Source organism: Vogesella sp. XCS3, assembly GCF_020616155.1.
Taxonomy (GTDB): domain Bacteria; phylum Pseudomonadota; class Gammaproteobacteria; order Burkholderiales; family Chromobacteriaceae; genus Vogesella.
Window position 1 is genome coordinate 361,348 of the sequence record NZ_CP085530.1, and the last position, 57,671, is coordinate 419,018.

Annotated in this window: 18 protein-coding genes (2 of these 18 only partly in view); all 18 read left to right on the forward strand. The window is 62.2% G+C overall.

Annotated elements, in window-relative coordinates; all coding sequences use genetic code 11:
• Positions 1–614 carry the 3' end of a TolC family outer membrane protein gene (locus LCH97_RS01750; protein WP_227303088.1) on the forward strand. The gene continues 1,870 nt to the left of window position 1, outside the view, so 614 of the gene's 2,484 nt are visible here — the last part of the coding sequence; its start codon lies off the left edge, out of view; its stop codon occupies positions 612–614.
• 86 nt (positions 615–700) lie between these two features.
• Positions 701–30,055 (forward strand): VCBS domain-containing protein, encoded by a 29,355-nt coding sequence (locus LCH97_RS01755; RefSeq protein ID WP_227303089.1) that lies wholly within the window; start codon positions 701–703, stop codon positions 30,053–30,055.
• A 41-nt stretch (positions 30,056–30,096) separates the two neighbouring features.
• Positions 30,097–30,384 carry a DUF3467 domain-containing protein gene (locus LCH97_RS01760; RefSeq protein ID WP_051028601.1) on the forward strand — a complete coding sequence of 96 codons (288 nt, stop codon included), beginning with the start codon at positions 30,097–30,099 and terminating at the stop codon, positions 30,382–30,384.
• Between the two features lie 66 nt (positions 30,385–30,450).
• A complete protein-coding gene (locus LCH97_RS01765; RefSeq protein WP_227303090.1) occupies positions 30,451–32,271 on the forward strand; it encodes an efflux RND transporter periplasmic adaptor subunit in 1,821 nt (606 codons plus the stop codon).
• 4 nt (positions 32,272–32,275) lie between these two features.
• The gene (locus tag LCH97_RS01770) at positions 32,276–34,429 is read left to right on the forward strand and encodes a PqqD family peptide modification chaperone (RefSeq protein WP_227303091.1); all 2,154 of its coding nucleotides are present in this window, start codon (positions 32,276–32,278) and stop codon (positions 34,427–34,429) included.
• 2 nt (positions 34,430–34,431) lie between these two features.
• Complete coding sequence (locus LCH97_RS01775) at positions 34,432–36,408, forward strand: hypothetical protein (protein ID WP_227303092.1); 1,977 nt, start codon at positions 34,432–34,434, stop codon at positions 36,406–36,408.
• A gap of 27 nt (positions 36,409–36,435) precedes the next feature.
• A complete protein-coding gene (locus tag LCH97_RS01780) occupies positions 36,436–37,167 on the forward strand; it encodes an efflux RND transporter periplasmic adaptor subunit (RefSeq protein ID WP_227303093.1) in 732 nt (243 codons plus the stop codon).
• A 26-nt stretch (positions 37,168–37,193) separates the two neighbouring features.
• Positions 37,194–39,257, forward strand: a complete 2,064-nt coding sequence (locus LCH97_RS01785) for a ShlB/FhaC/HecB family hemolysin secretion/activation protein (RefSeq protein WP_227303094.1) — start codon at positions 37,194–37,196, stop codon at positions 39,255–39,257.
• A 25-nt stretch (positions 39,258–39,282) separates the two neighbouring features.
• Positions 39,283–49,041, forward strand: a complete 9,759-nt coding sequence (locus LCH97_RS01790) for a filamentous hemagglutinin N-terminal domain-containing protein (RefSeq protein WP_227303095.1) — start codon at positions 39,283–39,285, stop codon at positions 49,039–49,041.
• Positions 49,042–49,109: 68 nt separating this feature from the next.
• Entirely contained in the window at positions 49,110–49,493 is a 384-nt protein-coding gene (locus LCH97_RS01795) for a VanZ family protein (RefSeq protein WP_227303096.1), read from the forward strand.
• 36 nt (positions 49,494–49,529) lie between these two features.
• Positions 49,530–50,819: a Xaa-Pro aminopeptidase gene (pepP, locus tag LCH97_RS01800; protein ID WP_227303097.1), complete on the forward strand. Its 1,290-nt coding sequence runs from the start codon at positions 49,530–49,532 to the stop codon at positions 50,817–50,819.
• A gap of 41 nt (positions 50,820–50,860) precedes the next feature.
• Positions 50,861–52,030: an FAD-dependent oxidoreductase gene (locus LCH97_RS01805; protein ID WP_227303098.1), complete on the forward strand. Its 1,170-nt coding sequence runs from the start codon at positions 50,861–50,863 to the stop codon at positions 52,028–52,030.
• Positions 52,031–52,108: 78 nt separating this feature from the next.
• Complete coding sequence (locus LCH97_RS01810) at positions 52,109–53,263, forward strand: UbiH/UbiF family hydroxylase (RefSeq protein ID WP_227303099.1); 1,155 nt, start codon at positions 52,109–52,111, stop codon at positions 53,261–53,263.
• Between the two features lie 19 nt (positions 53,264–53,282).
• Positions 53,283–54,041 carry a DsbC family protein gene (locus LCH97_RS01815; protein WP_227303100.1) on the forward strand — a complete coding sequence of 253 codons (759 nt, stop codon included), beginning with the start codon at positions 53,283–53,285 and terminating at the stop codon, positions 54,039–54,041.
• 3 nt (positions 54,042–54,044) lie between these two features.
• Positions 54,045–54,608, forward strand: a complete 564-nt coding sequence (locus tag LCH97_RS01820; RefSeq protein ID WP_227303101.1) for a hypothetical protein — start codon at positions 54,045–54,047, stop codon at positions 54,606–54,608.
• A 107-nt stretch (positions 54,609–54,715) separates the two neighbouring features.
• Positions 54,716–54,973, forward strand: coding sequence for an acyl-CoA-binding protein (locus LCH97_RS01825; protein WP_017508078.1), 258 nt, complete (start codon positions 54,716–54,718; stop codon positions 54,971–54,973).
• 167 nt (positions 54,974–55,140) lie between these two features.
• Positions 55,141–55,296 (forward strand): hypothetical protein, encoded by a 156-nt coding sequence (locus LCH97_RS01830; protein WP_227303102.1) that lies wholly within the window; start codon positions 55,141–55,143, stop codon positions 55,294–55,296.
• Positions 55,297–55,474: 178 nt separating this feature from the next.
• Positions 55,475–57,671: the 5' portion of a YjbH domain-containing protein gene (locus LCH97_RS01835; RefSeq protein ID WP_227303103.1), read on the forward strand. 596 nt of this gene lie beyond the right edge of the window; 2,197 of the gene's 2,793 nt are visible here — the first part of the coding sequence; the start codon lies at positions 55,475–55,477; its stop codon lies beyond the right edge, outside the window.

Below are 57,671 nucleotides of genomic sequence, written 5' to 3' on the forward strand. Positions count from 1 at the left end.
ACCCGGAAGCCTGGGTAGATGCTGCGGTTAGCCAGAATATTGCCCTGCAGTCGCGCAAGCTGGCCGAGCAGATTGCCGGCCTGGAAATCCAGCGTCAAAAAGGCGGCTACTACCCCACGCTGGCCTTGGTTGGCACGGCCAATGGCCAGGCCAGCAAAGGCTCGTTCTACGGTGGCGGCCAACGTCAGCAAAACACCGAGCTGGCCTTGAAGCTGAGCATGCCGGCCTTTGAAGGCGGCATGACCAACTCGCTGGTGCGCGAAGCCGGTGTGCGGCTGGAAAAAGCCATGCTGGAGCGCGAACAGGAAGAACGCAAAACCGAGCGCGCAGCACGCGCGGCCTACCAAAGCGTAGAAACCAGCGCTTCGATGCTGGAAGCCCTGCGCAAGGCTGTGATTGCCCAGGACAGCGCCTTGCAAACCCGTCAGGAAGGCTACAAGGCTGGCGTGGCCAGCGTGGTGGCCGTGGCCGATGCCTACCGCTTGTACTACTCGGCGCGTCGCGACTACCTGCAGGCACGCTACGACTATCTGGTAAACCGCCTCAAGCTGAAACAGGCTGTAGGCGCACTCAGCCGCGATGATCTCACCGATCTGGCGGACCTGATGCAGTAAGCCGCACCGCGGTGTCAGAACGATAACAAACAAAAACCTGCCAGCCTCTTTGGGGCTGGTATTGCCGTACTCGCTGGAGCCACAACATGAGCCGTCAACCTAAGAAAAAACCGCACACTGGCCGTAATCCTGCCCTGTGGATTCGTTCCTTGCTGAACGTCCCGGCGGGTGGGCGGGGCCGCCAGGTTGGCCGCCAGCCAAGCTTGCTGGTGGAACAGGTAGAGCCGCGGCTGTTGCTGTCGGCGGATGGTCTGGTGCTGCCGCCTACGCCGCAGCAGCAAGAGCACGAGGCCATTGTGGTGCCGCAAGACCTGCTGCTGGGCCAGTTCGCCGGCAGCCTGGCTGGCCAGCACGCCGCACTGCGCCAGACGGTAAACGAGGTAGTGTTTGTTGACCCCGCGGTAGACAACTACGAACAGCTCTTGGCCCAGGTGGTATCGCGCCCGGACGAAGGCCGCGCCCCTGGCCAGCTCGAGGTAGTGGTGCTCGATAGCAGCCGTGACGGCCTGGAGCAAATGAGCGGCTGGCTGCGCCAGTACCAGGGTATTCGTGCCGTGCACGTGATTTCCCACGGTAGCGAAGCCTCGCTGCAGCTGGGCAATAGCGTGCTGGACGACATGAATCTGGCCGAGCGCGCCGAGACGCTGCTGGGCTGGCGCAATGCACTGGCTACCGGCGCCGACGTACTGCTGTACGGCTGCGATGTAGCCAAAGGCAGCCGCGGTACCGCCTTTGTCGAGGCACTGTCGCGCGTCACCGGCGCCGACGTGGCTGCCTCGGACGACCTCACCGGCAACCCGGCCCAAGGCGCCGACTGGCTGCTGGAAATGGCCACTGGCCAGCTGCAGGTAAAACCGCTGTTTGCGCTGAGCACGCTGGACTATCTGGGTGTGCTGGCCAGCCACCCGGTAGCCAATGGCCTGCAAGACAGCAATATCACCGTGGCCGATGGCGACACCGTCGACCTGAGCCAGGTGGCCGGTGATCTGGTGATTACCGTAGGGCAGAGCGGCCTGACCGTGCGTTACGCCGACGTCACCCGCCCCGCCACGCTGAACATTACCGGCGGTGCCGGCCTGCACTTGATCGGTGGGCAGGGTAGCAACCGTTTCATTATCGAAGACGCCAGCCGCGTGGCCAGCATCACGGCCGGTAACGACGCGCAGGACATCGTAGAGCTCAAAGGGCAGGCCGGCCTGAGTAAAGACGGTAGCGGCAAAACCGTGGTCACCATGGGCGCCAACAGCTTTACCGTCGACAAGGTAGAGCAGTTCAGCGGGGATATTTCGCTGGGCGCATCGGCGCAGTCTGCGCTAAGCCAGGCCATGGACAAGTGGAACGAAGCCGCTGCCCAGCTGGTGAACCTGCCGCAATTGCAAAACAAGATTCCGCTGCTGGACAAAACCCTGGGCGAGCTGCTGGGCAGCGCGCTGTCCGCCACGCCGGGTGTGCTGGATAACCTGGGCAAGGTGCTGGGCTTTGACAAAGCCGCAGCGGCCATCGCCAGTGCCACCAATCTGGGTAGCCTGGCCAGCGCGCTGCAAGACGAAATCAACAGCGGCGTGGCCGGTAGCCCGTTTACCGTCAGCGCGGTACTGGCTGGCGACTGGAGCGAGCTGCGCCTGAGCCTGCAGTTCGACGCCACCCGCACGCTGAAAGTCAACCCGGCGCTGTCGCAGGACATCGGCCAGAAGTTGGCCGCAGCCGGCTTTGCCATCGATGCCCTGTCCGAGCTGGACGCGGTGCTGGGTCTGCGCGGCAAGGTGGATATCGGCCTGAACCTGGCCGGTTTGTCCGGCCTGACCGGCAACCTGGGCGGGGCCGCTTTCCTGCGCGTTGCCCCGCTGGTGGTAGGGCTGGACCTGGCGGCGCGTAACGTTAACGCTACCGTTGGTCTGTCGCGCCAGGTGTTTGGCAGCGGTGCTGCTGCCGTGGCCGTGAGCAATGGCAGCATCGATCTGAACTGCCGTACTGAGCTGCGCTTTGCCGAAGGCTTCTGCGACGAGCAAGGCCGCCTGCCTTTGGCCAAGCTGGACAGCAGCGTGATCAGCAGCGGCTTCAAGGTGAATGCCACCGGCCGCCTGAACGCCGTGCTGCCGCTGAACGCCACGCTGGGTAATTTCAACCTGTCGGCCTATGGCACCCCGACGCTGATTCTGGAAACCGACGAGCTGTTCCGTGTGGTCAGCGGCGAAAAAGTCAGCGTGACCAGCCCCTCGGTTTCGCTGGATGTATCGCTCAGCGCCCAGGTACAGCAATCCATTCTGGACATGCTGGGCGGTACCAAAGAGCTGGGCGAGAAGCTGCCGTTCGGCCTGTTTGACCAGAAAATCCCTGGCGTCGATAAGTCGCTGGCAGAGCTGCTGAACGAAGGCAGCACCAGTGCGGCTAACGGTATCGGTGGCGTATTCAACCTGAAAGACGCGGCCAAAACCTATTTCGATGGTTTCTCCGGCGGCAGCCTGCCCAGCATCCGTGGCCTGGTAGCCAGCCTGTCGGCCAAGCTCAGCAGCCTGTTCAGCAAGAGCTTTGACATCAGCCAGTTCAACTGGTCCGGCAAGAGCCTGGCCGGCTTTGACTTTGCCGCCTTTGCATCGCTGAAGGGCCTGAGCCTGGATTTCCTGCGCGGCATGAACTTCAGCGGTGCCGACCTGCGCGGCGCGCGTTTCAACGGCCTGGACCTGAGCGGTATCAACTTTAGCGGTGCCCGTCTGAACGGCGCCAGCTTCAGCCTGGCCACCTTGCGTGGTGTGAATTTCAGCGGTGCCTGGCTGGATGGCGTGAGCTTTGCCGGCCTGGACCTGCGCGGGGTGAACTTTGCCGGTGCCAGCATCGGCGGCGTGAATTTCACCGGTGCCGCAGCGTTTGGCGTGAACTGGGCGGGCGTGCGTTTCCCGCAGCTGTCGCTGCCGAATGTCACCAACCTGATCAGCGATATCGACCTGGGCAGCCTGTTTGGTGCCAATAGCGGCTGGAAGCAGCTCAAGTGGGGGCTGGATCTGTCCGCGCTGAAGCTGGACTGGTCACGCTTTGATTTGTCCGGTATCGATTTCTCCGGTGTCAACCTGTCCGGCTTCAAGCTGGCGGGCGCCAACCTGCGCGGCGTGACCTTCGACGGCGCCAATCTGTCGGGCGTTGACCTGAGCGGTGCTTTTGGCTGGCAGGTGAAATGGGGCAGCGTGCTGACCGATGCGCTGACCAAGCTGGACAACCTGATTTCCGATATCAACCTGTCGTTTAGCGGCATCGGCAGCTTCAAGCTGTGGCAGACCACCACCGATTTTACCGGTTTCAATTTCAGCGGCTGGGATCTGTCCGGCCTGAATTTCAGCGGCAAGAATTTTAGCAATGCGCTGTTCCGCGGCGTGAATTTTGGTGGTGCCAGCCTGGGCGGCGCTACATTTACCATCAATACCGATTTTTCCTGGGCCGACTGGCGTGGTATCGACCTGTCCGGCATCAGTAGCCTGCTGGGCAAGTTCCGTGGCGTGAATTTCAGCGGCCTGAACTTTAGCGGTATCAGTTTCGACAGCCTGGTGCTGGACCTGTCCGGTGCCCGTTTTACCGGTGCCAGCAACCTGGCCGGTCTGTTCTCCGGCCTGTCTGCCAGCATCAAGCGCCTGTTTACCGGTGCCGATTTCAGTGGCGTGGACCTGTCCGGCCTGTCGGCGCTGACTACCTTCAAGTTCGCCGGCTTCAAGCGCGTCAACTTTAGCGGCGCCAACCTGTCCGGCCTGGATTTCAGCGGCGTCGACCTGTCGTTTGCCAGCCTGCGCAATGTGTCGCTGGCCGACCTCAAGCTCGATGGCGCCTTGCTGTCCGGCGTGGATTTCAGTGGTGTAGTCGGCGCAGTCAAGAGCGCGGCCAAGGCGTTTTTCGATGCGCTGACCAAGCTGCCTTCGGCGTTCAGCAAAGACATGCTCAACAGCATGAACCAGCTGGTGGTGCAAGACATTCTGGCTACCGGTGCCAATGGCCCGTCTTTTGCCTTCTCCGGTGGCCTGAGCTTTAACGGCAATGCGCTGGATTTGCGCCTGAACCTGCAGGCCAATGTGGACCGCAGCTTCGAGGCGGCCTTCCACTTCAGCACGGCCGACCTGGTCAATAACAGCATGCTGCCGGTGTTCGACGTCAGCGGTACGGCCATGGGTCGTGCGGTGTTTGCGCTGAACTTCGACATTGGCGCGCGTATCGGCCTGCTGGACAAAAACGTGGCCGGCGTGGTGAATGTGCCGCTACCCGCCTCGCTGGACCCGTATTTCCGCCTGAACCGCCTGGACGCGGCGGCCTCGCTGGCTGTAGCCGACCTGACCGCCAGCATCAGCTTGGCCAACCTGGGCAATGCCAGCCTGGTCAATGGCCAGTTCTCGCTGGCTGTGGGCGGGCGCATGTCGCTGAATGGCCCGTCTGGTGAGGGTCTGCTGCGCTGGAGCGAGCTGGCGGCGCTGAAAGCGGCCAACCCGGGTGACTGGTGGAAGAAGCTGGTTACGCTGACGCCGTCTACCAAGCTGGACGCCTCGTTTGGCGTGAGCGTGGATTTGAGCAATGCCAACCTTAGCGCGCTGATCGGCACGCCGTTTATCAAACTGAATACCGACCAGCTGTTCCGCATCAGCGACGAAGGCCTGGTGGTGTACCAGTCGCCGTCGGTAAGCGTAGACGTGAATCTGTCTGCCGAGCAGAAAACCCAGCTGCTCAACGTACTGGACAAGCTGAAGGCGGCCGGCGAGGGCGCCTTCAACCCGGATTTCCTGTCGGTGAAACTGCCGGGTATCGGCAAGAGCCTGTCGGACCTGTTTGGTAACAAAAGCGCCGACCCGGGCAGCACCTTCTTCAACCGCTTGCTGAACCTGAGTGATGCGGCCAACACCTACTTTGCCAAGACCAATCTGGCGGCTACGCCCCCGGCGCAAGCCCAAACGGCCACCTTGCTGGGCCTGGTCAACGCGCTGAATGCGGCGCTGTCGGAAAAAGTAGCGATTGATTTCGATGCCAGCGAAAGCGACTGGTCGGGCAAAAACCTGGCCCACGTCAACTTTGCCGGGCTGAACCTGCGCGGTTTCAATTTTAACGGTGCCGACCTGACTGGCGCCGACTTCAGCGGCGCCGACCTCACCGGCGCAACCTTTGCCGGCGCCAACCTGAGCTTTGCCGTGTTTGCCAGCCGTAAACCCGATGGCAGCGTGGATCGCAGCAGCGGCAAAGCCGGTGCAGCGCGCCTGGAAGGGGTGAACTTTAGCGGCGCGCGCCTCAAAGGTGTGAACCTGGGCGGCCTGGACCTGCGTGCGGCCAACTTCGAGCTGGCCGACATCAGCACTACCGTATTCGATAAAGCTTCGCTGGTGGGCGCCAGCTTTGCCGATAGCGTGGTATCCCTTGAGACCAGTATTGCCAATGCACTGTTTAGCGGCGTATTGCCGGCCGAGCTGCTGCGTGCTACCGGTACCGCCATCGACCTGGACCCGGTAACCGGCGCGGCCGACCTGAGCAGCTTTGACCTGAGCGGCTTCAATTTCAGTGGTCTGGACTTGTCCGGCATCAAGCTGGCCAACGCCAAGCTGGTAGCGGCCAACCTGTATGGCGTGAAATTCGGTGCGGCCAACCTGACCGGGGCAGACCTCAGCAGCGCCTATCTGGCCGGTGCCGACCTGGCCAGCGCCACCGTTACCGCGGCGACCAAGCTGGACGGCGCACTGTTTGCCAAAACCGACATCGTGCCTGCCACCGCCAGCGGCAGTGCCCTGGTGATCAAGCAGGGTACCTCGCTGGCCGGCTTGAACCTGTCCGGCTACGATTTCAGCGGCATCGACTTTAACGGTGTCGACCTGTCCGGCACGCGCCTGGTAGGCGCTATCTTTGCCGGCGCCCGTCTGGCGGGTGCAACGCTGAGCGACAAAACCGACTTCAGCCAGGCCGACCTGCGTGGCCTGGCCGCCGTGGCCGCCAATGGCAGCGACCCGCTGGTCAGCCTGCCAGCCACGCTGAAAGGCATCTTTGCCGGGGCAGACTTCTCTGGCCTGAACCTGTCCAATATCAGCTTCAGTGGCCTGAACCTGGCGGGTGCCAACCTGCAAGGTGCCACCGTGAATGGCGCAGATTTCTCGCTGGCCAACTTGCGTGCGGCCAACCTGTTACTGGTAAGTGGCACGCCAGCCAGCGCCAAAGGCGCTTTGAACGATAGCAATACCCGCTGGTTTGTCGGGGCAAGCAAATGGGCTGGCGTGCAAAAAGCCGCCGAGGCAACATCCAGCGCCCACCTGTACGACGGCCCGCTGTTTGACTTCCGCGGTACGCTGGATACCAGCGGTACCGAAATCCGCATTGCGCTGAACTTCCAGATCAACCTGAACCGTCAGGTTGCCATGGGCTTTGCGCTGGGCAGCAGCGACCTGCCGGAAGCCGCGCGCAAGCTGCTGCCGCAGTTTGCCCTGTCCGGTACCGCGCTGGCCGATATCAAGGCTGCCGCCGATATCGATCTGGGCGTGGTGCTGGGTAGCGTGACCAAGGGCAGCGGTGCGGCCAACATCACCCTGCCGAGTGCCGACAAGGTACAAACCTATATCAACGTAAACCGTCTGCAGGCCGAGGCCGAGCTGCAGCTGCAAAACCTGCAGGCGCTGCTGAATGTGGCGGGCCTGCTGGACGTGGGTATCGAACAAGCCGATATCAGCCTGAAAGCGGCCGTGAAAGCCGTGCTGGACGACCCGGACAACCGCGATGGCAAAGGCCGTGTGTATCTGTCCGAAATCGCGGCAGCCCAAGGCGGCCTGGCCGGCCTGATCCATAGCGACAGCATCGCCAGCTTGTCCGGCGCCATTACGCTGAACGCCAAGGGCCAGGGCTTTAACCTGAACGATTTCGGCCTGCCGGTTATCAACCTGGAAGCGCCGGTGCTGTTCAAACCGGACGCCACCACCGGCAAGCTGGTACTGCAGCGCCCCGACGCGTCGCTGGACGTGCGCCTGACCGAAACCCTGCGTGACAAGCTGCTGGAAGTGCTGGACAAGGTAGACAGCACCGCCAACCAGAACGTACTGGGCGTGGGCCTGCTGAACAACAAGGTGCCCGGCCTGGGCCAGAGCATCAACGAACTGCTGGGCTTTGACACCGATAGCGGTGATGCGGTCGATATCAAGGTCTTTGCGCTCAAAACCGCCGCCCAGACCTTCTTCGACCAGTACACCTTTAGCGATACGGCTGTACAGGGCAAGACAACCGGCTGGCCAACCCTGCGCGAGGCTACGCAGTACCTGAAGAAAGAGCTGGCCAAGAAGTTTGGCCTGCCGCTGGATGCCAACCGCCGTGACTGGTCCGGCGAAGACCTGGCTAACCATGATTTCACCAAGCAGGGCAGCCTGCGTGGCTACAACTTTAGTGGTGCCAACCTCAGTGGTGCCAACTTCAGCGGCCTGAACCTGGATGGCGTGAACTTTAGCGGCGCCAACCTGCAAGGCGCGATTTTTGACGCCAAGACATCGCTGCGTGGTGCCAGCTTCGACGGTGCAGACCTCACCGGCATTACCTGGACAACAGTCGACCTGCGCAGTGTCAACTTTGCCAATGCCAACCTGAGCGCTGCCAACCTGGAAGGTAAAGACCTGTCCGGTGCCGACCTCAGCGGTGCACTGCTGGAAACGGCCAACCTTAAAAAGACCAACCTGCGCAATGCCAGCCTGGCGCGCGCCGACCTGTCTGGCGCCCGTCTGGAAAACGCCTTGGCCATTGGCGCCAGCTTTGCCTGGGCCAGCTACGACAACAATACCTTCCTGGACGGCATGGTGGTGGACCGTACCGTGAAGGCGGTATTCGGTACCAAGCTGTCCGAGAAAGTGATTTACCTGGGTGCAGGCAATGTCACCCTGGATGGCCAGGGCTACAACTGGAAGGGTTGGGACCTGTCGTTCATCGACTTCTCGGTGTTCAAGAACCTGACCATCAAAGACTTTGACTGGTCCGGCGTGAACCTGCGCGGGGTGAATTTCACCGGTATTACCTTTGCGGGCAGCATCAACCTCAAGGGTGTGTTCGCGGTAGACGTGGTTTGGCCGAGCGTGGATTTCTCCGGCATCTTCAAGTTTACTGGTGGCAAGGGCTTCTTCTTTAACAGCACCGGCAGCGGCCTGACCCTGCCAAGCTGGCTGATCGATATGCCTGAAGTCGACCTTTCACTGGACTTCGACTTCAAGCTAAATGGTCTGCTATCGCTGAAGGGCTGGGACTTGTCCGGCCTGGATTTCAGCGGCCTGAAGCTGAACCTGTCCGATATCGACTTGAGCTTTGCCAATCTGGCCAATCTGAAGTTTGGCGAGTTGGTGCTGAACATCAACACCAACTGGGCTGGCAGTATCTGGTCCGGCCTGAGCTTTAAGACCGACAAGTGGCCAAGCCTGACCGGTATTTTCCGCGATGTGGACTTCAGCGGTTTCAATTTCAGCGGCTTCACGCTGCCGTCCAGCTGGGGCTTCTTTAAAATTGGCGATTTGCCGGACTTCAGCGGCGCGCGCTTTGCGGGTGCCTTGAACGTAGGGGAGTTCCTGCTCGGCTTGAAAGTGAAGCTGCAGAAGCTGGAGTTTGACCTGGGCCTGAAGCTGCCGCAGATCAATTTCTCGTTTGCCGATTTCAGCGGGCTGGATTTGAGCGGCCTGCGCACGCTGTTTGACGATATCAGCTGGCCGGCAGGTGTGACCAAGCCTGGCAATGCCAACGATTGGCTGGGCAAGCTGTTCCAGGGCTTCAAGCTGCCATCGGTCAACCTGTCCGGCCTGAAACTGCCGGATATCGTGTTCGACTTCAGCAAGCTGGACTTGTCGTTTGCCAACCTCAAGGGCATCAGCTTTGCCACGCCGTCTTTCAAAGGCTTTAATTTCGACGGCGCCAATCTGCGCGGCATCGATCTATCCGGCCTGCTGGACTGGGTGCTGTCGGCGTCCAAGGCCATGTTCAACAAGGCCGACGCCTGGGTGGGCGCCGTAGCGGGCAAGCTGGCCACGCTGGACATGGATGCGGTGGTACTGGATGAGGTCTTCGCTGGCGATGTCAGCGGCCCCGAGTTTGCCGTGCTGCCGATGTTTGATACCACCGGCAATGAAATTACCCTGGGCCTGGGGGTGAAGATCAACCTGGACCGCAGCCTGGAGAAACAGTTCGAGCTGGTCAAGCTGGGCCTGCCAAACGATGCACTGTCCAAGCTGGCGAACTTCAGTGGCAGCGGTACCGCCATTGGCCGCCTGGTACTGCATGCGGACATGGAAGCCGGCCTGGCAGTAGGCACCAAGAGCGGCAACAATGCGCTGAACCTGCCGGTACCGACCAATGCCGACATGTACTTCCGCGTCAATCGCTTCGATGCCGGTGCAGCACTGAATGTTTATGCGCTGCAGGCCAATGTCAGCCTGCTTGGCGATCTGGCCGGTGTGAGCCTGAAAGACAGTGATTTTGCTGTCAAAGCCGCCGCCAAGGTAGTGGTAACCGACCCGGATAACAGCGATGGCAAAGGCCGTATCACGCTGAAAGATCTGGCCGCGCTATCGGGCCAGGGCAAGACTATCGGCAGCCTGTTTGCCGTAACTCCGGCCGCCTCGCTGGAAGGCAACTTTACCTTTGATGCCAAGCTGGCTAATGTCGAGATGGGCATGTTCGGCAACCCGACACTGGCCATCCGTTCCGAAATCGTACAGGGCAAGCTCACGCCGCAGTTCTTCTTTGATGTAAGCATCGACGATACCCGCGTCAAAGAAAATCTGACCAATATCTTTGGCCAGGCTGCCAATATCGGCAGCTCGCTGGATGGCATGGGCTTCATGTCCGGCAACCTGCCGCTGGTGGGCAAGAGCCTGGGCGGCATCATGCAAAGCGAAGATGGCCGCAAGCTGGGCGATGTGCTGTCGTTCCGCCGCGTAGAGGGCGACCAGCGCATCTCGGTGCTGGACGACTACTACAAGAAAGACGGGCCTCATACCTATAGCGGCCTGATTCGCCAGATGAAAGACTACCTGGCGGCGACGGGTGACTATAGCGGCCTGCAGTCTTTGTTCCCCAACCAGTACGGCGAAACGCAAGCCGGCCCGTTCACCATCGGTGGCGGTCTGGAGCTGCAGGGTAGTAACGAGCTGCAGATTGTCGATCTGGGCGGTGCAAGCGGTGGCAGCTTCAGGCTGGCGCTAGCCCATGGTGGCGAGACCTATACCACGGGTGCCATTCTTTATAACGCCAGTGCCGATAGCGTGAAAGACGCCCTGCTGCGCGCCAGTAGCGGCAGCGGCGAGCTGGCGGGCCTGAAGGTGGATGTGGTGCAGCTGGATGGCCGCTACCAGGTGACCTTTGCCGGCAGCCTGGCGGCTATCAATGTGGCGGCACTGACCGTGTCGGATAACCAGCTGGTCAAAAACGGTAACCCTGTCAACGCTGCCGTACGTACCCAGCGCGAGGGCGGCAGCAAGGAGCTGCGCTTGGACCTGAAGCTGGACCTGAGCAAGACCACCAGCCTGCCATTCAATCTGGGTGCCGGGCTGGATAATCTTGGCCTGAAGCTCAAGGGTAGCGGTGATCTTGACCTGACCGCCGAGGTGAAGCTGGACCTGTCGTTTGGCTTTAACTTCACCAGCCTGAACGATGCGGCCAACATAGGCGATAACCTGTTCATGCAGGCCAACCAGATTTCGGCCAAAGCCAGCGCCAATATGCAGAACTTCAACGCTGGCGTGTCGCTGGGCATTCTGGATGGCCAGGTCGACAACGGCACCATGAAGTTCGAGGCCAATGCCAGTGCCGGCCTGACACCGGAAGCCGGTAACGACAGCCGCAATGGCGAGCGTGTAGCGTTTAACAAGCTCAGCAAGCTGGGCGAACAGATCAATGCCAAGGCCGACGTGTACGCCGTGGCCGACCTGCCGATCAAGGCCAACCTGTTTGGCGGCGACCTCACCAAACTCACCGGCGGGGCCAACCCGAAGGTGGTGGTGGAGTGGGGCACCGAAGACACCCCGCTAGACCTGGCAGACATCAAGACCGCCACGCCGATTATCCGCAAGGAAAACTTCACCAACCTGGCCAGCCTGTCCAATATGACGCCGGCGCAGATGGTGCAGCTGCTGGCGAATGTGGGCGATTTCCTCAACCAGTTCCGCGACTCCGATCTGTTCGACATCAAGGTGCCGTTCAGCGGTGCCGACCTGGGTGACGTGTTTGACTTTGGCTACGGCTGGACCAAGGTGCTGAACGAGCGCCTGCAAGGCATCACCGCCATGGACCTGACCGCCACCAAGGCCATTTCGCCTGTGCTGGCCGACGATGTGGCGTTCGACCTGGTGCTCAAACGCCCGGGCGATGCGGTGTCGAGCAAGTACACCGTGACGGTGAAGGCCGCCGAAACTGTTGGCTTCAAGAGCATTAACGAGCTGGCCGAGCTGATCAACAGCAAAGTGGCCGAGGTCATGAACGGCGCGCTGAAACTGAACAACAGCCTGCCGGTGTGGGTAACCGAAGGCCAGAGCAATAGCAGCACCCAGGGCAGCCAGCAAAGCGCTGCCGGCGATGCCGCCAAGGTGACCCAGCTGCAGCAGGGTGGCCAGGCCGACAACGCGGTGCTGTTGCTGGATGTCGGCACCGCCAGCGGCACACTGACCCTGACCAACGTGGGCAATGGCACTACGGCGACTGTCACGCTGGGGGCGAGCGATAGCGACGCCGACATTGCCAGCGCGCTGCAGACCAAAGTTGCCACGGTGTTTGCTACCAATGCGGCCAACCTGAAAGTCAGCGGCAGCCGCGCCGACGGTTTCCGTATCGAATTCACCGGTAGCCTGGCCGGCAAGGCCTTCATGGCCAAGGAGCGCGTTGAAGGCCTGATTACCCCGGTAAGCGGCGATGCCAAGAGCGTGCTGTTCAAACCTGGCCTGCGCGAGGGCGTCGTCACGATCCCTGCTGCCGGCGGTGTTGCAGCCAGCTTTACCCTGTTGGCCAATAAAGACCTTGCTGCTTTGCAAGCCGATATCCGTACAGCCATGGCCACGGCCACCGGCAAGAATGCCAGCGATATCGCGGTCAGCGGCGACCGCAGCAACGGCTTCCGTATCACGTTTACCAGCAATGCCCCGACAGGGCTGAAAGCCGGGATGGACGTCGGCGGCGTCAATGCCATGTCGGTAGTGTTTGCTGCTTCGCCTGCAGCCACGGCCGCGGTCAGCGAAACGCTGTCGCATAGCGTGGGCGTGAGCGAGGTGAAAGTCCTGGCCTTTACCGGCTACGAGCGCGGCACCTTCGAGCTGGAGCTGTACGGCAAGAAAACCGGCCCTATCCGTTACCTGAACAACGCGGTAGACGCCCAGGCGCTGGCTATCCAGCAGGCGCTGGAAGGCATCGTGGGCAAGGGTAATGTGGAGGTCAGCTTCCCGCAGAAAGACCCGCTGGACCCGACTGGCAAAAAAGCCAACTACGGCTCGGCGCCGAAATTCAAGATTACCTTCAAGGGTAGCTACGCCCAGCAGAACATCCCGGACATGACCGTCTACTTTGGCGGCCTGAAGTCGGGCAGCTATGTGCCGGCCGGTGCCGTGCGCGGCGTGGAACTGATCGAATTCAAACCGGGCGTGAACAAGCGTGGCGAGGTGCAAACCGTTGCCGTGAACCCCAAGGCTGACCAGACGGCTACTTTCACCCTGTCGTTCACGCACGATGGCAAGACCTACACCACCGGCACGCTCAACAGCAATATGGGCTCGGGCGATATCCGCAGCCAGCTGCTGGCGGCAACGGCCGGTACGGCCAAGCTGGGCGACATCAAGGGCATAGAGCTGGGCGTATCGCTGGCCGAGCGCGGCGCCTGGAAGGTGAGCTTTGGCGGTAGCCTGGCCGGTGTCGAGCTGGCCGAGCTGCAAGTCGGTAACCTGAACCATGCCGAGAACCCGACCGTGACCCTGGCGTCGGTGCAGGAAGGCCGCTTCCGCAGCGAAGTGCAGCAGGTAGTGTTGGCCGCATCCAGTGGCCTGATGCGCGTACAGCTGGGCGACGGTGCGCTGTCGGCTACGTTCTCCGCGCTGGCCACAGCCAAAGAGCTGCAAGCCATTCTGGAAGCCATGCCGGATATCGGTACCGGCAACGTGGTGGTGACGGGTGAGCCGCAAAAATGGACCATCAGCTTCCAGGGCCGCTTGTCCGGCCGCGACGTGCCGGAGCTGGTGTTCAGCCCGGTACAGGAGCTGGCACTGCAAGCCGCTGCCAGTGGGGTAACAAGCTTCAGCGTGAAGCTGGCGGGCAGTACCGCGGCCAGCAAGACCATCACCATTACCGGTTTTGATCACGAAAAAGTGCGCGTAGCACTGCAGGATGCCTTGAGCAGCCTGGAGGGCGTGGGTGCCGGCAATGTGAGTGTGGCCGGCCAGGACGGCAAGTGGCTGATTACCTTCACCGGCGAGCTGGCTGGCCAGGTAATGGCCGGCGTCGAGCTGACCCGCACCGTGGACACCACGGTAGAGAAGGTGAAGGCCAAGGCCGTATCGGCGGCCATGATCCAGGTCAGCGCGATCGAGCCGCAGCTCAAAGCCGGCGGCATTACCTGGGGCAAGCTGCAGTTCAAGCCGGTGAATGTGGACGATTTCGAGTACTTTGCCATTCGTCCGTCTGCTGGCGTGTCCATTGACGTAGTTACCCCGGGTACCGCCCAGGTAGCCGAAGTGCAGCGCGTGCGCATTGTGAACGCAGCGGTAGGCGCTGCGTCGCAGTTCGAGCTGCACTTTACCGACAAGACCGGTAAGAAAGTGGACATCAACGGCTTGGCCGTGGATATCACCGCCAGCGCCCTGCAAGACGCTATCAATAGTGAATTCAGCAAGGCCGGTATTGACGGTAGCGTGACCGTTGCCGTGTCGGTGATGAACCAGCCGATTGGCACGCGCGTGCCGGAAGGCACCCGTGCGTTCGATATTACCTTTGCCGGTAATATGGCCAAGGGCTCGCAGCCGGCCTTCACCGCCAGCTACCCGACCCTGCGTGCCAACCCGGGCGCGCAGATGGTGGCCTACACCCTGCAACAGGGTGCCGCCGCCACCGCCAGCAGCGTGGCCAAAAACGAAGTGCAGCGCCTGACTATCAGCAATGCGGTAGGGGGTACATATGGTTTCTCCCAGCGCGTAGGCAACGAGTACTACACGCTGAACGAGCCGTTTGCTTACGGCGCAGGGGCAGACCAGCAAATTGCCGACCTGAAGAAGGCCGGCCTGGACGACGCGGCCATTGCCGCGCTGGTTGAAGGCAAATCTGCTGCCGAAGCGCTGGCTACCCGCCAGGCCAAGCTGATCGAGCTGGGTTTGCGCAAAACCTTTGCGACCGGCCCGAAAGCCATTGCCGGTGCCGATGTGACGGTAACTGCCGTGGCCGGCCTGCCGGATACCTTTGACATTGTTTACGGTGGCAGCCTGGCTGGTGAAGACCTGCCAACCTTGTTGCTCAACAGCAGCCAGCTCAAGGGCGCGGCTCAGGCCGCCGGTGACAAGGGCTACGCTGGGGTGAATCTGCTGGGCCTGGATATCATTGGCCAGGAAGCGCGCACCCAGACCGGGCCGAAGTTCAATACGCTGGAAGAGTTTGCCGCCGTATTGCAAGACGCCGTCAACGAGCTGCTGCCAAAAGGCGAAACCTTCAATGTGACTGCCCGCTTTGATGCCCAGGCCATGGACTTCCTGTTCGACCTGCGCTTCACGCCGGCCATGCCGCAGCAACTGGTGCCGCTGGACTTTGGTTTCGACCTGTCACCAGTCGGTGACTTCAGCGCCAAGGGCAAGCTGGTGCTGAATGCGGGTATCGATTTTGTTACCACTATCGGGCTGGACTTCAACCGCCCGGAAAACTTCACGGCGGTAGGTGGCACCGTGAGCAAGGCCGAACTGGTAGGCAAAGCCAGTGCCGGTGTAGCCAACGTTGGCCGCGTACTGTTCAACCAGGGGGCTGCCTACAACGCCACTACCAACCCGGCGGTGGATGCCAAGTTCACCATCGATATCGACGGCGAACGTTATGCGCTGACGCTGACTGCCGCCAGCCAGGCCGACAACAACAGTGTGGAAGACCTGCTGGCAGACCTGAATGCGCTGCTTGACGGCACTGCAGTCAAAGCCAATGGCAAGCTGGCCGTGGTCGGCTACGACAAGCTGGGTCAGTCGGCGCGCTTTGCCCTGGTCGACGTGGCTGGCAAGAAACAGCTGCAACTTAACCTGTACGGCACTGGCCTGCTGGAGGTTTCCTTGTCTGGCCAGGCGGCCAGCGTCACGGTGGGCAGCGAAACCAAGAGCATCAATGCCGCGGCAGATGTGCTGGGCCTGACCGGCAGCAAGAAAATTGCCGCTGTATCGGTAGCCGCGCCTGCAGATGGCAAGCTGTCGGACAGCATCGCCTTTGACCTGATCATCAACGGCGCGGACGATAAGTCGTCTGCTGGCATGACCACCACGACCAAAGACAATGCCATTACCGTGGCGGTCAACAAGTCGGCTTTTGCCAACAATACTTCGGTAGACAACCTGGCGGATGACATCCAGGCTGCGCTGAATGCCATTACCACACTGGGCCCGCTGGAAGGCACCGTGACGGCATCGGGTAAGGTCATCAGCAATCTGGGCGAAGTGCTGAAAGTAAAAGTGCTGACCAAAGGCACGGGCAAGGTCATCGTGTTTGTTACCCAGGAAAAGGTCATCAGCACGCTGAGCTTCCGCGTGGCCGATACCGACCCGCTGGTGCGCCAGCTGGGTATCCAGCCGGGGACAGTTTACAAGTCGGGTGGCGTGTCGCTGTTCCTGCAAGATACCCTGCTGGGCGGCAAGATCGTGGCCGGGGTAGAAGACTTCAGCGCTACCGGCAAGCTGGGCTTTGTCTCGGTCAGCATGGACCAGATGAAGGCGGCCATCGACGCCGGTGTCAACGTGCAGATGAAAAATGGCGAGTCCGGCCAGGCCGGCGACCGCGTGTACGTGAGCGACCTGCTCAATGCAGGCAGCCGCAACGATAGCCTGCTGGGCTCGCTGGGTGATATCAGCCTGGCCGCTGGCCAGAGCAAAGCGCTGGCCGCCCTGGCGGTCGACCCGGTTAGCGGCCAGCTGCCGCTGGACGTGGGTCTGCGTGTGACGTTGACCGACCCGGCAGTCAATGGCGGCAAGCCCATCGCGCTGGATGTCACCGTGCACAAAGCACAGACAACCGACAATAGCTCGCTGGCCATGCTGGCTAGCAACGTGAATGCCGCCATCAACGCCGCATTGGTGGCCTGGGCCGGTAAACAGGTGCCGCCGCTGGCCACCATCCCGTTTGCAGGCCATACCTTTGTCACGCTGGGTGACCTGTACAAGCTCGATGGCAGCGTAGAGCAGCAAAATGCGGTGCTGAAGTTCACTGCGCCGACTGCCGCCGCCATGAGCGTGGTTGGCCGCAGCCTGATCAAGGATTTCTTCACCCCGATTACCTTTAGCGATTCCACCTACGGCGTGGGCACCCAGCCTACCGCCAGCCTGACCATTGAAGGCATCAAGGTCGACGCGGGCGGCCTGAACCTGCTGCCGCCGGACGCCAACCCGAGCATCGATATCAGCCTGCCTATCGTCGATGTGTGGAAAGGCGTGACCAGCCTGAAAGACGCGGTAGACGTGCGCGTCACCGGAGCCGACGTGCTGATGGGCTTCCGCAAGCTGTCGTGGGTACAGCTGATCGACGGCCTGAAAATGGTGGGCAACCTGCTGGGCCAGATGAACAGCTTTGCCTTCCTGAACCAGAACATTCCGTTGATCGACCGCAGCGTCAACGACATGCTGGATGTGGCATCCGCGCTGGCGCACGCGCTGGACAAACTGGGCAGCAACCCGGCCCAGGGCGTGACCGAGCTGCGCAAGGTGCTGTCGGAAAGCTTCGGCATGCCGATTTACGACCCGGCGCGCCCGGACGTGTTCGGCATCAATATCGATTACGACGCCAAGACCAATGCCCTGGCGATTACCATCCCGTACGTGATCAAGCTGGCCGACCAGAACTTCTCGCTGGCCATGGACCTGGAAAAACTGGGCGACCTGATCGGTGGCGACACCGTGAAGCAGCTGATGGGGGCCGTGAGCACGCTGGCCGACGTGGGTGGCAGCGCCAAGATCGGCCTAAAATCCAGCGCCATGCTCAATATCGCGCTGGGTGTGGATCTGGATTCCGGCGAGCTGTTCGTGTTCGATCACAACGCCGGCAAGTTGCCTAATGACTACAAAGACGACACGGGCACCTTTGCCCAGCTGACCCTGGATGTAAACGGTCAGGATCTGAACTTTGCCGCTGGCCTGGGCCCGTTGTCGCTGAAGATCAGCAATGGTATTGCCAGCGTGCTGGCGCATGCCGGCCTGTACCTGAAGGACGAAGCGGCAGGCAGCGCCGGCCAGGGCGATGGCCGCCATTACCTGTCGTCTGCCGTGGCGGTAAGCGTGCTGCAGCAGGGCGATAGCGTGGCCCTGCAGTGGCAGGATGCTGCGGCCAACTTTGCCATTACCAGCAGTGACGCCGGCAAGACCATCAAGCTGGTACCGCCTGCTGATGATGTGGCGTCCAGCGCCGATGAAACCTTCCGCCTGAAACTGGTGATCGGTGGCAGTACCTATTACACCGACAGCTTTAGCCGTAGTTACGATGCGGACGCCATGCAGGCGCTGCTGGAGAAAGCGCTGTTCTTTGGCCCGCAAGCGCTGAGCGGTAGCGTCAAGGTAACGGCAGTGAACCCGTCCGACCTGAGCCAGGGCTGGAAGGTGAATCTGAGTGGTACAGGCTTTACCAATAAAACCATCACGACTACCGCCCATGCTCTGAAAGAGGGCGAGGCAGCGCTGGGTAGCGCGGACACCATCCAGTGGGTGCGCGTGCCTAGCGGTTCCGGTGGCAGCTTTACCCTGTCGGTAGATATTGCCGGCAAGACCTACACCACTGGCGATATTGCCTGGAACGCCAGCGCCGCCGACGTGGCAGCCGCGCTGAACGCCAAACTGGCGGCGGTGAAAGTGGGTGATCTGGCGGTAGAGGTGAGCGTGGCTGCCCATAATGCGGGCAACCTGGCCCAGGGCTGGGACGTGCGCTTTATGGGTGGTCTGGCTGGCAAGGCCGTAGCTGCCATGAGCGCCAATACCAGCAATCTGACCCATCAGGGCGCCGTGGCCGTGGTGCCGGTTGTCGCGGGTAAAGACCCGACGGGTGTGCAAACCGCTACCGTCGCGCGTGTAACGGTAGTGGCCGGCAGCGGCGGGACTTTCGACCTGGCGTTCACCGCTGGCGGTCAACAGTATGTGGCCAGAGACCTGGCGTGGAATATCAGTGCAACGGCGCTGAAGAAAAAGCTGAATGAAGCGGTGGATGCCAGCTACAGCGGCATCGAGGTAAGCGAGGACGCCAACTATGGCGGCTTCAGCATCCGCTTTGGCGGCAGCAAGCTGGCCGGCAAGATGGTGACGGTCACCGCCGATACCGCCAAGCTGAAAGCCAGCCCGTTCGGCACGCTGTTCAATAACCTGGATGTGGATTTCGATGGTAAGGCCAGCGTGTTGTTGCCTGCCAGCGTGGAGCTGGACAGCGAGCTGGTGGAGCTGGGCCAGAAACTGATTCCTGGCCTGGAAAGTACTTACCAGGTAGGCAATATCGAAGTACGCATCAACAGTCTGAAGAAGCTGACCGAGGCCATGATTAAAGGCGTGTCGGTGAGCTCGGCGCTGATCAAGACTGCAGGCGAGTACGACGATACCAAGATCATCAACTACAAGCTGCCGAACCTGGACCAGGTTTACAGCGTGATGGCGCTGAAAAACCCGCTGATCCAGCTGATTCGCAACCCGTCCATCATTATTGACGGCATCGATTACGCGCTGAAAGGTATCCAGAAGAGCCTGGACGCCATGGCATCGCTGCCGCTGCCACTGATTGGTAGCCAGCTGAAAAAAGGCACGCAGTTTGTCGGTGATTTCCGCAGTAACGTGATTGCCAAGATCAGCGATTTCGTCAACAGCAGCGTCACCACCTACGGCGGCATGGACAACGCGCTGCGTCACGTGCTGTTTGATGCGTTTACCAGCGACACCAACGGCGACGGCAAAATCCAGGCGGCATCGCTGGACCAGTGGCTGGAAAAAGGTGAAGCGGCTGGTGACAACCCGTTCCTGAACTTCCTGAAAGATTACAACGGCGACAACCTGATTACCGCCGACGATATCGTGGTGGAATTCCTGGCCATGGGTCTGACCGGTGTGGCCAACGGCACGCGCCTGGGCTACACGCTGGCCGGTACCAGAGACAAGCAAAATGGCGACAAGAAGGGTGGCGACGTCGTCAATACTCTGGACGGCCACGATGCGCTGCAAGAAGCCAAAGCATTGCAGTTCCGTATGCATCTGGGCCAGAGCCTGTTGTCGCGCGATATCGACCTGTCGTTCGATATGGGTCTGCCAGGCTTGTCGCTGGAAGTGGACGGCGGCGTGCAGCTGGACCTGGGCTGGGACTTCTACCTGGGCTTTGGTGTCAACACTACCGATGGCCTGTACCTGGTCAGCAATATGGCCGGCAAAGCCGGCCTGCCGGATGGCAAGTACGTGGCGGCAGACAACGAGGTGGCTTATCTTGCGGCCAACCCTGTCATTAGCAACCCGTGGTCGCTGGCACCGGGCGAAGCAGTCAAAGAGATCAGCATCACCTTTGATGCCTACCTGATCGCCAGCGGCGGTGGCCAGCTGGATGTCACCAATAGTGCAACGGAAAGCGGCTTTACCTTTACCAAGGGTGACGCGGGTACTTATACCCTGAGCTTTACTGACGGCACCAAAACGTACACCACAGCAGCCATTGGCCGCAGCGCTTCTGCCAGCCAGATCCAGGCTGCGCTGAACAAGGCGGTGAGTAAGTCGTACGAAGGCATTACCGTCACCGCGCAGATCGATTCCGCCACGAAGCGGGTTACCGGCCACAAGGTGGTGTTTGGTGGTGACAAGTTCACTGGCAAGACCGTGACCCTGTCTGCCGATGCGACCAAGCTCAAAGACAGCACCAAACCAGCCTCGATGACAGCGAAGATCTTCTTCCTGCAAGGCAAGCTGGTGGATGACCACGGCGACTCGATTGTGGGCCCGGATGCCAGTGTTGATACGCCGTTCACCAAAAACAGCGAAGGCGGCCTGTTCGACCTGAGCAGCGACCGTGATATCGGCTCGCGCACCTGGTTCCATGGCGGTTTTGCCATCGACATGATCGACCGTGCCGGCAGCAACGATGGCCGCATCACCTTTGGCGAGATGACGCGCGGCAAGTTTAGCGACCTGTTTGTCTCGGAGGTAACGGGCAAGGCACAAGCCAACTTCAAGATGGATCTGTCTATCGAGGGCAGCAAGGTATTGCCGCGCCTGGTGGCCGACTTCCATCTGACCTGGGGGCTGAAACCGGCCGCCAATGCCAAAGGCTACGACAGCTTGTTCACCACCTCCCCGCAGGTGTGGATTACCGATCTGGGTATTGATGTCGGCAGCTTCTTCAGCGACTTCCTGGGGCCGATCGTCGGCAAGGTTCAGCAGATTACCAAGCCGCTGCAGCCGATTATCGATGGCTTGCAGAAGCCTATTCCAGGCTTGTCCGAGCTGGCGGGCGAAGACTACAGCTTGCTGAAGCTGGCTACCGTCCTGGGTAAAGGTGATAAGCGTATCGAGTTCATCAATACCTTTATCACCATGGTGGATCTGTTCAACAGTATCCCGGTGGACGCCGAAGGGCTGATTATCCCGATTGGCCGCGTGTTCAACCTGGCTGGCGACCTGACCGACGCCTCCAGCCGCAAGGGTGCCTCGCTCAAAGGCCAGACCCAGGACGTGAACAAGGCGCTGGATACGCCCAAGCCAACCGCAGCGGCCCCGGCGGCCAGCGGTGGCAGTACGGGTGGTACTGGCAGCACACCGGCGAAAACGCCAAGTGCCAGCGGCACCAAAGGCTTCCTGGCCAAGCTGAACAACCCGAACAACGCGTTCAAGATTCCGCTGCTGCAAGACTTGTCCAAGGTGCTGGACCTGATCATGGGCAAGCCGGTAGATCTGGTGACCTATACCCCGCCTAGCCTGGGTATGGGGGTGAAGATCAACGTGGGCAATATGGTTTATCCGGGGGTGGAAGTGGGCATGTTTGGCTCGCTGGACGCCAAGATCAACCTGACGCTGGGCTTTGATACCAGCGGGATCATCAAGTTTATCGACTCGGGTAATGCGCTGGACATCCTGGATGGCTTCTATGTCAGCGACAATATCCGCGGTGGCATCGATTATCCTGAAATCGAAGTGACGGCCAAGGTGGGTATCTACGGTGAGCTGGACGCTTTTGTCTTGTCCGCCGGGGTGAAGGCAGGCCTGAAACTGGTGGGCGCACTGGACTTCTGGGATGAAGAAGGCCCGGGGGCCAATGATGGCAAGTTCCGCGCCAAGGAAATCATCAATGCACTGATGTGCAACCCGCTGAACGTGGTAGAGGCCAGCCTGGCTGCGTCCATCTTCATGGATGTGTATGTCGAAGCGCTGGGTATCAGCGTGTACGACGAAACCATCTTCGAGATCGAGCTGTTCAAGCTGGAATGGACCCCGACGCCGTGCATGCCGATTCTGGCGTCCGACGACAATGGCGACGGCACCTGGGTGCTGCATATGGGCTCGTTTGACGGTGCGAACCTGATTGATATTGATGCCACCTACGGCAGCGACATCAACAAGCAGGCCAAAGACCGTATCAACCGTAATATCGAAGATGGCGACGAGAAGTTTGTCATCAAGGAAATCGGTAAGGGCGAGATCGAAATCACCGCCACGCTGGACGGCGTGGAGTACGTCAAGACCTATACCGGCGTGAAGCGCATCCTGGGTTACGCAGGCAAAGGCAACGACATTATCGACGCCAGCGGCCTGAAATCCATCCGTGCCGTGCTGATTGGCGGTGCGGGCAAAGACCAGATTATCGGCGGCCAGGTGGATGACATCCTGATCGGCGGCACCGGTACGACTGTTTTGCGTGGCAATGCCGGCAACGATTTGCTGATCGCCCGCGCCGGCAGCACCGAGATGATCGGTGGCGTTGGCAGCGATAGCTACCGCTTCCTGGAAAACTGGGCCAGTGCCACGGTGCACGATGACGGCGATGACAAGTCCAACGTCTTTGACTTCTCTGCCGTGAGCACCGACCTGGTGCTGGATACAGCCGGCTTGAACGTGGCTTCCGGCAGCAGCCGTATGTCTTTTGATGCGCTGACCGAAGTAGGCCTGGTGGTAGGTGGCAAGGGGGATGACACCATTGATATGTCGGCCGAAGACGCCATGCTGCACATCAATGTGAGCAATGTGTCCGAAGCAGCGACCGAACAGAAGGCCAGCCTGGGCCAGGAGGCAGGGGCCAAGCTGGACAGCCTGATTACCGCTGACGAAGCACTGGACGAAGGCGTCATCACCAACACCGCTACCGGCAAGGCCAATGGCGACAATAAGTTTGGCGACCGCCTGTTCCGCTTCCTGGGTGTAGAAAACCTGATTGGCGGCAGCAATAGCGATGTATTCGTGTTTGCCAACCAGGCGGCCATCACCAATAGCATCTATGGCGGCCCGACACGCGGTGTGGGCGTGTCCGGCGGTACCGAAAAAGCCGGTGCGCGCAATATCCTGGATCTGTCGCAGTACAACAGTGGCGTACGCATCAATGAAAGCGGCCGTGCCTACACCATCCCGGCAGCCGTAAAAGGCCCGCTGGCGGACGTGCCGTCGGAAAGCCGCTTTACTAGTGATGCGGCCAAGGTCACTGTGCGTGGTTTCCACACCATGATCGGTGGCGCCGGTGACGACGTACTGGTGGGCGATGCTACCCAGAACGTGATCCTGGGCATGCGTGGCAACGATGTGCTGGTGGGCATGGAAGGCAACGACCTGCTGGTAGCCGATACCCTGAAAATGAAGGACAGCGGCAAGCTGGTCGAGCTGGTGTCCGGCAAGCCTGCGTGGGAGCTGCTGCCAAGCCGGGTATGGACCTGGTACGGCACCACCATCCAGAACGCCAAACTGGGCGATCTGTCTGGCGCGCAAGTGCTGATTGGTGGCCTGGATACCAACGACGGCAACGACGTGATGATGGGCTCCAGCGGCGCCGACCGCTTCTACACCGGTGGCGGCGACGACACCGTGGTAGGCGACTTTGGCCGTCTGGCCTTTGAGGCCCGTGGCGAGCTGAAAGACGGCGACGCCAGCCAGGCGCAATCGTCGGCCAACGGCGGTGGCGGCAACGACACCATCGTGGGCCTGAACGGTAACCACGTAGTGCTGGGCGGTCTGGGCCAGGACACCATTACCCTGGGCAATGGCAACAACCTGGTGCTGGGTGATCTGGGCAGCTTTACGCTGAAATCCGACACCCGCCTGACGCTGACCGCGCAAACCAGCGTGGGCAACAGTTTTGACGAAAACGGCGGTGCCGACACCATCACGCTGGGTACTGGCAGCAATGTCGTGATTGCTGGCGCCGGTGCTGACCGCGTCACCATCAATGACGCAGCGGCTAGCCGTAATGTTGTGCTGGGCGATAGCGGCCAGGTGGTATTTGGCACAGCCAAGAAAGACGCGCATCTGCTGCAAAGCGTCGAAGCACAAGTGCGTGAAACCACCGGTGCCGACGACATCATCAGCCTGCAGTCCGGCAATGCCGTGCTGGCCGGTGGTGCGGGTGCCGACGTCATCACGGTGAGCGCAGCAGCATCGACTGCGGCCAACTACCGCTACGTGACAGGCGACCACGCCATCTTCCGCTTCGACACCCTGGGCGGCCTGACCGACCTGGTTACCACCGACGTGGCCGACGCCACCGGTGGTAATGACAAGGTAACCATCGCCAGCAGCGGCATGAGCAGCAATATCGGCCTGAACATGGTGATCGCCGGCATGGGCAGCGATACCGTACTGGTGAGCGCAGAGATCGACCCGGTTACCGGCGAGATCCGCCGTGGCACCGCCACCAGCCAGGACATCTTGCTGGGTGATAACGGTGAAATCCACCGTACCGCCGCCGACGCCAGCAATGGCCAGCGCAACCTGATGCTGCAAGTGAAGAGCACAGTGAACGACAAGGGCGGCAACGATATCCTGGCCAGCGGCGACGGTGGCAAGGTGCTGCTGGGCGGCTTTGGCGCTGACACACTGTACGCCCGCGATGGCGCGCAGCTGGTAGTGGGTGACAACGGCGAGCTGAACTACGACAGCGTGGCGCGTAACGGCATCCTGCGCGAAATGCAGAGTACCGACCCGGTGATCGGCGGTGCCGACCGCATCCTGCTGCGTGACGGTATCAAGCACGTGATTGGCGGTATTGGCGCCGACGTGATCGACATCGACGCCAGCGGTCTGCCGCAGTCGGCCAACCCGGCCACCGTGACCGGCCTGGACCTGCAAGACAACCTGGCGGGCAGCCAGGGCCGCTTTGTGGCCGGCGATAACGCCCGCTTCAGCTACGACACCCGCAGTGGCCTGACCGACGTGGTGACCACCGACGCCATCACGGCCACCGGCGGTGACGATGTGATCAGCCTGGGTCAGAAAGACCTGGCTACCAATCTGGGGCTGCAAGTGGTGTTTGGCGGCATGGGCGCCGACCAGATCGTGGTACGCAGCGTAGCGCGCAGCCAGGACATCCTGTTTGGCGATAACGGCGAGCTGCGCCGTAAACCGCTGGGCTACGGCGTACTGTCTGCATCCAGCCTGGCTACCAGCCTGGGTGGTGACGACCAGATTCGTACCGGTAAAGGCGACAAGCTGATTGTGGGTGGCTTTGGCAACGACCGTATCGTGGCCGAAACCGTGCGCGAAGGCAGCGCGGTAGAGCGCGTGCTGGCGCTGGGCGATTCTGGCCGCGTAGTGTTCGACGCGGCCGGTGGCCAGCAGCTGCAGAAGCTGGAAAGCACCGATATCGGCTTTGGCGGCGATGACCAGATCACGCTGGGCGATGGCGACATCACCGTCGTGGCCGGTTATGGCCGCGATGTGGTGCAGGTCAATAGCAGCGAAAACGCCTTCCGCACCCTGGTGGGTGATAACGCCCAGCTGCTGTTCTCGGGCGAGAGCGACGCAGCGCGTCAGGCGGCTAGCCTGCTGTCTGTGCTCACGCTGGATCAAACCGCGGTGACCGGTGGCGGCGATACGCTGCAGATCGGCACCACCGGCGCGATTGCTGGCGAACTGGGCGAGGCGCAGCTGGTAGGCGGCATGGGCGAGGACGTGCTGTCGGTATACGGCGCCTCGGTCAATGCGGTTCTGCTGGGCGATAACGGCCAGATCCAGCGCAACAGCGGCCGCAACCAGGCGCTTATCAGCGTGGGCAGCCTGCTGCCGGAACAAGGCGCGGGCGATACCCTCACCCTGACCCATGGCGAGCACGTGGTGATTGCCGGCCAGGGCGCCGACAAGGTCACGGCAGGCAAAGGCTTTGGCGTGGTGCTGGGCGATAGCGGCAACGTAAGCTTTGGCAGCAGCGGCAAGCTGGCCTCGGTCAGCAGCAGCGGCATTGCCCAGGGTGGCAACGACGTGTTGCAGCTGGGTGTCGGCGTATCGGCTATCGACGGTGACAAAGTGGTGGTCGGCGGTTTCGGTGCCGACACCATCAGCGTGCAATCGCAGCGTGGTACCGCCAGCCTGGCGTCCGAGCGTGCGGTAGCGGGTGATAACGCCAGCATGATCTTTGATATTGCCGGCCGCCTGACCTCGTTTGGCACACTGGATAGCGACCCGTCCACCGGCGGTAACGACGACATCACCGTGTCGATGACCGGCGACGCCATCGCCGGCGTGATGGCCGACTTCAACATCGTGGCCGGCGGCATGGGCAGCGACCGCATCAATGTACTGGGCAGCGTGCTGAGCCGCGACGTGGTGTCGGGTGACAACCTGGACTACCGCCGCAGCGGTGCAGCGACCGGCTACCAGCACCTGTTTGCCGAAAGCAGCCAGCCACAAAGCGGCGGCGACGACAGCATCCGCGTGGGCAGTGGCGACAAGCTGCTGTTTGGCGGCGCAGGTAACGACAAGGTGGAATCGCTCACCGTGGCGGGCGACCGTAATATCGCCTTTGGCGATGCCGGCAGCGTGTCCTTTGCTGTAGACGGCAGCGGCAAGCTGGTGCGCGTCGGTACGCAGAGCGACAGCAGCGGCGGTGACGACATCCTGAATATCGGTGCCGGTACGGCGTATGTGTTTGGCGGCTTTGGCCGCGACGCGCTCACACTCAGCGGTGGCGATGCGGCCATGCGTGTGGTGGCCGGCGACGGTGCCCAAGCCAACTTTGACGCCACTGGCGCGCTGCAGCTGGTGCAAAGCACCGGCAGCGACGCGGCCGATCCGCTGCTGACCAGCGACAGCTTTGTGCTGCCGAATACCGGTCGCAATATCGTACTGGGCGGCACCGGCGTAGATACCCTTGCCGGCAGCGTCGAGCTGGATGCGGCCAACCCGCAGCACAGCATTATCCCGGGCAGCGGCCTGGCCGACCTGGTGCGCCAGATTGTCAGCGTGGTGATGCTGGGCGAGTACGGCGAAATGGGCGTTACCACCACGGGCTACGTGAAACCGCAAAACGGTAGCGGTGGCGGTGTGGTGGTAGGCGACCTGGACGGGAAAGCCAGCCTCACCGAAGACAGCAACACCCGCGCCAGCGGCCGCATTGCCTACCCGGCCCTGTCCGGTGGCGTGGCCAGCTTCGATCCGGCCAGCAATACCCAGCAAGGTCGCTTCGGCAAGCTGGAAGTGAAAGTGGACGGTAGCTGGAGCTACACCCTGGGTAACGACAGCGCCAGCAATGCCCGCGTGCAAGCGCTGCGCGACGGCGACGTGCGTACCGAGGTGTTTGTGCTGACCACCACCGACGGCAGCCAGACCACCATTACCCTGACCATCAACGGTAGCAATGACCAGCCACAGGCACAGCTGTCCAGCCTGGTAGAAGACGGCGCCACCACCAGCAGCGGCCGCCTGCAAGACAGCCTGGCAGGTCTGGCCAGCGTGTTCCTGCCGGGTAGCTTTGTTGGCGAGCTGGGCACACTGCAGCTGTCGTCCGACGGTGCATGGCAGTTTGCCCTGAGCGCTAACGTGCAGGCATTGGCCGCCGGCAGCAGCCGTCGCGAGAGCTTCACCGTGCAGACAGTGGACGGTGCCACCACCACGCTGACCGTCGAGATCATCGGCGTGAACGATGCGGCCGTGATCAGCGGCCAGCAAAGCGGCAGCGTGGCACAGGACGGCGCGCACAGCAGCAGCGGCCAACTGCAGATCAGCGACATCGACGATGGCGAGGCGCAGTTCCAGGCCGGTAGCCAGACAGGCAGCTACGGTGCCCTGCAGCTGGACGCCAGCGGCAGCTGGACCTACACCCTGAGCAACGGCGCGGCCGTGGCCAAGGGACAGACCGTGGTGGAGCAGTTCACCGTACTGGCCAAGGATGGCACCAGCAGCACCGTGAGCATCAGCGTTACCGGCGGCAACCACGCGGCGGTAATCGGCGGCCAGCAAAGCGGCGCAGTAGCCAAGGATGGCCAGCAGCAGGCCAGCGGCCAGCTCAGCATCACTGATGCCGACGCCGGTGAAGCCGTGTTTGTGGCGCAGACCATCGCTGGCCAGCACGGCAGCTTCAGCCTGCAGGCCGACGGTAGCTGGGCTTACCAGCTGCAAGACGGCAGCAGTATTGCCAAGGGCGTCACCGTGCAGGAAAGCTTCCAGGTGCAAAGTGCCGACGGTAGCCGCAGCACCGTGGTGATTGCCGTGACCGGTGGCAACCACGCCGCCAGCGTTAGCGGCCAGCTGGCCGGTGCCGTGGCGCAGGATGGCCAGCGCAGCAGCAGCGGCCAACTGCTGGTGAATGACATCGATGCCGGCGAAGCCGTGTTCGTGGCAGCCAGCAGCCAGGGCAAGTACGGCCAGCTGCAGCTGCAGGCCGATGGCAGCTGGGTCTACCAGCTGCAAGATGGCAGCAGCATTGCCAAGGGTGCCACTAGCCAGGAGAGCTTCACCGTGCGTACCGCCGAAGGCACCAGCGTGCAGCTGGTGATCACCGTCACCGGTGGCAATCACGCCGCCGTGATCGGTGGTGTGCTGGCTGGCGCCGTGCAGCAAGGTGGCAGCACGCTGGCCAGCGGCCAGCTCAGCATCAGCGATAGCGATGCCGGCGAAGCCGCCTTTGTGGCCCAGCGCTACCAGGGCAGCTACGGCGTGTTCAGCCAGGCGGCAGACGGGCAGTGGCAGTACCAGCTGCAAGACGCCAGCGCACTGGCCAAAGGTGCAGTAGTGAACGAAACCTTTGTCGTGAGCAGCCTGGATGGCAGCCAGACGACCGTGAGCATTGCCGTGACCGGTGGTAACCACAGCGCCGTGATCAGCGGCGACAGCCAGGGTGGCGTCAAGGCCGGTGGCCAGCTGCAAGCTGCAGGCCAGCTGCAGGTGAGCGACATCGACCAGGGCGAAGCCCGCGTGCAGGCAGGCAATCTGGTCGGCCTGTATGGCCAGCTGAGCCTGGGGGCGAACGGCCAGTGGCAGTACCAGCTGGCAGGTAACGCCAGCCTGGCTGCCGGTAGCCAGCAGCAAGAACGCTTTACCGTGCTGTCGCAAGACGGTACCGCCCGCTTCGAGATCGTGATTGCGGTAGCCGGTGCCGATGTGCCAGCCAAGCCGGTGATTACCGAGCCGCAGACCGACCAGCAGGTAGTGCAAGCGCTGCAGCTGGCCAATGGTGGCAGCGGCACGGCAAGCAATAGCACTGGTAGCACGGCGGGTACCACTAGCCAGGCTGGCCAGCCATCCGCTAGCGGCAACAGTCAGGCCGAGCCTGGCCGCACCGGCGGTGCCGGCGCAGGCAGCCAGCAGCAGGCAGGCGAGGGTGAGGGCGAGCAGGATGGCCAGCAACCGGTAGTGTCGCTTGCCACGCTGGGCGACGTGTTGTTTACGTCTACCCAGCCGCTGCAGGGCAACCTGCCGCCGGTCAGCAATGTGGTGGTCCAGCTTGCAGCGCCGGTAAGCCCGGCACAGCAAACCATGCAGGATGTGGTGCTGAGTGAGCAGGCCGAGCCGGATACCGCTGAAGCACCGGCTGCAGAAGCCGCCGCAGGCCAGCCGGAAGCCCCGGCAGCCGAGGCTGTGCCTGCCGTGGAAGCTGGTAGTGATGTGGTATCATCCGCCGCGCCTGCCGCCCCGTCGGAGGCTGCTGATCAGCAGCCATCAGCCCAGCCGGCAGCTGCCGCCGAGCCAGACAATACTGCGGCAGCACAGGCCGCTAGCGATGTCATGGCACAGGCACAGGATATGGCCCTGGGGTTGGCCGCGCTGACCAGCGTGGGCCGTAGCAAAATTCTGTGGGACCGTCAGCCAGGCAGCGGCAAGCGCGCTGCCGAGCGCGGCACCAAGAATCGTCGATAACAACGTTTTTTCGTAACCATTGCTAGATGCAAGGAATGAACATGAGCCAACAACAAGAGAACAACGAAGCCGTCGTGCCACAAATCGTGTGGGATGATTCCCGCATGGTCACCACCTACGCCAACGTGTGCAATGTGCTGGGTACCCGCGAAGAAATCATGGTGCTGTTCGGTGCCAACCAAGCCTGGCAGAGCGACCAGAAGCAGGTTCAGGTTACCCTGAGCAACCGCGTTGTCCTGAACCCGTACGCTGCCAAGCGCCTGCTGACCATGCTGGAACTGGGCCTGAAAGAGTACGAAGCACGCTACGGCGAGCTGAAACTGGGCTAAACCCCCTCGCGCCGCCAGCCTTGCCGCTGGCGGCTTTTCTTTGTCTGCCGTTTGCCGTTTGCCTACATGACCACACACTCTACCGGCGCGCCTGATGCCTGGTTGCAGCTAGCCCACTCCCCGTATAACGACCACGCCTACTGGCAAGCCTGGCTGCAGTGCTGCCGCCAGGGGCTGCCGGCCTTGGCCGAGCTGGCCATTGTGCTGTCCGATGTGCCGGACGAGGGTCCTTACGCCCCCGCCTTGCTATGGCCCAATGCCGAAGGCGTGTCGCCGCTGCTGGCCAGCTTGTGCGAGCGTGTGCTGGATATGCGCCTGCCTTTGCAGCAGGTGCAGGACGGGGTGCTGGTGCTGGCGTTGCCTATCGTGGCCGGCGAGCAGCTGCACGGTGTGCTGGCGGTGGCCATGCCCGCCGCTGCCTATACGCGCGAAAGCCTGGCCTGGCTCAAGTGGGGGCAGGGCTGGCTGTTGCCCGCCTCGGCCGGCGTCACGGCAGACAATGCCGCTTTTACCGAGCGGCTGCTGAAATCACTGGATTTACTGATGCTGGTGGTGGGCGAAAATACCGCCCACGACGCCAGCCATGCCGTGGTCACCGATATGGCGGTGGCGCTGGGCTGCGACCGCGTATCGGTAGGCTTCGCCCAGCGCATGACGGTCAAGCTGCAGGCTTTGTCGCACTCGGCCGAGTTTGCCGGCCGGCAAGACCTGGCCGCCTTTCTGGCTAGTGCCATGAACGAGGCCGCCGACCAGGGGCAGGCCTTTTACTTTCAGCCAGGCCAGGACAACCCTGCGGGCGGTTTGCGTATCGATCGCGAGCACCGCGCGCTGGCCGAGCGTTTTGCGGCCAACCATATTCTGAGCGTGCCGTTTTATCTGGATACGCAGCGCTACGGCGTGTTCGTGTTCGAGTGGGCCGAGCCGGTCTTGCCGGACGAGGCCAGCCACCTGGCGCACATGCTGTCGCCCATTGTTGGCCGCATGCTGCTGGACAAGCGCCACGCCGAGCGCCCGTGGTGGCGCCGCGCAGCCGATGCGCTGAAAACCGAGCGCGACCGCCTGCTGGGGCCGCTGCACGCCGGGCGCAAGCTGGCGGCCATTGTGCTGCTGGCGCTGGGGCTGTTTCTGGGCCTGGCAACGGGCGATTACCGCATCGGGGCGCAGTCCGAGCTGGAAGGCGCGGTAAAGCGCACCATCGTGGCGCCGTTTGACGGCTTTGTGGCGCAGGCCTATAAGCGCGCAGGCCAGGTAGTGCCGGCCGGTGGCCTGCTGGCGCAGCTGGACGACCGCGACCTGCAGCTGGAGGCCAGCAAGTGGCGCAGCACGCAGTCGCAGTACCAGAACCAGCTGCAAGACGCGCAGGCGCAAAGCGACCTGTCGCAGATACAGATTTCCATCGCCCAGTCCGAGCAGGCGCAGGCGCAGCAGGCGCTGTCGCAAAGCATGCTGGAGCGCTCGCGCATTCGCGCGCCGTTTGCCGGCTTTATCGTGACGGGCGACTTGTCGCAACAGCTGGGCGGGGCGGTAAAAAAAGGCCAGACCTTGTTCGAGATTGCCCCGCTGGATTCCTACCGCGTGATCCTGTACGTGGATGAGGCCGATATCGACGAGATCAGGGTGGGGCAGCAAGGCCAGCTGATGGTGACCGCCATGCCAGGCGAGCGCCTGCCTTTTAGCGTGTCGCTGGTGACCTCGGTGGCGCAGGCGCGTGAAGGCAAAAACGTGTTCCGTGTCGAGGGTGTGCTTACCGGCCGTCATGCCACACTGCGCCCCGGCATGGATGGCGTGGCCAAGGTGCAGGTGGGCGAGCGCAAGCTGGTGTGGATCTGGACGCATAGCCTGTTTGACTGGCTGCGCCTGAATATCTGGTCGTGGCTGGGGTGGTAGGCGCATGAGTGCATCGCTGTTTTCCCCGTCCTGGTACCGAGTGGCCCCGCTCAAACCGCGCCTGCGCCAGCAGGCCAAGCTGGTGCGCCACGTTTACCGTGGCGAGCGCCATTACATCCTGCAAGACCAGGGTAGCGGCCGCTTCCTCAAGCTCAACCCGGCGGCCTACCAGATTGTGGCGCTGATGGATGGCGAGCTCACGCTGGACGCCATCTGGCAGCGTAGCTGCGAAACGCTGGGTGACGACGCTCCCACGCAGGACGAAGTACTGAACCTGATGACGCAGCTGCACCAGGCCAATGTGCTGCTGACCGACCAGGCACCCGACCTGGCCGAGCTGAACGAGCGCCGCCAGCGTCTGGGCCGCCTCAAGCTCAAGCAGTACCTGATGAACCCGCTGTCGCTGAAGATCCCGCTGTTCGACCCGGACCCGTTCATTACCCGCCTGTACCAGCTAGTGCCGGCCTGGCTGCTGCGTTTCATCCTGCCTTTGTGGCTGCTGGTGGTTGGCAGTGGCGTGGTGCTGGCCGGCATGCACTGGGACGAGCTGACGCGCGACCTGGCGGCGCGCGTGTTCCGGCCGGACAACGTGCTGCTGCTGTGGCTGATTTTCCCGCTGCTCAAGGCCGTTCACGAGATAGGCCATGGCCTGGCGGTGAAAGCGTTTGGCGGCAGCTGCAACGAAACCGGCGTGATGATGCTGGTGATGATTCCGGTGCCGTATGTGGACGCCGGGCACGCCATCAGCCTGCCATCGCGCCGCCAGCGCATGCTCATCGGCGCTGCCGGCATGATGACCGAGCTGTTCTTTGCCGCCATCGCCATCTGGCTGTGGACCTGGGTGGCACCGGGCGTGGGCAAGGCGGCGCTGCACCAGGTGGTGATTCTGGCGGGGGTGACCACGCTGCTGTTCAATGCCAACCCACTGGTGCGTTTTGACGGGTATTACATTTTTTCCGACTGGCTGGAAATCCCCAATCTGGGCCAGAAAGCCAACCAGTACATGGGCTATGTGTTCAAGCAGCATATTTTCCGCGTACGCAGCGAGCAGACGCCGCCACCCACCACCCCGCGCGAAAAGCCGTGGCTGGTGTTTTACGCCATCGGCTCGTTTTGCTACCGCATCATGCTGTCGATTTCCATCATCCTGCTGGTGGCCGAGCGCTTCTTTTTTGTCGGCGTGCTGTTGGCGGTGTGGAGTGCGGTAAACATGCTGTTGCTGCCGCTGTCGCGGCAGATACGTTTCTTGCTGGACGACCCGGTGCTGCAGGGCGTGCGGGCGCGGGTGCTGACCATTGTCGGCGGGCTGGTCGTGGGCTTGCTGCTGCTGGTGCTGCTGGTGCCGGTGCCGTCGTGGACCATGGCCGAGGGCGTTATCTGGATGTCGGAGCAGTCGCGTGTGCGGGCACCGGCCAGCTGCATTGGCAGCCGTGTGCTGGTGCCTTCCGGCAGTCAGGTGGTGCGCGGCCAACCTTTGCTGGCCTGCGACGAGCCGGAGCTGGGCGCGCTACTGGCGGAAACCCGCTCCAAGATTGCCGAGATGGAAAGCAAGCGTAACAAGGTGCTGCTGACCGACCGGGTGCAGGCCCAGATTATCGAGGCTGAAACCGGCTACCACCGCAACCGTCTGCACGACCTGCAAACGCGACAGAATGCGCTGATCATCCGTAGCCCGCTGGCTGGCCGCTTCGAGGTGGCGTCCACGCTGGATTTCGTCGGTGCCTACGTGGCACGCGGCGACGTGGTGGGCTACGTGCTGGACCCGTCGCGCTACACCCTGCTGACCGTGGTGCCGCAGGCCGATGTCGACCAGGTGCGCCGTCACAATATCGGCGTGGAAATCCGCAGTGCGGTAGAGGTCGACAGCCTGATTCCGGCCACCATGGTGCGCGAGGTGCCCGGTGCCACGCGCGACCTGCCCAGCCTGGCGCTGTCGCTGCAAGGTGGCGGCAAGATCGGCCTGGACCCGGACGCCAGCCGTGAAACGCCGGTAGCGCTGAACGCGCTGTTCCAGTTCGAGCTGCGCTTTGATAACCGCGCCGTGCCGCGCACCCTGGGTAACCGCGTATACGTGCGCTTTATCCAGCAACCCGAGCCATTGGCCAGCCAGTGGTACCGCGCGCTGCGCCAGATGTTCATCAAACGATTCGCGGTATAGCCATGTTTGCCCTTTCCCTGCTTGCCGACCTTTACCCGCAGCGCCGTGACTGGCAAGACCGCAGCTGGCTGGACCGCCAGAGCGAGCGCCTGCGCACCTGGCTGCAGGCCAGGCTTGGCCTGTCGTCGTGGCGGCTGAACCGCTTTGTGCGCCTGGTGGATGCTGCCCAGCCCGCGGTAGACGCGCTGGCCGAGCCCGAGCTGCAGGCGCTGACGGCCGAGCTGCAGCTGCTCTTGCGCCGCGATGGCCTGCAAGACCGGCACGTGGCGCAAGCCTTTGCCCTGGTGCGCCGCCGTGCCGGCGAGCTATTGGGCAAGCGGCACTTTCCCACGCAGCTCAAGGGTGGCTACATCCTGCTGCAGGGCTTTTTGCTGGAGATGGATACCGGCGAAGGCAAAACGCTTACCGCCACGCTGGCGGCGGCGGTAGCCGCCATGGCCGGGCGCAAGGTACACGTGGTAACGGTGAACGACTACCTGGCCGAGCGCGATGTCATGTTGATGGCGCCGCTATACCACGCCCTGGGCCTGAGTACCGGCCTGGTGCGCGAAGACATGAAGCCGGACGAGAAAAAGCCCGGCTACCTGGCCGACATCGTGTACTGCTCCAACAAGTCTGTGGTGTTCGATTACCTGCGCGACCGCCTGGCGCTGGCCGACAAGATGTCGCCCATGCAGCTGGCGCTGGGGCGACTGAGCGGCCGCAGTGCGGCCAACATCCTGCTGCCGGGTTTGCAATTTGCCATTGTGGATGAAGCCGACAGCGTGTTTATCGATGAGGCCCGCACGCCGCTGATCATTTCAGCCAGCCGGCCTGGCAGCGAGAGCGAGGCTTACTACCGCCAGGCTATCGAGCTGGCCAGGGCGCTGCAGCCCGGCGTGCACTTCGAGCAGGCGGGCCCGGGCGCGCACCCGCATCTGCAAGGGGCAGGGCGCGACGAGCTGGCCAGGTTGGCCGCACACCTGCCGCCGGTATGGCAGGCCAGGAACCGGCGGGAGGAAGTGGTCGGCATGGCGCTGATGGCTTGCCATGGCTTGCGGCGCGATATCGATTACATCGTGCGCGAGGGCAAGGTGCTGATCGTGGATGAAAACACCGGCCGCACCATGGCCGACCGCTCGTGGGAGCGCGGGCTGCACCAGATGGTGGAGGTAAAAGAAGGCCTGCCGCCGGGGGATGAGCGCGAGACGCTGGGCAAGATCAGCTACCAGCTGTTCTTTCGCCGCTATCTGGTGTTGTCGGGCATGACCGGCACCTGCCGCGAGGTGGCGGGGGAGTTGGGCGAGGTGTACGGCCTGGGCGTGGTGCGTGTGCCGCCCTACCGGCGCTCGCGTCGCCGCTATCTGGGGGCGCGGCTGTTTGCTACCTCGGCGCAGCGTTGGGCGGCCGTGATTGCGTCTGTGCAAGAAATACAACAGTCCGGTAGGCCAGTACTGATCGGCACGCGCAGCATCAAGGCTTCAGAAGTGTTGTCGCAATGCTTGCAGCAGGAGGGTATTGCGCACCGCGTACTGAACGCCAAACAGGATGCGGAAGAGGCCGAGGTGGTTGCCAGCGCCGGTGCAGCCGGGGCCGTCACCATCGCTACCAATATGGCCGGGCGCGGGACGGACGTGCTGCTGGATGAGGATGTGAAAATGAAAGGTGGGCTGCATGTGATCCTCACCGAGCGTCACGATAATGCCCGCGTCGATCGCCAGCTGATCGGCCGCTGTGCTAGGCAGGGCGACCCTGGCAGCTATGAAATCATTCTGTCGCTAGAAGATGATCTGGTTGTGCAATTTGTAGCAAAATTTAATGTTATATTATCGAGATTGTTACAAACTACCAATCAACCGCTAATTGGTAGCGCAGGGCTGCTGTACTACCGCGCAGCGCAGCGATACATGGAATGGCAACACCGTCGGCTGCGTCAGCACATGCTGAGCGCAGACTTCAGGGCACGGCAGGCACTGTCTTTTTCTGGCCAGTCCGAATAGCCCGGTATAAGGGAAAACAATAGAAAAATGAACAAACTCGTCACTCACTCCGCCCGCACGCTGGGCGGCATGTTTCTGGCCTTGCCCTTGCTGGCCGCGGCTGCGCCTGCAGCTACTACTTGTCTGATTGTGCCTTCGCTGGAAGTGAATGTCGGCACGCCGGTAGATGGTGTGCTGGGTCAGGTGCTGGCAGATCGTGGCGATGTGGTCCGTGCCGGCCAGCTGCTGGCCAAGCTGCAAAGCGGTGTGGAAGAGGCGGCGGTGGAATACCAGGCAGCCAAGGCGCAGTTTGGCGCCCGCAAGACACAGCGCAATCAGGAACTGCAAAAGAAGCAACTGATTTCCAGCCAGGAACTGGACGAGATGGCCACCGAGTACAAGCTGTCGGAGCTGGAACTCAAAGAGCGTCGCGAGCAGCTGCGCCTGCGTAGCTTGTTCAGCCCGATTAACGGTGTGGTGGTAGACCGCTATCGCCAGCGTGGCGACCTGGTAAAACAGGAACGCATCTACCGTATTGCCCAGCTGGACCCGCTGTTTGTGGAAACCGTGGTGCCGGCCGCCCTGTTTGGCAAGGTGCGCAGCGGCCAGAGCTACGACGTGACGCCGCAGCTCTCCAGCAGCCCGCTCAAGGCCCGTGTGACCAACGTAGACAAAGTCATCGATGCAGGCAGCGGCTCTTTCCGCGTGCGCCTAGTATTACCGAATCCCAAGTACGCGCTGCCTTCCGGCCAGCGCTGCAAAGTTACCTTCCCTGAATAAACGCGCCTGGGTCACATCACAACACCATGGAATACTCCAGTCAGAATACCAGCCAGCGTCGTGCCAAGCCTGCCGTCCTTACCGTGCAGGCTGTTGCGTTTACCCTGCTGCCGCTCATGTTGCCGGCCAATGCCGTTATTGCCGCTGTTACCCAGACACCGCCATCGCAAGATGCCGGTGTTGTTTTCAATGCGCAGAAATTGCCGCCCGCCAGCCTGTTTCCGCGCAAGCGCGACAAGGTGCAGCTGCGCGCCAGTATTCCTGAGGTAAAAACCGATAACGAGGCGATTCGCCTGTCTATCGGAGGTTTCCGTTTTGAAGGGGAAACCGGCATAGACCAGAAAGCTTTGCAGGGTATCTTGCAGCCGTGGCAAGGCCGCGACCTGAGCTTTGCCGAATTCGAGCAGGCCGTACACGCCGTGGCAGAGCACCTGCGCACGCACGGCCACCCGTACGCCGAGGTCAGCATGAATCGCGCCATGCTGGGCGAAGGCACGGTAGCCATTGCCGTACAGGGCCTGACCATGCCGCCGGAACCGGTGGTGCCGCAAGTGCTGGTAACCGGTTTCAGCTTTGAAGGTCTGTCGCTGGCCAGCAATGAAGAAATGCAATCGGTGCTCAAAGCCCAGCTGGGTAAACCGCTGAGCCTAGTGCAGCTGGAAGCCGCCGCGCAGCAAGCTGCCGCCCACCTGCGTGCCAAAGGCTACCCGCTGGTACAAGCCTACCTGCCACCACAGAAAATCCAGGACGGCGTAGTACGCATTGCGCTGCAGGAAGGTGCGCTGGATGGCGCATCGGGTGTGAACGGTATCGTGGTGCGTAACAACACCTCGCCAGTAAAAGACAGCACCGTGGCCGCCTTGCTGGCCGAAGGCGCACCGGCGGGCAAGCCTATCCAGGCTGCCGAGCTGGAACGCGCGCTGCTGGTGGCCGGCGAAGTGCCGGGTATCAAGAAAGTCCAGGCCGAGCTGACGCCGGGTAGCGTTGCCGGTACCACCAAGGTGGAAGCCGACGTGGAAAGCGCCGGCCTGTTTAACGGCGCGGTATGGGCCGACAACTACGGCAACCGCCATGCCGGTATGACCCGCCTGAATACCCAGCTTAACCTGAACAGCCCGCTGGGTTACGGCGAGCAGCTGTCGCTGAACGCCACCAAGTCCGACAGCCTGGATAGCGGCAAGGTCGCCATCCAGCTGCCGGTAGGCAACCGCGGGGCCAAGGTAGGCGTGTCGGCGTCCAGCATGAACGTGGACATGGGCATTACCACCGACGTGCCGCGCAACCTCAGCGGCGACACCAAGGTGGTATCGCTGTTTGGCAGCCTGCCGCTGACGCGCTCGGGTACGGCCAACACCACGCTGACCGCCAGCCTGGACCAGAAAGACATGAAGAACAGCCTGAGCACACTGACGCTGGATGATCGCAAGATCACCATGCTGAGCCTGGGCCTGAACGGTGACCGTTACGATAGCTGGGGCGGCCGCCTGGGCTGGAGTGCCGTGCTGTCGGCTGGTGACAACGACCTGTCTGGCGACCAAGGCTACGCCGCGCTGGACGACGCCTCTGCCCGCACCGGCGGCGGTTTCCAGAAGCTGAACCTGGCGGTAAGCCGCCTGTCGCGCCTGGACAAGGCGGGTGACTACCAGCTGGCCGTATCGCTGTCTGCACAGCTGGCCAGCAAGAACCTGGATAACAGCGAAAAACTGCAGCTGGGCGGCCCCAACGGCATTCGTGCCTACCCGATGGGCGAAGGCCTCGGGGATGATGGCTGGCTGGCCAATGCCGAAGTCCGTACTTCGCTAGGCAAGTTTGCCGGCGCGGATGTCACCCTGTTCGGCTTTGTCGATGCCGGTGGTGTCAAACAGTACAAACATACCTGGAATGGTGCCCTGCTGGCTGGCAAACCTAACCAGTACACCCTGGCCGGTGCCGGCGTGGGGATGAAGCTGAGTTACGACGACAAAGGTGGTGTCAGCATCACCGTGGCCAACAAGCTGGGTAATAACCCGAACCAGAGCGCCAACAATACTGATGCCGATGGCCGTAACCGCGCCGCCCGAGTATGGGTAATCGGCAATATTGCCTTCTGATCGTGGCTGCAGAACGGAAAACATAATGAAAGCAAACCACTCGCACGATATCGCCAATCTGGCCATCCGTACCCTGCCACTGTTGGTGGCCATGGCCTTCAACCCGGCACTGGCGCAGCTGGCTGGCAATGCACTGCCTACCGGCGGCCAGATTGTGGCCGGCCAGGGTGCCCTGCAGCAGGCGGGCAATACCCTGAATGTGCTGCAAAACAGCCAGCAGATGATTACCAACTGGCAGAGCTTCAATATCGGCCAGCAGGCCGCCGTGAACTTTGTGCAGCCTAATGCCAGCGCACTGATACTGAACCGCGTGATTGGCGCCGACCCGTCGCAGATCTTTGGCCAGATGCGTGCCAACGGCCAGGTGATGCTGATCAACCCGAACGGCATCCTGTTCGGGCCGACTGCCCAGATCAACGTGGGCGCCCTGATGGCCTCGTCGCAGTCCATCAGCAACGAAGATTTCCTGTCCGGCAAGTTCAAGCTCAGCGGTGCCAGCCAGGCGGTGCGTAACGCCGGCAGCATCAATGCAGCCGACGGTGGCTACGTGCTGCTGGCGGGTGCCCAGGTAGACAATAGCGGCACCATTACCGCCAAAAACGGCACGGTAGCGTTGGCCGCAGGCCGCGACATTAGCGTAACGGTAGGCCAGACCGGCTTGCTGAAGGTGAAAGTGGAAACCGCCGCCGCGCAGGCCAGCATCAATAATGCCGGCGCGTTGGTGGCCGACGGTGGCCATGTGCTGCTCACCGCCAAACAAGCCGGCCCGCTGGCTTCGGTGGCCATTAACCAGACCGGCATCGTACGCGCAGATACGCTGAACCAGAAACAAGGCGAAATCTGGATCGACGGCGGTGCCGGTAAAGTGGTGCTGGCAGGCGAGACCAGCGCCCAGGCCACCAGCGGCCAGGGTGGCCGCATTGTGGCTACCGCGGGCGAGCTGCAGGTGGCCGGTGCGGTGAATGCATCGGGTGCACAGGGCGGCGGCCAGGTGTATCTGGGTGGCGGCTGGCAGGGTAAAGACCCGGCTATTGCTGAAGCAGGCAGTGTCACCATTGGCCAGGGCGCCAGCGTGGCGGCCAGTGCTACCGAAGCCGGCAACGGCGGTACCGTGGTGGCGTGGTCGGCAGATGCGACCCGTCTGCAAGGCAGTATCGAAGCCAAAGGCGCGGGCCAGGGCAGCGGCGGCCAGGTAGAAACCTCCAGCCGTGGCGTACTGGGCGTGTCCGGCAGCGTGAATGTGGCGTCGGCAGGCGGCCAGGGCGGGCGCTGGCTGCTGGACCCCACCGACCTCACCGTGGTGGGCGGCTCCACCGGTACGGCATGGGCTACCGCCAACGGCCAGTCTGGTGCCGTGAACAATGTGCTGGCCAGCAGTATCGAGGCCTCTCTGAATGCCGGCAGCAGCGTAGAGCTGCAGGCCGACAACAAGATCACCATCCAGAGCGACATTTCCAAAACCGCTGGCGGCGACGCCTCGCTGGGTCTGAGTGCCGGCGGGGATATCCTGCTGGATACCGGTGCCGATATTTCATCTACCGTGGGCAAGCTGAATGTGGACTTTGGTACCGCCAGCAAAACCGGTGGTACCGCCACGCTGAAGGGTACCGTTAACACCAACGGCGGCAATGTCACCTTCCACAAGCAAGCCGTGCTGGCGCATGGCACGCCGATTTCCACCAAGATTACCCAGACCAGCAGTGCGGCCTCGGGCAACATCACCTTCAATAAAGACGTGAAGTTGGCCGCACAGGCTTACAGCGTGGCGCTGAATGCGCAGGGCGCGCAAAGCGGTGCCAACTACACCGGTGCCGGCGGTGACATCATTTTTAACGGTAGCATTACGTCGGCCACGCCGGATGTGGTTCCGCTGTCGCCGCAGGCGCTGTCGCTGGACAGCACCGGTAGCGTTGCCGGCAACATCGTTCTGGGTGGCCAGGCCAGCGACCGTGTCGGTGGCAGTGGCAACGAGGCGCTGCGCAGCCTGACGCTGGCGGGCGATACCGATATCGCGCTGAAGGCTGGCACCATCAACCTGCTGAGCTCCAGTGGTGACGTGCTGACCGCGTCCAATATTGCCGGCATCACCACCACGCTGACCCTGAATACCGATACCGTCATCAATGTAGGCGGCGGTACCATTCCGGGCGTGGCGACCGGCTACACCGACTACCGTCAGCAAACCTTCAATATCAAAGGCCAGACCTACGGGCTTACCATCAATTCGGCGCGCTCCATCAAGCTGAAAAACACCGAGATTGATGTCAAAAACCTGAGCCTGAATGCGTTTGCCGACACGGGTGCCACCGCGGGTGGCGTGCTGCTGGATAACGCCAAGCTCATTACGCGTGGTGGTGACCTGTTTATCGGTAAGAATGGCGGTTTTGCTACCGGTTACGGTGGCGATGCCGACGGTGTGACCGACGGCGTGCGCCTGAGTAATAGCACCATCAATACCAACGGCGGCAACCTGCAAATCAGCGGTGAGGCGCCTACCAGCAGTAGCGCAGGCGCCGGGGTGAAAATCACCGGTGCGGCCACGCAGGTCAATACCGGCGCGGGCAACCTGAGCATCAGCGGTAAAGTGGCCAACCAGGCTGGCTCCGGCAACAAGGACGGCGTGATCATCGGTGAAGACGGCGCCTCGCGCGTGACGCTGCAAACCACCAGCGGCAAGCTCACCATCGAGGGCGACGCCAGCAGCCTGACCACCACGCCTACCGGTGGTACACGCTACGACGGCGTGATCATCTCGTCCAAAGCGCTGATCAAGACCGATAGCGGCGATATCCAGATTACCGGCAAGGGCGGTGGCGGCAGCCACGCCTTCCTCACCGAGAACCACGGTATCCGCATCGAAGATACCGAAACCAGCATCCTGTCCAAGAGCGGTGATATCACGCTGTCCGGCACGTCGGGCGGCAAGACCAGCGCCACCGGCGGCGAGAACAGCTTTGGCATTTACGCCAAAGGCCAGACCATGTACCTGGGCAGCTCATCGGTTGAAACCGGCTATGGTGCATCTACCGGGGTGATTACGGTAGAAGCCGACAGCATGCAGTTTGTGAACAGCTCGGACTACCACCTGAATGTGGCCAGTGCGGGCGAGCTGCGTGTGCGCCCGCTCAGCACCGGCCGCAACATCGATATCAGCAGCGCCGGCGCGGTAGATAAACTCTACCTGGGCAACGACTGGTTCAATGGCAGCAGCAAAGCCATTTTCCGCCCAGGCTTTGGCAGTGGCGATGCGGCCAACCCGGGCATTACCCTGGGCCGTACCGACGCCACCGGTAGCTTGACCGTGAGCAGCGCTACCACCCTGCGCGACAACACCGCGCTGGTGATGGGCGGCGCGGGCGGCAAGGTGCTGATCAACGCGGCGCTTACCGTCAAGGCCAGCGACGCGGCACAAAGCCGCCAGCTGGTGCTGGACGTGGCAGGCGGGGCTACCGGCAATGGCGTGATCAATACCAACAAACTGCTGCTGAACGGCAGCGGTGATGTGGTGCTGGGCGGCGCCAACCTGGTGGATACCCTCACGGCCAACCTGGGCGACCGCCTGGACTACACCAACGCCAAATCGCTGCTGATCGGCCAGGGTAGCTATGTGCGCACCAATGACCCGCTGGCGGCCAACCTGCAAACCAATACGCAGACCACCACCAGCAGCGACGGCATTGTTACCAGCGACGACGCGGTCAATATCACACTGAGCAATGGCGACCTCACGCTGGATCGCAGCGTGAACGTGGGCACGGCTACCGCGGCGCTGACCACCCAGGCGGGGGGTATTGCCGAGCAATCCGGTGCCATCATTACCGCCAACAAGCTGGCGTTAGCCAGCCAGGATAACGTGACGCTGGATAACACCAACCAGATCAACGTACTGGCGGCCAACGTCAGCGGTAGCGGTGCCGACCTGAAGTTCACCAATGGCAAGTCCTTGCTGCTGGATCGCGTGGCGGTTACCCCGCTGAGCGCAGACAGCAGCGCCGTGGTGACTGCCGGTACCACCCAGCAGCGCGATGGCGTGACCGTCAACGACATGACCCGCCTGAACCTGACGGCGGGCGATTTGACCCAGTCGGCCACCGCAGGCCAGGGCCGGGTGACGACAGCCAACCTCAAGCTCACTCTGGCCACCGGCCAGGTCGTGCTGAACGACACCACCAACGACATCGGTACGCTGGCAGCTACCCTGCAGGCCAGCAACAAAACCTTGAGCGTGAAAGACAAGAACGCGCTGCAGGTGGGTACCGTAGACGGCAGCAACGGCGTACAGACCAATAACGCTAACATCACGCTGGAAGCATCGGCTGATGCTACCTCCACCACCGGCGATCTGCAGCTGGCCCAGCAAGTGAATGCCGGTACGGCCGACGTGCGTCTGGCTTCCGGTAAGGGTGCCATCAACGAAACCACAGCCAGCGGCATCATCACCGCCAACGAGCTGAAACTGGTGGCGGTGAATACCTCCACCCTGGACAGCGGCAACGCGGTAGATGAAGTTACCGCCAGCATCAGCGGCAATGGCCAGGGCGTGCGCCTGACCAATACCCGCAGCCTGGTAGTGGGCGACCTGGATGCCCAGACCGGTATCACTGCGCCGGGCGAGGTGCGCCTGACGCTGGCGGCCGGCAACGGTGCGGTGCGTAACCTGACGCAAACGCAGGATATCAAGGCCGGAGGCCTGAACGTGGCCAGTGATACCGGCGATGTCACGCTGGAGCGCACCACCAACGAAATCGGCAAACTGGCCGCCCGCCTGGATGGCGCGGGCAAGACGCTGAAGCTGAAAGACAAGGACGGCATCGAGATTGCAACCGTGGATGGCCGCAGTGGCCTGCAAACCAACGGTGGCGATATCAACCTGGTGGCCGCAGCAGACGGCGCCAGCACCACTGGTGACCTGCTGATGACGGCAGATGTCACCACCGGCGGCAGCGATGGCGTCGTGCGCCTGTCTTCCAAGAAAGCGGCCGTCAGCGGCGCGGGCAAGCTCACCGCCAAGGCGCTGCTGGCGCAGTCGGTAACCGGCGTGAACTTGTCCAGCAAGCTGAGCAATGTGCAAACCGTGGCCGGTTCGGTCAGCGGTGTGGGTGCATTCAGCTACCGTGATATCGATACGCTGGAAGTGGGTACGGTAGCCGATGCGGCCAGCGTGCCGGTAAACGGCATCGTCACTAATAACGGCAGCGTGCAGGTAACGGTGGCAGAAGATGCTAGCGCTACCGGCGGCGACCTGAACCTGACCCAGTCTGTCAGCGCCGGCGGCAGTGGCAAGAACATTGCCCTACAGGCCTACAAAGGCAAAATTACCGAAACAGCCAATGTCAGCCTGAGTGCCGACCAGCTGCAGATTCTGGCGCGTGACACCACCCAGCTGACCAACCCGTCCACGGGTACCGGCGTGCACAATATCGGCACCCTGGCCGCCGTCATTACCGGCGCGGACCAGAGCCTGACGTACTTCAACAGCGGCGCGTTGACCGTGGGCAGCGTCACCGCCAACGACACGGTAAACCCGTTGCACGGCGTGACCACAGCCAGCAGCGGCCATATCGCCATTGCCACCGGCAACGGCACGCTGACGCTGGAAAAAGCCGTAGCGGCAGGCGGGGCGGGCTCGGTAGACCTGCGCGCAGGCAGCGCGGGTAGCGATATCGTGTTCAATAACGGCCAGGCCAAGTCCGGTAGCGGCACGGTGCAACTGGTCGCAGCGCGCGACATCGTGACCACCACGGATAACAACCAGGTCAACGAGCTGCAAACCACCGGTAATGTGCTGCTGCAAGCGGGCCGCACCATCGGCGCCGACGGCAAGCGTATCGAAGTGGCCGACGCCGACAAGCTGGCGGCCAGCGCAGGCGGCGATGCCTGGCTGCACAAAACCCGCCAGAGCGGCAGCGGTGATGTGAAAGTGGATGCCGTCAGCAAGGCTGCCTACAACGGCAGCAGCTTTGGCGGTGCGGCAAGCGACCAGTCCGGCGTGCGTGCGGCAGGCAATATCGCCCTGAACGTGGCCGACGGCCAGCTCGCCATCAACCAAGACATCGTGGCCACGCAGGGTGGCAGCGTCGACCTGCGTACCGGTGGCGTGAACAAAAATATCGTGTTCGACAGCACGGCAGGCGTAGAGAGCAGTGGTGCTAGCGGCGACCGTCGCATCCAGCTGGTCAGCAGCGGCAATGTGCTGGCCAACGGGGTAGACGCCGACAATAACGACGAAATCCGCACCAGCGGCAATGTACTGATCTCGGCGGCCGGTAGCGTTGGTGCCAATGGCCAGCGCATCGAAACCAGTACCGTCGCTACCCTGGCGGTAGAGAGCGGTAGCGAGCAGTGGCTGCGCCAGAATAACGGCAGCCTGACCATCGGCAGCGTGGCCGCCCTGACGCCAGGCGATAATGCACTGACCCGCACAGCGGCCAACCTGTCCGGCCTGGTCAGCAAGAACGGCAATAGCGCCATCCATCAGGATGTCAGCGCCGGCGAGCTGACGGTAGACAAAACCGTCTCCGCCAGCGGCAGTGGCGACGTGGACCTGCGTGCCAGCGCCGCCATGCGCTTGCAGTCTGGTGCCAATGTAACGTCGCAAAGCGGCAACATCCTGCTGTCTACCGGTGGCACCTTCAGTGCAACCGACAGCAGCCAGGGTGTGCAGACGGTCAGCACCGCTGGCGGCACGCTGGTGATCGAATCCAACGGTGCCATCGACCTGAGCCAGGGCCGCCTGAACACCTCGGGTGCGGCGGCAGGCAAGGGCGGTGAGATCTACGTGCACAATGCCGGCGTCAATGGTGACATCACCGTGGGCCAGAGCATCAAGAGCCAGGGTGGCAGCAATGCCAATGGCGGCACAGTGACCCTGCGCAACCAGAACGGCAATATCCTGCTGGCCAATACCATCGACGTGACGCGCGGCATTGGCGGCAGCAACGATGGTGCCATCCAGCTGCAGGCGCACGGCGACATTACCGATACCGCCAACGGCTTGCTGTCCGGCGATAACAACGGTGAGCTGTCGGTGCGTAGCACCAACGGCAAGATCAGCCTGCTGGCGAGCGGCAACGGCGGCCACCAGATGGCGACCGCCGCGTTTGCCACCAGCGCTAGCGGCAAGCCCGCCACGGTGGACTACACCGACAAGACCGCACTGGTCGTCGGCACCGCCGGCGGCAAAGGTTCGGCGCTGGCCGGCCCGTTGGCCGCGCCTAGCAGCCAGGTAGCCGCCGTGTCCGGCGTGCACACCGTAGCCGGTGGCGCGCAGGGCAGCGTGGTGATCCAGAGCGGTGGTGCACTCACCGTGACCCAGGCCGTCGATACCCAGCCGACAGCGGGTAACGGCGGCAAGGTCACCTTGCGTAGCGACGGCGCCTTGCTGACCCAGGCCAGCATCAATACCTCGGGCACAGCTGCCGGTGGCGATGTGCTGCTGGAGCGCACCGGTAGCGGTGCCGCTGATATCACCGTGGCCGCCGCCATCAACAGCAACGGTAGCCAGGGTGGCAGCGTTACCCTGAAAAACCCGACGGGCGGTTTGCTGCTCAACGGCCAGATCGACACCAATGGCAGCGCCCAGGGCGGCCGTATCCAGCTGGCCAGCAGCGGCGATATCAGCCAGAGTGCCGCGCTGAAAGCCAGCGGCGGTGGTACCGGTGCGCTGAAGATCATCAGTGCCGGGCAGGTAACACTGGATAACGCGGGTAACAACGTGGATATCCTGGCTGCCAGCCTCAGCGGTAACGGCAAAGCCCTGAGCTACCTAGATGCAGACGGCCTGACGGTGGGCAGCGTGGCTGCCTACGAAGGCCAGCCGCTGGTAGCCGGTGTGGCTAGCAACAAAGGCGACATCACCCTGCGCAACCAGGCCGGTGACATCACCGTGGCGCAAGCCATTGCCAGCCAGGGCGGCAAAGTGGCGCTGACGGCGGTACAAGACGCCGTGCTGAATGCCACGGTGGCCGCCGGTGCGGCCAACCTGCAGCTGCAAGCTGGCCGCGATGTAAAAGTCAACGCGCTGGCTTCCACTAGCGCCAGCCCGGCCCAGCTTACCGCCGGGCGCGACATCACGCTGAACGCCAACCTGCAAACTGCAGGCGGCAACGCCACGCTGAATGCCGGGCGCGACCTGACCCAGAACGCAGGTAGCCTGCTGGCCGGCAATGGCCGCGCTACGCTGACAGCCGGTGGCGCAGCCACCCAGGCCGGGGTTGGCCGCATCGAGGCGGGCGAGCTGGCACTGACAGCGGTGAACAATAGCAGCCTGCAGCAGGCCAACAATATCGGCACCCTGGCCGCCAGCATCAGCAATGGCAGCCTGCAGCTGCGTGACACCGATACCCTGCGTGTCGGCACAGTGGGCAGCCTGAGTGGCGTGACAACTGGCACGTCGCAGCAACTGACCGTGGACGGTGGCGACATCGACGTGGCGCAAGCCATGCAGGCGAATGGCGGTGCGCTGGAACTGCTGGGTGGCACCGGTGCCATCCGCATCAATGCGGGCCTGACAGCCAAAGGCGGCGACCTGACCGTGCGAAGCACCAACGGTGCCATTGCGCTGAACGGCGACGTGAACGCCGCGGGCCGTACCGCTACCCTGGCGGCAGGTGGTGCCAATGGCCAGCTGCAACTGGCGGCCAATGTACGTGCCGATACCGTGCTGCTGGACGCGGCGCAGGACATCCTGCAGCAATCCGGCAGCGTGCGTGCCGACGCGGCGCTCACCGCCAAAGCCGGGCGTGACCTGCAACAAGGCGGTAGCCTGGTAGCCGGTACGCTGGGTTTTGACGTTGGCCGCGACCTGCTGCAGCAAGGCGGTGGCAGCCTGTCTGCCAGCCGCACCGAACTGAAGGCTGGCGGTAACGCCCGCCTGGAAGGCAGCAATAACCTGGCGGGTATCCTGGCCGCGCGTACCGGTGGCCAGCTGCGCTACCAGGACGCAGGCGATCTGACCGTGGGTACGGTCAATGGCAGTCAGGGCATTCAGGCTGGCGGTACGCTGTGGGTACGCGCCAAAGGGAATGTCACGCTGGACAAGACTGTCAGCGCGGCCGGTAGCGGCAATAACGCCCTGGTGCTGGTGGCGGGCAAGCGCCTGCTGAACAACGCCGGTGGCAATGCGCTGCAGGCCAGCAATGGCCGCTGGCTGGCCTACGACGACAACCCGCTGCTGCTGCCAAATGGCCTGAACTACACCTTCCGCCGCCTGGCTACCCACTACGACCGCTACAACGAGTTCCAGGTGGCCGAGCAGGGTAACGGCTACCTGACCACCGCCGTGATCGGCTTTACCGAGCAGTATTCGCGCCTGAACGGCGGGGCTACCGAAGCCGCCGATGCTGGCGTGGGTGTGGCGCTGTCCGGTGGCGCTACGCGCAACCGTGTGCTGGAAGTACCGGTGCAGCAGCCGGCGTCGGTTTACGCTAGCGTGCTGAGCCGCCCGTCGCTGGCCAGCCCGACAGTATCGGCCAACGGCCCGGTGATCCAGTCCAGCATGCCGCTGGTGCTGCCGGTGCAGCCGGGGCGCGACTTTGTCGCTGCCTTCCGCGACCTGGTGGGTAACGCCACCATCGAGTCGGTGCGCATGGCTGACGGTAGCGAGCTGCCAAGCTGGTTGCTGGTCAATAGCAGTGACCAGACCCTGGCGGGCAGCTTCCCGACCGATCTGAACACCGCGGTCAAGCTGCAGGTGCGGGTTATGGATGCCGGTAGCTCGGATATCTACCCGGTAGAGCTGACTATCCTGCCGCGCGATCGCATGGCAAGCGTCGGTTACTATTAAGCCTTAGCGGGTTTCATGCATCACAACCCCGGCCTGGCCGGGGTTTTTGCTTATGAAGTGGGGTGCTTATGCAGGTTTTGATCAGTCGGCTGGTGTGGTACGTGCCGGCCTTGCTGTGGTGGGGCGTGATGGTGTACTGCCTGTGGCTGATGCCGGCCGGGCAGCCGTCGGGCATACCGTATTTTGACAAGCTGGGGCATTTTGCCCTGTTTGCCGCCTGGGCTGTGCTGTTGACCGCGCCGGCTTTATGGCGCAGCCAGCCATTACGCCAGCTCATGCCCGCAGTGCTGGGGGCCTGCCTGCTGTGGGCGGTGGGGTCCGAGCTGGGGCAGGCGCTGCTTACCGAAACGCGTAGCGCCGAAGTGATGGATGCGGTGGCCGACATGGTGGGTGCCTTGACCGGCGTCATGTTGGCCGCGCATGGCATCGCCCTGTGGCGTGCGCGGGTGTAAACTGGGCGCCGTTTTCTCTTGCCGGGTATGAACACCATGCCACTTAGCCTGCAACACCGCCGCCAGCAGCTGCTGGCCAGCCTGGGCGATGCCATTGCCGTGCTGCCTACCGCGCCCATGGTCATCCGCAATGCCGACGCGCATTACCCCTACCGAGCCGATAGCCACTTTCTGTACCTTACCGCCTTTGACGAGCCCGAGGCCGTACTGGTGCTGGACGGCCGCCGTGGCAAGAGCATGCTGTTCTGCCGCGATAAAAACCTGGATATGGAGATCTGGGATGGCTTCCGTTACGGCCCGGCCGCGGCCGCCGAGGCATTCGGTTTTGACGAGGCCTACAGCATCAGCGAGCTGGATACCCGCCTGCCGGCCTTGCTGGAAAACGTACCGGCACTGTACTGGCCGGTGGGTAATGGGCAGATCGATACCCGCGTGGCCGGCTGGCTGGCCAGCGTACGCAGCCGAGCGCGTGTGGGGGTGGATGCACCGGCGCAGTACGGTGACCTGCTGCCGCTGATCGACGAGATGCGGCTGCGCAAGGACGAGCGCGAGCTGGCTGTGCTGCACCACGCCGGGCAGATCTCGGCCGAGGCGCATGTGCGTGCCATGCGTGCCACCCGCCCCGGCATGTACGAATACGAGGTGGAAGCCGAGCTGCTGCACCACTTTATCCGCCATGGTGCGCGTTACCCGGCTTACGAGAGCATTGTCGCCGGGGGTGCCAACGCCTGCACCTTGCACTATGCGGCCAACAATGCGCGCCTGAATGATGGCGATTTGCTGCTGATCGACGCTGGCTGCGAGTTTCGCGGCTACGCCGGCGACATCACGCGCACCTTTCCGGTAAACGGGCGCTTTAGCGGCCCGCAGCGCGACCTGTACGAAGTGGTGCTGGCTGCCGAGCTGGCCGCTATCGATACCATCGCCCCCGGCGTGGCATTGAACGTGCCGGCCGACGCTGCCTTGCGCGTGCTGGTACAGGGCATGCTGGATTACAAGCTGCTGCAGGGCACAGTGGATGGTGTAATCGAATCTGGCGAATACCGCCGTTTCTACATGCACGGCATCGGCCATTTCATTGGCCTGGACGTGCACGACGTAGGCTTGCGCAAACCTGGCGGCCAGTGGCGCAGTTTCGAGCCTGGCATGTGCACCACCATCGAGCCGGGCTTGTATATCCGCCCGGACGATAGCGTGCCGGCGGCGTACCACCATATCGGTATCCGTATCGAGGACAATGTGCAGGTCACCGCCACTGGCCACTATGTGTATACCGACGCGGCACCAAAACGTATCGACGATATCGAAGCCCTGATGCAGGCCTGATGCCTGCCCCAATGTGGAGGCCGCTCAGGCGGCAATAAAGCATGCAGAACATACCTCAGCATAGTGATGTGGTGATTGTGGGCGGTGGCCCGGTAGGTGCGCTGGCCGCATTGCGGCTGGCCCAAGCCGGCCGCCAGGTGGTACTGATCGAAGCGCGCGCCGAGAACGAGCCGGTGCGCGATGCCCGTGCGCTGGCGCTATCGTGGTATAGCCGCGAGCAGCTGGCGCTGGCCGGTGCCTGGCCGGACAGCCTGCCGGCCACCGTCATCGATACGGTACATGTGTCGCAGCAGGGCGGCTTTGGCCGCACCGTGCTGCAACATACCGACCTGGGCCTGCCGCATCTGGGCGCCGTCATCGATTACCCGGTGCTGACGGCTGCGCTGGCGCAGGCGCTGGCCGCCTCCAGCGTCACCGTGCTGTGGCAAACCAGGGTAGAGCAGGCCAAGTCGCTATCGCGCTACGCCATGGTGACGCTGCGCCAGGCCGATGGTACGCAGGCTACACTGACCAGCCGCCTGCTGGTGCTGGCCGAAGGCGGGGCGCTGGCAGAAAGCTTGCCCGGCATCCGCCGCCACGTGCACGACTACCAGCAAAGCGCCGTGCTGGCACAGGTGCAAACCAGCCAGCCGCATCAGCACCGCGCCTACGAGCGCTTTGCCAGCGATGGCCCGTTTGCCCTGCTGCCTTACGGCGACAGCATGATGCTGGTGTGGACGCGTAGCCACGCCGACGCCGCGCGCCTGCGCGATGCCGACGATGCCGTGGTGCTGGCCGAGCTGCAGCAAGCCTTTGGCGAGCGCCTGGGGCAATTTACCGCCGTGGGCGCCCGCGCGGTGTTCCCGCTGGCCCTGCGCCAGCTGAACAAGGTTAGCTCCGGCCGCGTGGTCATGATTGGCAATGCTGCGCAAACCATGCACCCTGTCGCCGCGCAGGGCTTTAACCTGGGCCTGCGTGATGCGGTAGGCCTGGTAGACGCGCTGGCGGGGGCTGCCGACCCGGGCGACGCCGCCGTGCTGCGCCGTTATAGCGCCAGCCGCCGGGTAGATAGCCACGCCGTGGTAGGCTTTACCCATGGCCTGATCCAGCTGTTTGACGGCCATCACCCGGTCGTCAAGGCATTGCGCGGGGTGGGGATGTCTGCGGTGGATGCGGTGGCACCGGCACGCCGTGCCTTTGCCAGCCATCTGGTGTTTGGCGTGGGTGTATAAAAGAATACGGCTTTGCTGCGGCCAACCTTACGTCTGGTTTTGCGTTAAGGTTGGCCGCTTCATGTCAGAAAGCAGAAGATGAACGAGCAATACGATGTGCTGGTGGTGGGTGGTGGCCTGGTAGGCGCCGCCTTGGCGCTGGCGCTGGATAAACAAGGCCGCCGTGTGGCCCTGGTCGAAGGGCAGGGTGAATCCTTGCATGGCCTGGAAGAGGGCTGGGATGCGCGCATCTACGCCATCAGCCCGGCCAACCGCGCCTTTCTGGCGGGGCTGGGGGCCTGGCCGGACATGGCGCGCATAGGCACCATTGCCAGTATGGATGTGCGTGGCGACCTGGGTGGGCAGATTGCGTTTTCTGCTGCCGACGCCGACGCCGAAGCACTGGCCTGGATAGCCGAAAACCGTTGGTTGCTGGCTGCCATCTGGCAGCAGCTGCAGCACGCCAGCGGGGTCACGGTGATTCGCGGCCAGCGCCCGCAGGCGCTGTGGCAAGCGCCGCAGCACGCCGGCCTGGTGCTGGACGATGGCCGCAAGCTGCAGGCGCAGCTGCTTGTCGGGGCTGACGGGGCGAACTCCTGGGTGCGCCAGCAAAGTGGCATTGCGGCCAACATCAAGCCCTATGGCCACAGCGGCGTAGTGGCCAATTTCGCCTGCGAAAAGCCGCATGGCGATATCGCACGGCAGTGGTTCCTGGGCGATGGCATCCTGGCCTGGCTGCCCATGCCCGGCAACCGCATCAGCATGGTGTGGTCTACCAGCCAGCCCGAGCCGCTGCTGGCGCTGTCTGCCGAGCGTCTGGCCGAGGTGGTGGCCGACGCGGGCGGCCATGCGCTGGGGCGCCTGGATGTGCTCACGCCGGCGGCTGCTTTCCCCTTGCGCCTGATTACCCCCGAGCAGGTGATTGCCGAGCGCGTGGCACTGGTGGGCGATGCAGCGCACACGGTGCATCCGCTAGCGGGGCAGGGCGTGAACCTGGGCTTCCAGGATGCCGCCAGGTTGGCCGCTGCGCTGGCCGGCCAGGGCGATTGCGGGCAATGGCTGACATTGCGCCGCTATGAACGAAGCCGTAAAGAAGCTGTCCGAACCATGCAACTTACCTGCGATGCCCTGTTTGGCCTGTTTCATGCCAAACAGACACCTGGCCTGGCCTGGCTGCGCAATACCGGCTTGAACCTGACTAACCGTCTGCCGCTGATCAAGCGCCAGCTCGCCCGCCACGCCGTGGGCTTTTAACTGTTTTCAAAGGACTACCATGTCATTCCGCCTTCGCCAGTTTGCCCTGGCCACCCTGATGTTGCCGCTAATGGCTTGCAGCGCCTCTGCCGCCGAAGAAAGTGCCGATACGGTCAAGGCTGTATTCAAGACCAAGTTTCCGCAGCATGAAGTCAGCACCGTACAAGCAGCACCGGTCAACGGCTTGTACGAGGTGGTTGTGAAAATGAAGCGTGGCGGGCGCGAAGAATTCACCGTGGTGTACGTGGATGGCAAGGTGGATCACCTGATTACCGGCGACCTTATCGACACCAAGACCCGCCGCAGCGTAACCGAGGCCCGTCTGGACGAGCTGAATAAAGTGGTAGTGGACTGGAAAGCGCTGCCGCTGGACAAGGCTATCAAGGAAGTGCGCGGCAAGGGCGAGCGCAAGCTGGTGGTGTTCTCCGACCCGGATTGCCCGTACTGCAAACAGCTGGAGCGTGAATCGCTGGCCAAGCTGGATAACGTCACGGTTTATACCTTCCTGTACCCGCTGGCGCAGTTGCACCCGGATGCCGAACGCAAATCGCGCCAGATCTGGTGCAGCAAAGACCCGGCACAAAGCTGGACAGCCTTTATGCGTAGCGGTGCCAAGCTGGCCGGTAAAGACAATTGCGCCACCCCGCTGGCCGAGATTGCCGCGCTGGGTGAAAAACTGGGCATTACCGGCACCCCGGCATTGATCTTCCCGAATGGCACGCTGGTGCCTGGCGCTATCCCGCTGGCGGCCATCGAGGAAAACCTGGCAGCCAAATAAGCCATGCACTTTCTGCCGCATAGCCAGGGGGAGCGGCTCTTGGCCAGCGCCTTGCTGGCGGTGGCACTGCATCTGGCGGGGTATTTGCTACTGGATGGTCTGCCGCCAGCCAGGCAGGGGCAGGTGGGGCTGACCGTGCGGCTGCAAGCTGCGCCCGAAGTGGCGCAGGCGGCAACACCCGCCGCGCCAACCGCAGCAGCTGTGGCAGCCCCGGTAGCGGTATCGCCCCTTGCGGCCAACCCTGAGATGGCGAGCGATGTGGTACCGGCCCGTGCTTTGGCGCAGGCCCGCTATTACACGGCCAGCGAGCTGGATAAGCTGGCCGAGCCACTGCAGCCCATTGTGTTGCCTGAACTGGAAGATGCATTGCCGCCGGATACGGTATTGGACGTTTATATTGACTATCAGGGTGTTGTGCAGCGGGTAGTGCTGCCTGGTGGGTTGGATGAACATTTTGCCTCCCAGGTAAAGCAGCGTTTCCTGGCGGCGCAGTTTGCCCCGGCCGAAAAGAATGGTGTGGCGGTAAACAGCCTGAAACGCATAGTGCTTCAGGCTGAGGACTTGTGAAACGATCGTTTCATGGTAAATTTGCAACAGCCAGTATCTATGGCGGCTAACAACACACGAACCGGTGGGCGCCAGGCGCATCACCCAGAATAGAGAAGGAAACCAATATGTCCGATTTGAAAGCCCTGTTCGAGCAAGCACAGAAAGATGTCACCAGCCTGGCCGAGCGCCCGGACAACCAGACTCTGCTGCAGCTGTATGCACTGTTCAAACAAGCTACCGAAGGTGATGTACAGGGCGAGCGCCCGGGGATGATGGATTTCATCAATCGCGCCAAGTACGACGCATGGGGCAAACTGCAAGGCCAGAACGCCGAGCAGGCCATGCAGGGTTATGTGGATGTTGTCAAACAGTTGATGGCATAACGCGCATATTCATAAAAACTTCGCAGGATGACAGCTGACTTCGTCAGTGCTTCACGCCTATAATGCAAAGGGTTGGTTTCCAATCCTTTGCTTTTTTTTTCCGGAGTGTCTTATGAAGAAAAGCCTTATTGCTGCAATGATCCTGGCAGCGGCTGCGATGCCAACTTTTGCTCAGACTGCTGGCGCTACTGCTACAGGTACAACTGGTAGTGCTGGTGCAGGTGCAGGTGCAGGTGCTGCAGGTTCTGGCGCTGCTGGTGCAGGCGCTAGTGCCGCCGGTGCTGCTGCAGGTGCAGGTGCCGCGGGTGCTGCTGCAGGTCTAGGTGCTGCTACCGCAGGTCTCTCTGTTGGTGCTATCGCTGCGATCGGTGCAGGTGTGGCGGCTGCTGTTGCTGCTTCTAGCAGCAACTCTACCACTACCCACCACTAAGCATTTGCTTGGTCGAAAGCTACCCTTGCCTGGCTCGGGTAGCTTTTTTTTGCCTTACTTCCGGACATCCCATGCGCCTGACCCCGATTGCCTTGTCTTTGCTATGCCTGCCTTTTTATGCGGTGGCTGTACCTTCCCTTACCGGCCAGTCTGGCCTGATGAATATGCCCGATGCGAGAGTGGAGGCAGATGGTCAGTATGGTCTTGGTTATAGCTACGACAGTCCGTATAGCACGCTGTGGACCAATCTAACATTTTTGCCCTACTTGCAGATGAATGGGCGTTTTGTCGGCATCCGGGGCACGCCGGGTTTTAACGGCAAGTATCAGCAGAGTTATGGTAGTTATAAAGACAAGGTTATTGATTTAAAGCTGCGCTTGTTGGAAGAGGGGCCTTTTGCCCCAAGCATTGCGGTGGGTAAAACCGATTTGCTCGGGACAGGTCTTTTTGCCGGGCAATATATTGCAGCCAGTAAGCAGTTTGGCCGCTTGGATACCACCTTGGGTTATGGCTCAGGCCGTATTGACGGTATTTTTGGCGGGGTGCGCTGGTTGCTACCCTACGGTGATGGAGGCTGGGCGCTGTTGGCCGAATACGATGCCAATAACTACCAGAAGGATTTTCGCGCTAACCAGACTTTTGCGGGCAAGCGTCAGAATGGCCCGGTGTTGGGCGTGAGTTATCGCTGGGGCTGGCTCGGGGCGGAGCTGGTAAGAAGCCGTACCCACAGCAGCATCAATACTTTTGTCAGTGTTCCTTTTGGCGAACGCGAGTTCGTACCCAAAATTTATGAGCCTGCCGCTTATCAGGTCATTCGTACTCGACCAGACGCGCAAGCTTGGCAGAGTGATCCACAGCATCGTCTAGGCTTGCTGGACGCGCTACACAAGCAAGACTACCGTGCGGTTTCGCTGGCTTACCAGAACGGGGTGTTGCACCTAGATTTTACCAATACCCGTATTAGTGATATGGGCCGTGCAGTCGGTCGAGCTGTGCGTACAGCACTGTATTTTGCCCCGCTGGAAACCCGTGTTATCAAAGTACGCGTGAATCGCCGTGATCTGGCCGTGGCGGATTACGAGTTTTTCAATCTGCCAGTACTGACTGCTTACCTGAATGGCCAGGCCACCCGAGCGCAGCTGCGGGAGGTGGCGCTTGTCAGCTATGCGGACCCCGACAAAGAACGTGAAGATTTTGATGCCTTGTCTGCCGAGCTGGATAAGGGCGTTGATCTGGACCTGATTGCCAACGAAGACGGACAAAGCATTCAGCTCAAAGGGCAGGATAAGCAGCTCAACCGCTTCAGTCTTGCGCCCAAACTGGTAATGCACTTCAACGACCCCTCCGGGGCATTGCGTTATGAGGTCAATGCGCAAGCCAGTGGCCAGTGGCGGATCAGCCCTCGTAACTATCTGGATGGTGCGGTTACGTACAAATTGTTCGAGAACGTCAGCAAGCTGGATAACCCGTCGAACAGCTTGTTGCCTCATGTCCGTACCGATATTGCCGAGTACAAAAAAGGTAATCCATTGCGCTTGGGGCAGCTGACGTATACCCATCTGTTTCAGCCTGCCCAGCGCCTCTACGGCAAAGTATCTGCCGGTATGTTCGAGGAAATGTTTGGCGGGGTGGCGGGGCAGCTGGTTTACTTTCCGCCTGCTTCGCGCTGGATAGGGGAGTTAACGGCTGAGGCAGTTCAGCAGCGTGACTATCAAGGCTGGTTTGGGCGTAAAGACTACAAAACGGTCACAGCCTTGGCTTCATTGCACTACAAACTGCCAGCCGGCATAACCTTGACCGGGCGTGCGGGCCGGTTTCTGGCCAAGGATAGTGGCGTGCGCATGGAGGTGAAGCGCCGATTTAATAGTGGTATCGAAGCGGGTGCCTGGTATACCTATACCGATGGCAAAGATATCACTTCGCCAGGGTCGCCGAGCAGTCCTTATCACGATAAAGGGCTGTTCATGAGTATTCCGCTAAACAGCATGCTGGCCATGGATACGCAGTCAACCGTGAATATGTCTATCTCGCCGTGGACGCGTGACGTTGGTCAGCAGGTGGAAGTGCCGCATAATCTGGTGCGTGAAATGGAGGATGCGGAAAGGCAGTTGGCCGTGGGCGATGCCTTGGGTCGTCTGGGTGAGCGCGATGATGAGTTGCCTACGGGGGATCTGCCAGACCCGGCATGGTGGCCTAGCGCGTCGGGTGTGCGTATCAGGCTGGGGGATAGCCTGGGTGCATTGCCAGATGTTGATAACGCAGCAATGG

Bases quoted from the DNA above. Each gene is read 5' to 3' on its own strand.
- LCH97_RS01760 (WP_051028601.1), top strand. From the start codon at position 30,097: ATGAGCCAACAACAAGAGAACAACGAAGCCGTCGTGCCACAAATCGTG.
- LCH97_RS01765 (WP_227303090.1), top strand. From the start codon at position 30,451: ATGACCACACACTCTACCGGCGCGCCTGATGCCTGGTTGCAGCTAGCC.
- LCH97_RS01805 (WP_227303098.1), top strand. From the start codon at position 50,861: ATGCAGAACATACCTCAGCATAGTGATGTGGTGATTGTGGGCGGTGGC.
- pepP (WP_227303097.1), top strand. From the start codon at position 49,530: ATGCCACTTAGCCTGCAACACCGCCGCCAGCAGCTGCTGGCCAGCCTG.
- LCH97_RS01825 (WP_017508078.1), top strand. From the start codon at position 54,716: ATGTCCGATTTGAAAGCCCTGTTCGAGCAAGCACAGAAAGATGTCACC.
- LCH97_RS01780 (WP_227303093.1), top strand. From the start codon at position 36,436: ATGAACAAACTCGTCACTCACTCCGCCCGCACGCTGGGCGGCATGTTT.
- LCH97_RS01775 (WP_227303092.1), top strand. From the start codon at position 34,432: ATGTTTGCCCTTTCCCTGCTTGCCGACCTTTACCCGCAGCGCCGTGAC.
- LCH97_RS01795 (WP_227303096.1), top strand. From the start codon at position 49,110: ATGCAGGTTTTGATCAGTCGGCTGGTGTGGTACGTGCCGGCCTTGCTG.
- LCH97_RS01785 (WP_227303094.1), top strand. From the start codon at position 37,194: ATGGAATACTCCAGTCAGAATACCAGCCAGCGTCGTGCCAAGCCTGCC.
- LCH97_RS01815 (WP_227303100.1), top strand. From the start codon at position 53,283: ATGTCATTCCGCCTTCGCCAGTTTGCCCTGGCCACCCTGATGTTGCCG.
- LCH97_RS01820 (WP_227303101.1), top strand. From the start codon at position 54,045: ATGCACTTTCTGCCGCATAGCCAGGGGGAGCGGCTCTTGGCCAGCGCC.
- LCH97_RS01755 (WP_227303089.1), top strand. From the start codon at position 701: ATGAGCCGTCAACCTAAGAAAAAACCGCACACTGGCCGTAATCCTGCC.
- LCH97_RS01770 (WP_227303091.1), top strand. From the start codon at position 32,276: ATGAGTGCATCGCTGTTTTCCCCGTCCTGGTACCGAGTGGCCCCGCTC.
- LCH97_RS01790 (WP_227303095.1), top strand. From the start codon at position 39,283: ATGAAAGCAAACCACTCGCACGATATCGCCAATCTGGCCATCCGTACC.
- LCH97_RS01810 (WP_227303099.1), top strand. From the start codon at position 52,109: ATGAACGAGCAATACGATGTGCTGGTGGTGGGTGGTGGCCTGGTAGGC.